The 44008-nt window shown below is 70.4% G+C and carries 47 protein-coding genes, 1 tRNA gene and 1 pseudogene; 31 read left to right on the forward strand and 18 right to left on the reverse strand.

Annotation, left to right across the window (positions count from 1 at the left end; translation table 11 throughout):
- A partial coding sequence (locus C1I92_RS20420) for an SdrD B-like domain-containing protein (RefSeq protein WP_325048158.1) occupies window positions 1-3246 on the reverse strand: 3246 nt, incomplete at its 3' end.
- A 200-nt stretch (window positions 3247-3446) separates the two neighbouring features.
- On the opposite strand from C1I92_RS20420, the gene C1I92_RS20425 reads away from it, so the two are divergent.
- Window positions 3447-4244, forward strand: coding sequence for a hypothetical protein (locus C1I92_RS20425; protein ID WP_111256495.1), 798 nt, complete (start codon window positions 3447-3449; stop codon window positions 4242-4244).
- Window positions 4244-5482 (forward strand): Dyp-type peroxidase, encoded by a 1239-nt coding sequence (locus C1I92_RS20430; RefSeq protein WP_111256496.1) that lies wholly within the window; start codon window positions 4244-4246, stop codon window positions 5480-5482. Before C1I92_RS20425 ends, C1I92_RS20430 begins: the two co-directional genes overlap by 1 nt.
- Window positions 5483-5526: 44 nt before the next feature.
- Here C1I92_RS20430 and C1I92_RS20435 read toward each other — a convergent pair whose 3' ends face one another.
- From C1I92_RS20435 to C1I92_RS20445, 3 genes are all read right to left on the reverse strand, one after another.
- Entirely contained in the window at window positions 5527-6132 is a 606-nt protein-coding gene (locus tag C1I92_RS20435) for a carboxymuconolactone decarboxylase family protein (protein WP_111256497.1), read from the reverse strand.
- On the reverse strand, window positions 6129-7949 hold the full coding sequence (locus tag C1I92_RS20440) for an AfsR/SARP family transcriptional regulator (protein ID WP_158564214.1): 1821 nt from the start codon (window positions 7947-7949) through the stop codon (window positions 6129-6131). The genes C1I92_RS20435 and C1I92_RS20440 overlap by 4 nt, the downstream gene beginning before the upstream one ends.
- 85 nt (window positions 7950-8034) lie before the next feature.
- Window positions 8035-8415 (reverse strand): rhodanese-like domain-containing protein, encoded by a 381-nt coding sequence (locus tag C1I92_RS20445; protein WP_111256499.1) that lies wholly within the window; start codon window positions 8413-8415, stop codon window positions 8035-8037.
- Window positions 8416-8551: 136 nt separating this feature from the next.
- Between C1I92_RS20445 and idi the strand changes: the two genes are divergently transcribed.
- The 10 genes and pseudogenes from idi to C1I92_RS20495 all read left to right on the forward strand — a co-directional run bounded on the left by idi (window position 8552) and on the right by C1I92_RS20495 (window position 15119).
- On the forward strand, window positions 8552-9151 hold the full coding sequence (gene idi / locus C1I92_RS20450; RefSeq protein WP_111256500.1) for an isopentenyl-diphosphate Delta-isomerase: 600 nt from the start codon (window positions 8552-8554) through the stop codon (window positions 9149-9151).
- A 4-nt stretch (window positions 9152-9155) separates the two neighbouring features.
- Window positions 9156-9447, forward strand: a pseudogene (locus C1I92_RS35670) (GNAT family N-acetyltransferase); the annotation flags it as partial.
- A gap of 235 nt (window positions 9448-9682) precedes the next feature.
- On the forward strand, window positions 9683-10033 hold the full coding sequence (locus C1I92_RS20460; protein WP_111256501.1) for a type II toxin-antitoxin system RelE/ParE family toxin: 351 nt from the start codon (window positions 9683-9685) through the stop codon (window positions 10031-10033).
- Window positions 10034-10041: 8 nt separating this feature from the next.
- Window positions 10042-10383, forward strand: coding sequence for a helix-turn-helix domain-containing protein (locus C1I92_RS20465; RefSeq protein ID WP_111256502.1), 342 nt, complete (start codon window positions 10042-10044; stop codon window positions 10381-10383).
- Window positions 10384-10448: 65 nt separating this feature from the next.
- Window positions 10449-11054 (forward strand): pyridoxamine 5'-phosphate oxidase family protein, encoded by a 606-nt coding sequence (locus tag C1I92_RS20470; protein WP_111256503.1) that lies wholly within the window; start codon window positions 10449-10451, stop codon window positions 11052-11054.
- 28 nt (window positions 11055-11082) lie between these two features.
- Window positions 11083-11868, forward strand: coding sequence for an endonuclease/exonuclease/phosphatase family protein (locus tag C1I92_RS20475; protein ID WP_111256504.1), 786 nt, complete (start codon window positions 11083-11085; stop codon window positions 11866-11868).
- 121 nt (window positions 11869-11989) lie between these two features.
- On the forward strand, window positions 11990-12796 hold the full coding sequence (locus tag C1I92_RS20480) for an LAGLIDADG family homing endonuclease (protein WP_111256505.1): 807 nt from the start codon (window positions 11990-11992) through the stop codon (window positions 12794-12796).
- 73 nt (window positions 12797-12869) lie between these two features.
- Window positions 12870-13970, forward strand: coding sequence for a sulfite oxidase (locus tag C1I92_RS20485; RefSeq protein WP_111256506.1), 1101 nt, complete (start codon window positions 12870-12872; stop codon window positions 13968-13970).
- A gap of 40 nt (window positions 13971-14010) precedes the next feature.
- Entirely contained in the window at window positions 14011-14619 is a 609-nt protein-coding gene (locus C1I92_RS20490; RefSeq protein ID WP_111256507.1) for a DJ-1/PfpI family protein, read from the forward strand.
- The gene (locus C1I92_RS20495) at window positions 14616-15119 is read left to right on the forward strand and encodes a MarR family winged helix-turn-helix transcriptional regulator (RefSeq protein WP_111256508.1); all 504 of its coding nucleotides are present in this window, start codon (window positions 14616-14618) and stop codon (window positions 15117-15119) included. Before C1I92_RS20490 ends, C1I92_RS20495 begins: the two co-directional genes overlap by 4 nt.
- 4 nt (window positions 15120-15123) lie before the next feature.
- Here C1I92_RS20495 and C1I92_RS20500 read toward each other — a convergent pair whose 3' ends face one another.
- The 6 genes from C1I92_RS20500 to C1I92_RS20525 all read right to left on the reverse strand — a co-directional run bounded on the left by C1I92_RS20500 (window position 15124) and on the right by C1I92_RS20525 (window position 18619).
- Entirely contained in the window at window positions 15124-16122 is a 999-nt protein-coding gene (locus tag C1I92_RS20500; protein WP_111256509.1) for an IS481 family transposase, read from the reverse strand.
- Window positions 16123-16233: 111 nt separating this feature from the next.
- A complete protein-coding gene (locus tag C1I92_RS20505; RefSeq protein ID WP_111256510.1) occupies window positions 16234-16428 on the reverse strand; it encodes a hypothetical protein in 195 nt (64 codons plus the stop codon).
- Window positions 16429-16578: 150 nt separating this feature from the next.
- The gene (locus C1I92_RS20510; RefSeq protein WP_111256511.1) at window positions 16579-17037 is read right to left on the reverse strand and encodes a GNAT family N-acetyltransferase; all 459 of its coding nucleotides are present in this window, start codon (window positions 17035-17037) and stop codon (window positions 16579-16581) included.
- 24 nt (window positions 17038-17061) lie between these two features.
- Entirely contained in the window at window positions 17062-17760 is a 699-nt protein-coding gene (locus C1I92_RS20515; protein ID WP_111256512.1) for an SGNH/GDSL hydrolase family protein, read from the reverse strand.
- The gene (locus tag C1I92_RS20520; protein ID WP_111256538.1) at window positions 17757-18305 is read right to left on the reverse strand and encodes a TetR/AcrR family transcriptional regulator; all 549 of its coding nucleotides are present in this window, start codon (window positions 18303-18305) and stop codon (window positions 17757-17759) included. Before C1I92_RS20520 ends, C1I92_RS20515 begins: the two co-directional genes overlap by 4 nt.
- 41 nt (window positions 18306-18346) lie before the next feature.
- Complete coding sequence (locus tag C1I92_RS20525; protein WP_111256513.1) at window positions 18347-18619, reverse strand: peptidoglycan-binding protein; 273 nt, start codon at window positions 18617-18619, stop codon at window positions 18347-18349.
- Window positions 18620-18764: 145 nt separating this feature from the next.
- Here C1I92_RS20525 and C1I92_RS20530 point away from each other — a divergent pair, with 145 nt between their 5' ends.
- Window positions 18765-20720 carry a sialidase family protein gene (locus C1I92_RS20530; protein ID WP_111256514.1) on the forward strand — a complete coding sequence of 652 codons (1956 nt, stop codon included), beginning with the start codon at window positions 18765-18767 and terminating at the stop codon, window positions 20718-20720.
- A gap of 265 nt (window positions 20721-20985) precedes the next feature.
- Window positions 20986-22101 (forward strand): acetamidase/formamidase family protein, encoded by a 1116-nt coding sequence (locus C1I92_RS20535; RefSeq protein ID WP_158564215.1) that lies wholly within the window; start codon window positions 20986-20988, stop codon window positions 22099-22101.
- A gap of 9 nt (window positions 22102-22110) precedes the next feature.
- Here the strand turns inward: C1I92_RS20535 and C1I92_RS20540 are convergent, their stop codons facing one another.
- Entirely contained in the window at window positions 22111-22392 is a 282-nt protein-coding gene (locus C1I92_RS20540; RefSeq protein ID WP_199521421.1) for a hypothetical protein, read from the reverse strand.
- Between the two features lie 481 nt (window positions 22393-22873).
- On the opposite strand from C1I92_RS20540, the gene C1I92_RS20550 reads away from it, so the two are divergent.
- The 6 genes from C1I92_RS20550 to C1I92_RS20575 all read left to right on the forward strand — a co-directional run bounded on the left by C1I92_RS20550 (window position 22874) and on the right by C1I92_RS20575 (window position 27751).
- Window positions 22874-23269, forward strand: a complete 396-nt coding sequence (locus C1I92_RS20550; protein WP_199521422.1) for a YqfO family protein — start codon at window positions 22874-22876, stop codon at window positions 23267-23269.
- Between the two features lie 379 nt (window positions 23270-23648).
- Window positions 23649-24086 carry a hypothetical protein gene (locus C1I92_RS20555; RefSeq protein ID WP_111256518.1) on the forward strand — a complete coding sequence of 146 codons (438 nt, stop codon included), beginning with the start codon at window positions 23649-23651 and terminating at the stop codon, window positions 24084-24086.
- Window positions 24083-24376 carry a hypothetical protein gene (locus C1I92_RS20560; RefSeq protein WP_111256519.1) on the forward strand — a complete coding sequence of 98 codons (294 nt, stop codon included), beginning with the start codon at window positions 24083-24085 and terminating at the stop codon, window positions 24374-24376. Before C1I92_RS20555 ends, C1I92_RS20560 begins: the two co-directional genes overlap by 4 nt.
- Before the next feature lie 57 nt (window positions 24377-24433).
- Window positions 24434-24721 (forward strand): hypothetical protein, encoded by a 288-nt coding sequence (locus C1I92_RS20565; RefSeq protein ID WP_199521423.1) that lies wholly within the window; start codon window positions 24434-24436, stop codon window positions 24719-24721.
- Complete coding sequence (locus C1I92_RS20570) at window positions 24718-25041, forward strand: hypothetical protein (protein WP_111256521.1); 324 nt, start codon at window positions 24718-24720, stop codon at window positions 25039-25041. Before C1I92_RS20565 ends, C1I92_RS20570 begins: the two co-directional genes overlap by 4 nt.
- Window positions 25042-25486: 445 nt before the next feature.
- Window positions 25487-27751 carry a hypothetical protein gene (locus tag C1I92_RS20575; RefSeq protein ID WP_111256522.1) on the forward strand — a complete coding sequence of 755 codons (2265 nt, stop codon included), beginning with the start codon at window positions 25487-25489 and terminating at the stop codon, window positions 27749-27751.
- A gap of 57 nt (window positions 27752-27808) precedes the next feature.
- On the opposite strand, the gene C1I92_RS33425 is transcribed toward C1I92_RS20575, so the two are convergent.
- From C1I92_RS33425 to C1I92_RS20595, 4 genes are all read right to left on the reverse strand, one after another.
- Window positions 27809-28207, reverse strand: coding sequence for a hypothetical protein (locus C1I92_RS33425; RefSeq protein ID WP_146605217.1), 399 nt, complete (start codon window positions 28205-28207; stop codon window positions 27809-27811).
- Between the two features lie 682 nt (window positions 28208-28889).
- On the reverse strand, window positions 28890-29447 hold the full coding sequence (locus tag C1I92_RS20585; protein ID WP_199521424.1) for a flavoprotein: 558 nt from the start codon (window positions 29445-29447) through the stop codon (window positions 28890-28892).
- Complete coding sequence (locus C1I92_RS20590) at window positions 29444-30658, reverse strand: helix-turn-helix domain-containing protein (RefSeq protein ID WP_111256524.1); 1215 nt, start codon at window positions 30656-30658, stop codon at window positions 29444-29446. The genes C1I92_RS20585 and C1I92_RS20590 overlap by 4 nt, the downstream gene beginning before the upstream one ends.
- Before the next feature lie 126 nt (window positions 30659-30784).
- Entirely contained in the window at window positions 30785-31114 is a 330-nt protein-coding gene (locus C1I92_RS20595; RefSeq protein WP_111256525.1) for a winged helix-turn-helix domain-containing protein, read from the reverse strand.
- Window positions 31115-31289: 175 nt separating this feature from the next.
- Here C1I92_RS20595 and C1I92_RS20600 point away from each other — a divergent pair, with 175 nt between their 5' ends.
- The 7 genes from C1I92_RS20600 to C1I92_RS20625 all read left to right on the forward strand — a co-directional run bounded on the left by C1I92_RS20600 (window position 31290) and on the right by C1I92_RS20625 (window position 36954).
- Window positions 31290-31688: a hypothetical protein gene (locus tag C1I92_RS20600; RefSeq protein ID WP_146605218.1), complete on the forward strand. Its 399-nt coding sequence runs from the start codon at window positions 31290-31292 to the stop codon at window positions 31686-31688.
- Between the two features lie 2 nt (window positions 31689-31690).
- The gene (locus tag C1I92_RS20605; protein WP_111256527.1) at window positions 31691-32218 is read left to right on the forward strand and encodes a hypothetical protein; all 528 of its coding nucleotides are present in this window, start codon (window positions 31691-31693) and stop codon (window positions 32216-32218) included.
- A 247-nt stretch (window positions 32219-32465) separates the two neighbouring features.
- Window positions 32466-32627 carry a hypothetical protein gene (locus C1I92_RS33945; RefSeq protein ID WP_158564216.1) on the forward strand — a complete coding sequence of 54 codons (162 nt, stop codon included), beginning with the start codon at window positions 32466-32468 and terminating at the stop codon, window positions 32625-32627.
- Window positions 32624-34093, forward strand: coding sequence for an FtsK/SpoIIIE domain-containing protein (locus C1I92_RS20610; RefSeq protein WP_111256528.1), 1470 nt, complete (start codon window positions 32624-32626; stop codon window positions 34091-34093). Before C1I92_RS33945 ends, C1I92_RS20610 begins: the two co-directional genes overlap by 4 nt.
- Window positions 34090-35583 (forward strand): replication initiator, encoded by a 1494-nt coding sequence (locus tag C1I92_RS20615; RefSeq protein WP_111256529.1) that lies wholly within the window; start codon window positions 34090-34092, stop codon window positions 35581-35583. The genes C1I92_RS20610 and C1I92_RS20615 overlap by 4 nt, the downstream gene beginning before the upstream one ends.
- A complete protein-coding gene (locus C1I92_RS20620; protein WP_111256530.1) occupies window positions 35576-35764 on the forward strand; it encodes a helix-turn-helix transcriptional regulator in 189 nt (62 codons plus the stop codon). Before C1I92_RS20615 ends, C1I92_RS20620 begins: the two co-directional genes overlap by 8 nt.
- Window positions 35764-36954, forward strand: coding sequence for a site-specific integrase (locus tag C1I92_RS20625; RefSeq protein WP_111256531.1), 1191 nt, complete (start codon window positions 35764-35766; stop codon window positions 36952-36954). Before C1I92_RS20620 ends, C1I92_RS20625 begins: the two co-directional genes overlap by 1 nt.
- A gap of 54 nt (window positions 36955-37008) precedes the next feature.
- Here the strand turns inward: C1I92_RS20625 and C1I92_RS20630 are convergent.
- A tRNA-Lys gene (locus C1I92_RS20630) sits at window positions 37009-37081 on the reverse strand.
- A gap of 147 nt (window positions 37082-37228) precedes the next feature.
- Between C1I92_RS20630 and C1I92_RS20635 the strand changes: the two genes are divergently transcribed.
- From C1I92_RS20635 to C1I92_RS20645, 3 genes are all read left to right on the forward strand, one after another.
- Complete coding sequence (locus tag C1I92_RS20635; RefSeq protein WP_111256532.1) at window positions 37229-39460, forward strand: glycoside hydrolase domain-containing protein; 2232 nt, start codon at window positions 37229-37231, stop codon at window positions 39458-39460.
- Between the two features lie 21 nt (window positions 39461-39481).
- Window positions 39482-40750 carry a glycosyltransferase gene (locus tag C1I92_RS20640; protein ID WP_111256533.1) on the forward strand — a complete coding sequence of 423 codons (1269 nt, stop codon included), beginning with the start codon at window positions 39482-39484 and terminating at the stop codon, window positions 40748-40750.
- A gap of 137 nt (window positions 40751-40887) precedes the next feature.
- Window positions 40888-42264: an FAD-binding oxidoreductase gene (locus C1I92_RS20645; RefSeq protein ID WP_111256534.1), complete on the forward strand. Its 1377-nt coding sequence runs from the start codon at window positions 40888-40890 to the stop codon at window positions 42262-42264.
- A 68-nt stretch (window positions 42265-42332) separates the two neighbouring features.
- Here C1I92_RS20645 and C1I92_RS20650 read toward each other — a convergent pair whose 3' ends face one another.
- A complete protein-coding gene (locus tag C1I92_RS20650) occupies window positions 42333-42536 on the reverse strand; it encodes a hypothetical protein (protein WP_111256535.1) in 204 nt (67 codons plus the stop codon).
- Window positions 42536-42934 carry a MerR family transcriptional regulator gene (locus C1I92_RS20655; protein WP_111256536.1) on the reverse strand — a complete coding sequence of 133 codons (399 nt, stop codon included), beginning with the start codon at window positions 42932-42934 and terminating at the stop codon, window positions 42536-42538. Before C1I92_RS20655 ends, C1I92_RS20650 begins: the two co-directional genes overlap by 1 nt.
- 51 nt (window positions 42935-42985) lie before the next feature.
- Between C1I92_RS20655 and C1I92_RS20660 the strand changes: the two genes are divergently transcribed.
- Window positions 42986-43882: an NAD(P)-dependent oxidoreductase gene (locus tag C1I92_RS20660; protein WP_111256537.1), complete on the forward strand. Its 897-nt coding sequence runs from the start codon at window positions 42986-42988 to the stop codon at window positions 43880-43882.
- The last annotated feature ends 126 nt before the right edge of the window (window positions 43883-44008 follow it).

The raw sequence follows: 44008 nt of genomic DNA on the forward strand, positions 1-44008 counted from the left end.
AGATGTGTATAAGATACAGGTGACGGTGTACTCGTGCGACTCCAGCGCGCCGATCGGCTCGTCCTCGACGATCAGCAGGTCGCCGACGCCGTCGTACTCCGGCCGTGTGGTGATGCCGCCCGGGACGGTGTTCGTCGCGACGACCGAGCCGTCGACGATCTCGATGCCCGTGCCGAAGCGCAGCGCGTCCTCGAGGTCGTAGTCGGTCGGCACCTCGGACTCGTTGGTGACGGTGAGGCCGTAGGTGATCTCCCAGACGCCGGGCTGGTTCTCCTTGTCCACCACGTACGGCTCGGTGACGACGGTCTTGTCCAGCGTGACGATCGGGAGATCGCCGCACTCGTCGTCGGTGAGGTCCTCGTGGTTGGTCGGGTCCAGCGTGGCGTGGTTGAACAGCCCCGTGGTCGCGTCGCCGGCCTGCTGGCCGTCGGTGCAGGCCAGGTTCTCCGGCAGCGCCGTCACCTCGCCGGTGTCCGGGTCGGTGGTGAGGCTGACGGTGACCTCGAGCGTGTAGACGTGCTCGGTGCCGTTCTCGACGGTCGACTGCGGCGCGATCGGCACCTCGCCGGTCACGACGTTGAGGTCGGTCGTGCCGTCCCAGTTCGGATTCAGCAGCCCGTCGGCCTCCGGCGGACCGGACACCACCTCCGTGTCGACCACCTCGACGCCGTCGCCGTAGCCGGTCAGATCGTCGGTGAGCAGGTACGCCCCCGGGATCATGCCGGTGTTCTCGGCGACCAGCTCGTAGACGACCGTCCACGTGCCGTCGTCGTCCGGGTTCTCCGTCGGACCGGAGACCGTCCGCTTGTCGAACTCATAGTCGATGTTCGAGTAGCCGAAGTCGATCGTGTGGTCGTTCTCGCCCGGCCCGCCGGTCGTGATGGCCGCGTACGGGAAGTCGCCGTCGTCGGTGGTCTCCACCAGGCCGTCGGAGTCGTTCCGGTTCGCGTCGACGGAGTTCGGGTCACCGGTGTCGGGGACGGTCGGGTACCAGTTCTCCAGCACTCCGCCCGCCTCGTAGTCGGCCGGGTTGTCCACGCCCACGACGTAGTCGGTGTGCGTCTTCAGCTGGTAGTTCTGGTCGTTGGACGAGAAGTAGTACTCGCCGTTCGCGTCCGTCGTCGTGGTGCTGACGAGCGTGCGGTTGCCGTCCGCGTCGACCTCGTACAGGTTGACGGTGGCGCCCTCGACCACGGCCTCGTCCGGGTCCTGGATGCCGTCGTTGTCGATGTCGAACCAGACGTAGTTGCCGATCTCGATCGGCGCCGCCGACGCCATCGCCGTCAGCTCGCCGAGACCGTTGCCCTTGACCGTCGCCGACGGCGGGATGTTGGTGTTGGTGATGACGGCCGCGCCGCGCGGCTCGACCAGCCCGCCGGTGTCCTGGAAGTAGCGCCGGGTGCCGACCTGGAAGCCGCCCTCGGCGGTGTGCAAGCCGGTCTCCAGGATTCCGTCCGCGCGGCTCGGGACGACCAACGTCGCACCCAGGTGCTCGGCGCTGTTCACCCAGGTGTCCATGAAGAACTTGCCGGGCTGGCCGTTCGGGCCGTTCAGCGTGACCTGGGTCGTCGCGCCCTGCTGGCCGTTGACCACGCCGTTCTGCTCGATGCTCCAGGTGCCGTCGCCGTTCGAGCCCGCCTTCAGCAGCTCGCCGCCGAGGGAACGCGGGACGACGAGGAAGGGGTTGTCGGGTGCGAGGGGCGTGAGGTTGCCGAACAGGTCGCCGCCGAGGTCGCGGATGCCGACGATGAGGTCGCCGTGCAGGTAGCGGGCGTCGGCGACGATCGGCACGGCGGAGTACATGACCTGGCCCTGCAGGAAGTGCGTCCAGTCCGCGGAGTCGGTGCTCCACGGGTAGTAGTTCGCGCTGTAGAGGCCGGCGAACAGGCCGCGTTCGTACCCGAGCGAGAAGTCGAGCACCTCGGTCAGGTTCGTCGGGTCGGCCGGGTCGAACGAGTAGACGTAGGCGTGCAGGTCGGCCCGACTCCCGGTCGACTCGGCCGTGTCCGTGACCGTCAGGTACATCTCGTTGGTCTCGGGGTTGGCCGAGATGCCGTGCGGCCGCAGGTCGCTGCCGTCCGGGAAGTAGCCGTCCAGCTCGTGCTCGGTCACGTCGAGCACCTGCGTGCCGTCGCGGCTGATGCCGATCTCGATCAGCGAACGGTTGTGCAGGTTGACCGCGAACAGCGACTGCTGGTCGTTGGAGATCTCCATCGCGCCCAGGCCCTCACGACCGACACGGTCCCAGGCCTGAGCGTCGGTCGCCCAGTCGTACGCCGCGTTGTCGAGGCCGAAGACCGGCCGGAGGCCGTTCGGATCGCCGGGCACCGCGCCCGGGTCGGAGTCGCTGCCGACGTCGATCCCGTAGTCGGTCACGTCCACGAGGAGGTCGCCGCTCGCGGTCGGTGAGGCCGGCGTTCCGCCGTCCGGCGTGATCCGGTAGATCGCGCCGATGCCGCCCGGGCCGAGACCGGAGTGCCGCCGGACGTAGGCCGATGCGAACACCGTCCCCGTGCCGCCGGGCTCCTCGGCCCGCTGCCAGGCGGTGCCGTAGGTGGTGCCGATCTGACCGAACGGCACGTGCATCGTGGTCGGCACCGCGGTCGTGGTGTTCGGGCTCATCGCGTCGTACTCGTGCGCCGCACCCGCGAACTCCGCCGACTGAACGCCGTCGTGACCGCCGTACCGGAACGCGGGCAGGAACACGAACGGGTTGTTCTCGACGAACGTGCCCGGCGTCTGGAAGGAGAAGTCGATCCCGGTGGCGGGCACGGCGTCGATGAACTGCACCGTCGTGCCGTTGCTCTGCCCGGCGGCTCGGCCGACGACGGAGTCGCGCCACTCCTCCCACTCCGGGGTGGCCGGCACGTTCGCCTCGACCCGCCACGGGCCGGCGTCGCTCGTGACCGCCAGGGAGTAGTTGCCGCTCGCGTCGGTGAGCGCCGGGCCGGCGACGTTGCCGTCGGCGTCGTAGGCGTAGACCTCGATGCCCTCCAGCAGGCCGGAGGCCTCGAACGTGTCGTACATGCCGTCGGAGTCGTAGTCCTGCCAGATGGTGCCGGTGATCGGGTCGCCGACGGCGGCCTGCGCCGGCAGCGTCGCGAGGCCCGCGGCGCCGAGGGTGGAGGCGACGACGCCGAGCGCCGTGACCGCCCCGGCGGCCGCACGGGCCCGCCTCGATCCGGCCCGTCTCGGGCGATGGTCGGGACCTGGCCGGCCGTAGCCACGTTCCAGAAGCGATCTCACGGGGTCCTCCGTCACTGTCGTACAACTGCGGTCGCACGCCCTCGTAGGTCGGGGTAGAGAACGGCGCTGACCATGAAGAGTCGCGGCACATGGCGATCAGCACGCGATGTGACGCAGATCACGTTTCGGGCTGGAACTTTGGCCGGGGTGTGTCCGAAATGCCAGGTGAGCGACGCGCGGGCATGCTTACACTCGGGCGCATGACCACATCCCGGCGGCGGCTCGGCCGCCTCGCGGCGATCGCCGTGGCCGCGCTGATCGCGCTGTCCGGGTGCTCCGGCGACGACGACTCGCCGGCCGGATCGAGTCCCTCCGAGACCGGATCCGGGCCGCGGCCGCTCACCGGCGACGAGGCGCAGCGGCTGTCGATGATGCGCTACACGAACTACACCGACGGCGTCCGCGCGATCCGGTTCGAGGTGGTCGACGGCGGCCGCACCCGCACCGTCGACGGCTGGGCCGACTTCGCCCGGCACGTCGGCTACGCGAACGTCAGCACGGACGGCGCCGACCCCGAGCTGGTCGCCTGGACGCTGTCCGGGATCACGACGCACGCGCCGGTCGGTCCCGCATCCGCGGACGGACCGCCGCTGCCGCCGCCCGACGACGCGGAGTGGGCGTCGTCGGCGCTGGCGCCGGAGCAGTCGCGGCTGCACGCGGTGCTGGCGCTGGTCTTCCAGTCCGCCAGCGACCGGCCGGACAACCCGCTGCTGCTGCAGCAGACCGACGCCCGCTGGCTGCGGTCGGACGACGTCGACGGCGTACCGGTCGACGTCGTCGCCGGGCCGACCGCGGATCGCGCCTACGATCCGGAGACGGCCACCACGGCGCCGGACGGCAGCGACGCGACGGTGCGGTACTGGCTGGACGAGGAGAGCCGGCTGCTGCGGCTGGAGACCCGGCTCGGCGGCGCGGGCGACTGGACCACCGTCGAGTTCGCCGACGCGCCCGGCGTCGACTTCGCCGGCGAGTTCCTCGCGACGACGGCGAGCGGCTGATGAGCGAACCCACGACACCCGCTCCCGACACCGGGGAGCCGCGCGGCACCCGGCGCCGGGACCTGCTGCGCGGGCTCGCCGCGGCCGGCGTCACCGCGGGCTTCGCCGGCGCCGCCGGACTGGCCGCCGGCCGGGCGACCGCCGACGACAACGACCGGCGCGCCGCCGGCAGCGGCGGCGACCGCCCGGCCACCCCGGCCGCGTCCACCGGCGGCCGGCCGGACCACGTCGACGCCGCCGGCACGCACCAGGCCGGCATCGCCCGTCCGGGCACGCCGCAGCCGCACGGCCTGCTGCTGGTCCTCGACCTCGTCGCGGCGCCGGAGCCGGACGCCGTCCGGGCCCTGTGCGCCCGGCTGGGCACCGCCATCCTCGACCTCACCGGCGAGCGGGCCGCCGAGGCCGGGCTGCTGGACGGTCCCGGCGACCTCACCGCGACGGTCGGGCTCGGCCCACGTGTCGTCGCCGTGTTCGGCGCCGATCTGCCCGGCGCCGAGCCGCTCCCGGCGTTCGCGAAGGACGCCTCCGTCCCACCCGAGCGGACCGGCGGCGACCTGCTGATCGCCGTCTACGCGAGCGACCCGAACGACGTGCACCGGGCCGCGACCTGGCTGACGGAGCAGGCCGCGCCGGACGCCGTCCTCAGGTGGTCGCAGCGCGGCTTCCGGGCGCCCGGCACCGGCACGATCGCGCGCAACCCGCTCGGCTTCCACGACGGCGTGATCGTCCCGAAGGACGCCGCGGAACAGGACGAGCACGTGTGGATCGCCGACGGCCCGTTCGCCGGCGGCAGCATCTGCGTCGTGCGCCGGCTCCTCCTCGACGTCGCCGCGTTCACCGCCGAGCCGGTCGACCGTCAGGAACAGGTCATCGGCCGGCGCCGCAACGACGGCTCGCCGCTGTCCGGCGGCGGCCCGACCGGCGAGGCGGACCTACTGGCCAAGACGCCGGACGGGCAGTACGTCACGCCAGCCCGGTCGCACGTGCGCGCAGCGCACCCGTCGGTCACCGGCAGCGCGCTGATGCTGCGCCGCGGCTACGCCTTCGACGACGGCGGCGGCGACGCCGGCCTGCTGTTCATCTGCTTCCAGCGCGACCTGCGCACGTTCGTGCAGACCCAGTTCCGCCTCGACGAGGTCGACGACCTGGGCGAATACGTGACGCCGACCGGCAGCGCGACGTTCCTCATCCTGCCCGGCTTCGACGCGAGCCGCCCGCTCGGCACAACGCTCCCATGATCATCAATGATCCAACCACCCATAGGGGGTTGGATCATTGATGATCATGGGGTTGGGGAGGGCGCGGGCTCCTCGATCGGGCGTCCGTAGTCGACGGCGTCGAGGACGGGCTGCGGGACGATGTCCAGCAACTGGGCGTCCGGCCGGGCGCCGAGTGCGTCGTTCACCGTCGAGAACGCCACCCGCAGCGCGCAGAACACCGTGATGCCGAAGATCTCCCGGTCCGTCCAGCCGGCGTCGCGCAGCTCCTGCACGTCGCGCTGGGCAGTGCCGTTCGGGTCGGCGACCACCCGGCGGGCCCACGCCGCCATGGCCCGCTCCTTCGCCGTCAGCCCGTCGTCGCGGCCGGTGAGGACGGCGGCAGCGGTCTCCGGGTCCGCCTCGGCCGCCAGCCGCGACCCCCAGACCAACGAGCAGACCGAGTCCCCGAGCGACGACGCGGTCGCGCCGACCAGGATGCCGCGCTGCCGGAACGTCATCCCGTGGCCCTCCCACACGTGCGTGATCAGGTCGAACAGCCGCTCGTGCGCCTCGGGGCCGTGCGCCCACAGCCGGGACACGTTCATCACGTAGCCGTCCTCGGCGAGGTCCTCCTCGTAGAGGCGCTGCGCTCCCGGGCTGTCCGGCGCGTCGCTCAGGAAGTGCGTCATCGTGCCACCTTCGGTCGGTCGGGATCGTCGAGCAGAGCGGTCAGGGCGGGGTTGTCGACGTCGGCTGCGAGCACCCGCGCGGTCGCCAGCGCGCCGCCGTCGCCGAGCCGGTGCCGGTGCAGCTGCGCGCGGACCACCAGCTCGCGCATGCCGCCGCGGGCGGCCACCGCGCTCAGCGTCGCGAGCAGCGGCCGGGCCCGGTCGGCGTCGCCGCGGTCCAGCGCCGCGCCGATGGAGGTGTCGAGGACGTGGGCCTGCATCCAGTGGTAGCGGTCGGTGGTGCGGTTGCAGCGCACGGCCGCCTCGGCCAGCCACTGCTCTGCCGAGCCGGAATCGCCGCGGCCGGCGCTGACGAGGCTGAGCCCGCGGGCGGCGAACGCCTCCCAGCACGGGTCGCCGATCTGACAGCCCAGCACCCAGGACTGCTCGAACGCGTCCCCGGCCGCGGCGAGGTCGCCGTTGCGCAACTGCACCTCCGCGTGCAGCGCCTGCGGCCATGGCAGGAACGCCAGCCAGCGCTGCTCCTGAACGAGCCGCACCGACCGTTGCGCCGCCGCGGCCGCCTGGTGCCGCTCGTCGCGCAGCAGGTGCGCGCGGGCCAGGATCGACTGCGACCACGCCTCCTGCCGGGCGTCGGCCGCGGCCAGCGACCGGTCGATCGACTCGGTCAGGAACGTGAACGCGGCCGGGTAGTCACCCTCGTCGGAGGCGTTCTGCCCGCGCACGCCCAGGATCGCGGCCAGCTCCTCGTCGGTCTCGGCCAGTTCCTGGGCCCGGGCCAGCCAGGTCCGCGCGGCCGGGCGGCGGCCGGCCTGCACCTCGACGTAGCCCATCTCGCGGTTCACGGTGACGGCGATCGCGCGGTCACCGGCGGTCTCGGCGAACCGCAGCGCCTCCTGCAGGACCAGCGCGCCCTCCTCGTCGTGGCCGCGGACCTCATGCACGAGCGCGCCGCCGAGCGCCGTCAGCGTCCGCGCCCGCAACCGCGGATCCCGGACGCGGGCCGCCTCGGCGACCGCCCGGCGCAGGCACTGGATGCCCGCGTCGACGGCGCCCGCGTCGATCGCCGCGCGACCCGCGTCGAGCTGGCTCAGCGCCGCGGCCCGGCCGCTCAGCGCCGGCGTCCTGGGCGAGTCCGACGCGACCGAGGCGGCCTCCGTCAGCGCCGGTGACGCCTCGACGCCCAGCTCGCGCATCAGCACGTCGCTGGCGGCCGCGATCTGGCGCTGCGCCGCCGTCCGGTCCCCCGCCATCGCCAGGCTGCGCACCAGCAGTTCGTGGTTGCCCTCGGTGAGCGGGTTCAGCTCGACCGCCCGGGCCGCGTACGGGACGGCGTCGGCGGCCTGGCCGGCGGCCAGCAGCGCGACCGCCGCCTGCCGCAACCGGGTCTCGATCAGCGCCGACACCCGGTGCCGCTCGACCGCCAGCCACGACTCGACCTCCGGACACGATGCGACGTGCACGCCCTCCAGCAGCTCATGGCCGGTCGCCAGCAGCGGCGCCGGATCGGCCAGATCGTCGCTCAGCAACCGCGCGTCGACGGCGTCGTCCACCAGGCCTCCGACGACGACCGGGTCGCCGGTGAGCACGTCGGACCGGCCGAGCGTGCGGCGCAGCTCCGCCAGCGTCCAGCGCAGCGCGCCGAGCGGATCGTCGGCGTCGGCGAAGAACAGCTCGGCCAGCCGTTGCCGGCTCGGTGGCCGCTCGGCCAGCAGCACGTAGGCGAGCAGCACCCACGCCTTGCGGCCGCGGGGCGCGCGGACCGGCCGGCCGTCGTCCTCGATGACCGGCGGGCCGAGCAGCCGGATCGTCCCCATGCGACACCCCCCCGCTGGGTCGATTGTGACCGCGAATGGCGGGCCGCGGAATGGTTCGCGGCCCGCCATCTTTCGCGGCCCCCCGTCAGGCGACCGGCCGGCCTTCGGCCGTCCACGCCTTCAGACCGCCGTCCAGATGCGCGACGTCGGTGTAGCCGAGCTCCTGCAGCGCCGCCGTGGCCAGCGCGGACCGGCCGCCGGACGCGCAGTACAGGATGGTCCGGCGGTCCGGGTCGAACTCGGCCCGGTGGTACGGGCTGGCCGGGTCGGCGTAGAACTCGAGCATCCCGCGCGGCGCCTGCACGGCGCCGGCGATCGAGCCGTCACGGCCGACCTCGTCCGGCTCGCGGATGTCGATCAGCGTGACGCCGCCGGCGGCCAGCCGGTCGGCGACCTCGTCGGCGCTCAGGTTGCGGATCCGGCTCTTGGCCTCGGTGACCAGGAGCTGTACGGACTGCGTGCTCACGGTGGTTCCCCCCGTTGTCGATCGGTCGATGTGGCGACGATCCGCTGCCGGCGTGTGAAGTCGCGTGTGACGGGCGATTGCCCTGGGTCAGCTGGGTAAGGCATCCTTTCGACGGCGCTCTGCGAAAGGGGAACCGATGACGGAGATCCTGGTCGGCGAGCGGGTCGTGCTGCTGGACCCGGCCGGCGCCGCTGTCGGGACGGCGTTGAAGAGCGAGGTGCACACCGCCCGGACGCCCCTCCATCTGGCGTTCTCCTGCTACGTGTTCGACGCGGCCGGCTCGCTGCTGGTCACCAAGCGCGCCGCGACGAAGCCGACCTGGCCGGACGTGTGGACGAACTCGTTCTGCGGGCACCCCGGCCCGGGCGAGGACATCGCCGCCGCCATCGCCCGGCGCGGCGTCGACGAGCTCGCCGTCCGCGTCGCCGCCCTGCGCCCCGTCCTTCCCCGGTTCCGCTACCGCGCGGTCATGCCCAACGGCGTCGTCGAGAACGAGGTCTGCCCCGTCTTCGCCGCGACGACCGCGGACCCGCCGGAACCGCACGACTCCGAGGTCGGCGGCTTCGAGTGGATCCCCTGGACCATGTTCCGCGACGACGTCCTCACCGCCCGCCGCGAGGTCTCCCCCTGGTGCGCCTGGCAGGTCGCCGAGCTGGCCTCCTTCCCCGACGACCCGCTCGCCTGGCCCGCCGGCGACTGGGCGGCGCTCCCGCCCGCCGTCCTCACCGTCGGCTGAGCCTGTGGAGGGGTGGCCGCCGACCCCGATCCGGACCGAACGGCTCGTACTCCGCGAGCCCGAGGCGCGCGACCGTGCGGCGATCGTCGAGCTGTTCACCTCGTCCGAGGTGAGCACCTACATCGGCGGCCCTCGGCCGCGCGACGAGTTCGAGAGCGCACTGCCTGCGCAGCCAGAGCGACGCCCCGGACTCTTCCGTCATCGACTTCGACGGCGCCATGATCGGTGTCGTCACGATCGAACGGCGCGTCACCGAGGGCCAGCCACGTCAGATCGCCCGGAGGGTCGAGCTCGGCGCGTGGTCCCTGGCCGGCTGAGCGTCCGGGGCCTTCCGCGGGGCGGCGCCGCCCGCTAGGATGATCGAGTACGGCACGCCTTCCGGCTCGGCATCACCGACCCGGGAGGCTTTCGTCGTTTCCGGGCCCGTTTCGTCGTGTGCCCATCTCCTGAGCACGTACGCCAAGGGCGCATTCTGCCCACGTGCACTCGGGCGAAATACCGCCTGCCTACTAGAACATATCAGGTATATTCATGGGTGCCTGGGTGATTCACGAACACCCTGAGGTCGCCAAGTGGTTGGAGGGCCTGACGGGAACGACCGCGGCGACGGTCGCCGCAGTTCTTGACCGCCTCGCTGAGGCTGGACCGGCGCTGGGCCGGCCGACGGTGGACAGCATCAAGGGCAGTCGGCACCACAACATGAAGGAGCTGCGTGCGCGGACGGTACGGATCTTGTTCGTGTTCGATCCACGGCGCGCTGCGATCCTCCTGGTGGCCGGCGACGAGCGAGGCGAGTGGGAACGCTGGTACAAGGCGGCTGTCCCGCTTGCGGACGACCGGCACGACGAGTGGCTGACCATGCTGGATGAGGACAAGGCGTAGGGGACGAGATGACTCAGGAGACCGAACCCACGACCGACACCGCGCGCTGGCCGACGTGGGCCGAGACTCGCGCCAAGCTGACCCTCGACGAGGCCGCGGTTGCCGAGGCTCGTGCCGAGCTGGCGGCGGAGGAAGCCGCGTACCGGCTGGCGGAGATCCGGCGCGAGCAGCACCGCACCCAGACCGACGTCGCACGCGACATGGGCGTCAGCCAGAAACGCGTCAGCGAGATCGAACGCGGCGACCTCACCCGCACCGAGGTCGACACCATCAGCCGCTACGTCGCCGCCCTCGGCGGCCGCATCCGCATCGTCGCCGACTTCCCCGGCCACAGCATCACCGTGCGATGACCACCGCGGCGGGCTGACGGCACAATGCCCCCATGGGGACGAACCCGCCGACAACACTGACCAGGATGGCCGACAAGGCCGTCACCGACCTCGCCGCGCTGCACGCCCTGCTCGACGACGTGCTGCTGGGGCATGTGTCCGTCGTGGTCGACGGGTATCCGGTCGCGTTCCCGACGGCGGTCGCCCGCGACGGCGACCGGCTGCTGGTGCACGGGTCGACCGGCTCGTCCTGGCTGCGTGCCCTCGGCGCCGGCGCGAAGGCATCCGTCACCGTCACCGCGATGGACGCCGTCGTCGTGGCGCGGGCGTCGTTCGAGTCGTCCTTCCACTACCGCAGCGCGGTCGTCTTCGGCCGGTTCACGCCGCTCCGCGACGACGACAAGGAGCGGGCACTGGACGTGCTGGTCGACCGGATCCTGCCGGGCCGCTCCACCGAGCTGCGCCGCCCGACGAAGAGAGAACTGGCCGCCACCCAGATCCTCGCGATGACGATCGCCGACTGGTCGCTCAAGGTGAGCGAACGCTGGCCCGACGACCTGCCCGAGGACGTCGCCGGCCAGGCGTGGGCCGGCATCGTCCCGCTGTGCAGCGGCTACGGCGATCCCGTCCCCGCCCCCGACCTCCGCGACGACATCCCCGTCCCGCCGTCGGTCCGCGCCCTGTCCGACTGACGTTCCGGCAGGCGGGTACGTCACCGTCATGCGCGCGATGACGTGGAACGTCTGGTGGCGGTTCGGCGACGAGTGGATGGAGCGGCAGATCGGCATCGCCGCCACCCTGGCCACCCACCGGCCGGACATCGTCGGCCTGCAGGAGACGTGGGCCACCCGGGAGTCGTCGCAGGCAGCGGTGCTGGCGGCGCCACTGGGCATGCACTCGGTGTTCGGCGGCCCCTCGCTCCCGCACCCGATCGAGGAGCCCGGCCACGACGGGGTCGGCCTCGGCCTGGCGATCCTCAGCCGCTGGCCGATCCGGCACGCCTGGACGCACCGGCTGCCGTCCAGCCGCGACCAGGTCCCCGTCGCTCTGATCGCCGCCGTCGACCACCCCACCGGCCGGCTGCACGTCGTCTGCGTCTGCGCCGAGCACCACGCCCACCTCGCCGAGGACCACCTCGCGCAGACGCGGGAGCTGGCCGCGCTGGCCACCGACCTCAGCGCACTCGGCGACCCGGTGCTGCTCCTCGGCGACCTCAACGCCGGCCCGGACACACCCGAGATCGCAGCGCTCACCGGCGACGGCACGGTCACCGACGCGTGGACGGCGAGCGGGGCGGACGGCGACGGGGTCACGCTGAGCGCCGCGCTGCCGATGGCGCCGCTGGGCGCGACGAAGCAGCTCAACCGCCGGATCGACTACATCCTGTTCCGGGCGCCGGACGGAACCAAGCCGCCGAAGGTCCACACGGCCACCGTCCTCGACCAGCCGGTCGGCGGGCTGTACCCGTCCGACCACTTCGCCGTCGTCGCGGACCTGGAGCTATGACTCGCGCAACTGGGGCACCGGCCGGAGGGCGCCGCGCGGTGCGGTCGCGCTGCTCCTCCGGCCGTCACGCTACCGCACCGAGGTCGAGGCCGTCGCCGTCCTCTGACGGCTACCCTGGGAGGTGTCGCATCTCGACCTGACCCGCGACGAACACGCCTACTTCTTCGGTTTCTTCCAGACCGACGGTCACCTGTCCGCTGGTCCCGGAGGCAAAGGCCGTGCGGCGATCGAGGTGTCCGCACGTGACATCGACACTCTGTACGCGTTCAGCGAGCTGTTCCCCGACGTGCCGAGTTCGGTCACCGAGCGGAGCCGCGCGACCAACTTCTCGCGCTTACACCGCTCCGCCACCTGGAGCGCACAGGTGCGAAGCTTCCGCGAGGAACTGATCGCCTGCGGCGTCCCCGTCGGACGAAAGTCAGACGCACTCCGTCCTCCGACAGTGCCCTTCGATCCACGCGGCTACCTCCGTGGATTGATCGACGGCGACGGCAGCGTCGGGTTCACGGGCGCAGGTCGACCGTTCATTTCATTGACGACCGCGAGTGAGGCAATCGCGGCGTACTTCTGCGGGCAGGTGCTGAGCGTGACCGGTGCCCGTCGCACTCCGGGCCGGAACCGCCGCGACCAGGTCTTCGGCCCGATGGTCGCGAGCGACCCGGCCGCGACACTGGCCGCGTGGCTGTACCCCGCCGGTTGCCTCGCGCTCGCCCGGAAGGCAGCAGCCGCTGAGGCTGTCGCCGCCTGGCGGAGACCTGCGGCCATGCGAGCCCGGGCGCTGTCACGGCGAGCATGGACACCCGAGGAAGACGAGGTCGTGCGGTCGCGGACGATCAAGGAAGCAGCGGAACAGCTCGGGCGTACTGAGCAATCGGTGAACCTGCGCCGCTGGCGGCTCCGGCAACGCGCACAAGCCGAGCTGGTCTGATCTGCGGCCAGCGGCCCTCGTGTGACCTGCGGGAGCTGTTGCCAGCCGGGCGCACGGAGAGTACGACTGGACGATGAGCACGGTCGAGGAGTGGGTGAGCGCACCGGCGCGCATCGCCGGGCCCGACGAGGGGGTCTCGATCGACGAGCTGCGGCTCGCGGCCCGCAATCACGGCCTGCCGCTGGAGGCGTTGCGCTACGACGTGACCCCGGCCGGTCTGCACTACCTGCTGACGCACTACGACATCCCGGCGATCGACCCGGCCGGCTGGCGGCTGACGGTGTCCGGCGCGGTCACGCGGCCGCTGTCGCTCGGCCTGGACGAGCTGCGCGCCCGGCCACGGGTGACGCACCGGGTCACGCTGGAGTGCGCCGGCAACGGACGGGCCCGGCTGAGCCCGCGGCCGGTCAGCCAGCCGTGGCTGGACGAGGCGGTCGGCACCGCCGAGTGGACCGGCACGCCGCTGGCCGGCCTGCTCGCCGAGGCGGGCGTGACCGCCGGCGCCGTCGACGTCGCGTTCACCGGCGCCGACCGCGGCTTCGAGCGCGGCGTCGAGCAGACCTACCAGCGCGGCCTGCCCCTGGCCGAGGCGCTGCGCGACGACGTCCTGCTGGCCGACGAGATGAACGGGCTGCCGCTGCCACCCCAGCACGGCGCGCCGGTCCGGCTGATCGTCCCCGGCTGGTACGGGATGGCGCAGGTGAAGTGGCTGGTCGGCGTCGAGGTGCTGGAGTCGGAGTTCGACGGCTTCCAGAACGTGACGGCCTACCGGCTCAAGCAGAGCGCCGACGAGCCCGGCGAGCCGGTGACCCGGATGCTCCCGAAGGCGCTGCTCCAGCCGCCCGGCGTCCCGGACTTCCAGAGCCGCGTCCGCGTCGTGGACCGCGGCGTCGTCGAGCTGACCGGGCGGGCCTGGTCGGGTTGGGCGCCGGTCGAGTCCGTCGAGGTCAGCACGGACGACGGCGGCAGCTGGCGGCCCGCCGAGCTGGGCCCGCAGCCGGCGCCGTACGCCTGGCGCCCGTGGCGCTGCGAGTGGACCGCCATCCCCGGACGGTACGAGCTGCGGGTCCGCGCCCGCGACGGCGCCGGCCACGAGCAGCCCGTCGATCAGGCCTGGAATCGTCAGGGCATGGCCAACAACCACGCGCAAGGAGTCACCGTCGTCGTCCGATGACGTATTGACAACATGTTCCCAATATGACAACATGTTGTCTATGACGAAGACCGCGCATGTAGCCCTGTACGACACGCTCGCCGACTGGGAGATCGGGCACCTGATCGTCGAACTGCGCACCGGCCGGTTCACCGGCCAGGCGTGGGACGTCGTGACGGTCGCGGAGTCGGCCGAGCCGATCACGACGATGGGCGGGCTGCGCGTCCTCCCGGACCGGATGCTCGACGGCCTGGACCCGGCGGCGAGCGACCTGCTGATCCTGGCCGGTGCGGAGCACTGGGACGCCGGCGGCGGCGCCGTGTGGACCGACGCGGCCCGGCGCTTCCTCGACGCGGGCGTGCCGGTCGCGGCGATCTGCGGCGCGACGGCCGGCCTGGCCCGCGCCGGGCTGCTGGATGACCGCGACCACACCAGCGCGGCCGTCGAGTACCTGGCGATGCAGCCCGGCTACGGCGGCCACGACCGCTACGTCGACGCGCGCGCCGTCATCGGCGACGGCCTGATCACGGCCGGTCCGGACTCGCCGGTGCAGTTCGCCCGCGCGACGCTGAGCCTGCTCGGCCTGGCGCCGGAGCAGCGGCTGCAGGCGTACGAGGACGTGTTCCACGCCGCCGACGCGCGCTCCTACCCCGCGCTCGTGCAGGCATGACCGCACCCGGCGCCGTCGTCCCGCCGCGGGCCGACTGGCCGGAGCCGTCGCCGGCGACTCCGGCCGGCCAGACCCTCACCGACCTCGCGCTGACGACGTTCCGGCTCAACGCCCGGCTGATGGACGCGGCGCAGGACATGGCCGCGGCCGGCGGGATCACGGCGGCATGGTGGCAGGTGCTCGGCGGCGTGCTGGACCAGCCGCGCACCCTGGCCGACGTCGGCCGGCTGATGGGGATGTCCCGGCAGGGCGTCCGCCGCGTCGCCGACCTGCTGGTCGAGCAGGGCCTCGCGGAGTACCGCGACAACCCGGCGCACCGCCGGGCCAAGCTGCTGGCCTGCACCGAGGCCGGCTACTGGTCGATCCGGCGGATCTCACTGGTGCAGCACCCGTGGGCCGAGCACATCGGTTCCCAGCTCGACCTCGACGACCTGCGGCACGCCCTGGCGACGATGCGCGCCCTGGTCGCCGTCCTCGAGGCGGACCGCCCGGCCGACTGACGCCTTAAGTGTGATGTCCAGTCAGGTTGTCCAACCGGGTGATGGGTGGAAGGCCACCGAGGGCTGAGTGGGGCCTGTGGTGGTTGTACTGGTGTAGCCATCCTGCCAGGGCTGCGCGGCGGGTTGTTTCGGAGGTGTAGAGCTTCTTGTAGGCCCAGCCGTCGGCCAGGGTGCGGTGGAAGCGTTCTATCTTGCCGTTGGTCTGAGGGCGTCGGGGTCGGGTCCGCTTGTGCTTGATCTGGAGGTCGGTGCAGCTGTCGCGCCACAGGTGGGAGACGTAGGCCGGGCCGTTGTCGGACAGGACACGCTCGACCGTGGCGCCTCGTTCGGCGAACCAGGCCACCGCCCGGTAGAGCACACCGGCCGCGGTGACGGCCTTCTCGTCATCGTGGATCTCGGCGTAGGCGATGCGGGAGTAGTCGTCGATGACGGTGTGCACGAAGCAGGTGCCGACCTTGGGGTAGTAGCCGCGGCTCCTGATCCCTGTTCGGTCGCGGGTGGCGTTGCGGTTGCGGCCGCCTTGCTCCACACCGACGAAGCGCCAGCCACCGCCGTCGGGGATGTTGCCGAACTTGGTGACATCGACATGGATCAGCTCACCCGGCCGGGTGCGTTCGTAGCGGCGGGCGGGTTCGCCGCTGACCCGGTCGATGTGGGACAGCCGGTTGAGCCCGCAGCGGACCAAGACCGCGTGCACGGTCGAGGCCGGCATCGTGAGCTTCGCTGCGATCGGGACCGGCCCGAGTCGCTGTTTGCACCGCAGATGCACGATCTTGCGCTTGAGCGGCTCGCTGGTCTTGGCAGGCTGGGTATGACGGGCCGAGGACCGGTCGACCATCCCCGCCACGCCTTCGCCACGGTAGCGGCGGGCCCACTTGTCGGCCGTGCGCCAGGACACGTGGAAGAACTCCGCCGCCCGCGACGGCGGCCAACCATCATCGACGATCAGCCGCGCCAGCCGGAGTCGATGCTTCGGGGTCAGCGCCGCGTTAGCGTGAGCCATGAAGGCCTCCCTCGTGGAAGTGGGTCCTAGACAGCTCCACTCCACATCGGGAGGCCTTCACCTATCTACGGCTCGCCGTACCCGATCGCACAACCTGCCTGGACATCACACTTAAGGGCCGACCCGCAGGCCGGCGACCAGCGCCGCGCCCAGGAACGCCAGCACCAGCGCCACCGACACCGTCCACTGGACGTGCAGCAACGTCCCCCGCAGCTCCCGGGCGAACGTCGGCCTCAGCACATCGGCGAACCGGCGCCGACGCCGGCGCCGACGCGAGCGGAACCGTCCCCGCCGCGGCATCTCCATGTCGCGACCTCCGTTCCCCGCGAGCAGCACCTCCTCCGGGGTGTTCGCCGGCGTCCCACCACGCCGCGGCCCCGGAGGAGGCTGGCCTTTCTTGCGCTCTAGGAGACCGGCGGGACCACGATCAGCACGCGACACGCGCTGTGATGTGCGTCACAGCATACGGGTCATGAACACGCTGAGCGGGTCGGGCACGTAATCCGCGAACGGCTCGCAGTAGCCGAACCCGAACTTCTCGTACAGGCGCCGGGCCGGCCGGAAGAACTCCTCCGAGCCGGTCTCCAGGCTCAGCCGGCCGTACCCCATCGCACGCGCCTCGTCGATGATGTGGCCGAGCAGCAGCGACGCGATCCCGGCGCGCTTGCGGGCGGCCGCCGTCCGCATCGACTTCAGCTCGGCGTGCCGCTCGTCCAGGCGCTTGATCGCACCGCATCCGATGACACCGCCGTCGTCGGAGCGGACCGTCCAGAACGTGACCTCCGGCCGGCGCAGCCCGTCGAGGTCGAGGGCGTGCTTGCTCTCCGGCGGCGAGATCGACCGCATCTCCTGGACGTGCTCGTCCAGGAACGCGGCGATGTCCGCGCCGGTCAGGTCGTCGACGGCGATCCGCATGGTTCCGACGGTAGGTCGCTCAGGTCACAGCGATGTTTCCGGAACGACGGCGGCGACGGCGGCGGCCCACAGCTGGTAGCCGGTCGCGGACGGGTGAAAGCGGTCGGCCGAGAACAGCTCCGGCGACGACGGCATGGCCGCGTCGACGGTCGCCCACGTCACCCGCGGCCGCCCGGCGCACACCTGCCGCGCGACGTCGTCGAGGGCGGCGGCCCGTTCGCCGAGGTAGCGGCGCAGCGTCCGCGGCAGCGCCGGGAATCGCTCGAACGGCGGGATCCCGGCGACGACGACCTGCCCGGCCCGCTCGGCAAGGCCGTCGACGATCGCGGCGAGGTCGTCGCGCCAGTCCGCCGCCGGACGGCGGGTGAGCACGTCGTTCGCGCCGGCCAGCAGCACGGCGACGTCGTAGTCGCCGGTCAGCGTGGGCAGCAGCCGGTGCCGGATGCGCCGCGACGTCGCGCCGTTCTGCGCAGACACCTGCCAGGCGACGGGGCGGCCGGTGCGCTCGGTGAGCGATCGGGCCAGCGCGCCGGCGAACCCGTCGTCGTGCGAGCCGACGCCGGCGCCGGCCGCCGTCGACTCGCCGAGCACCGCGACCCGCAGCGGCGTGTCACCGGCGCCCGCGGTCCCGGCCAGCGGTCCGGCGGCCGCCTCGGCCAGCGTGAACGTCGAGCGCACCCACATCGCCTGCAGCGCGACGACGGGGAGCAGCAGCCGGTTCACGGTGTCACCGTCCCGGGCAGCAGGGTGCCGACGGCGGTCCGGGTGCCGCCGCTGAGGTCCACGCCGATCGCCTGCAGCAGCACCACCAGCGAGCCGTCGGCCAGGAAGCGTGCGAGGTCGTCGGGGCCGGCGCCGGTCAGCCGGGCCGCCTCGTCGAGCAGGATGGCGATGACGTCGCGGCAGCGCGCCGCCACCACCTCGTCGTGCCGGGCGACGGCCGACGCCTGCAGCCACAGCCCGCCGGTGACGCCGCCGGCGAGCAGTTCGCGGAAGCCCGCGCCCATCGCCGTCAGCGGATCACCGGGCTGCGCCGCCGCGGCCGCGCGGAACGTCGTCCGCACCCGCGCCCCGACCTCGTCGACGCAGGCCAGCAGCAGTCCCTGCTTACTGCCAAAGAGCCGGAAGACGTACGGCTGCGACACCCCGATCTCGTCCGCGACGCGCTGCATCGCCGCCGTGGTCAGGCCGTGGTCGGCGATCACCCGCATCGCCGCGGCGACGGCGTCGGCGCGGCGTTGCGGCGCGGTACTGCGCACTTCTGCCATGCGACGCAGCATGGCAGAAGTAAGTACTTACTTACAAGACCTCAGCCGAGGCCGAGCCGCTCCCAGGTCTGCTTGCCGGGGATCCCGTCGGCGTCGGCGCCCTTCCACCCCTGGTCCTCCTGGAACGCCTTGACGGCGGCCTGGTCGGTCGACGACCAGCTGCGGCTGGGGCCCTCCTTGTACAGGTCGCGGTACTTCTTGCCGCGCAGCACCAGCGCGGATCCGATCAGGAGCACGTAGTCGTTGACCTTGCCGGCCCCGAACACGTCGGGCCCCGGATACGGGACGACCTCGACCACCACGGCTTCGGGCATGTTCCCCTCCCACGATCGGCGACGATCCTGGGCTCAGCGTAGAGACAGCCGGCCAGCGCCGCACGGGTCTTGGCATGGAACGGTGTCGCCGTTATCGTGGCACGACGTTCCATGCCGCCGCCAAGCCGGACAGGGAGTGGACCCCATGCCACGAGCCGCCGTCGCCGTCATCGCCGCCCTGCTGCTGACCACCACCCTGCCAGCCGCGTCGGCCGGGCCGTCCCCCGTCCGCGGCTTCGACGACGAGCCCCTCGGCGCGCCACCGGCCGGCTACACCGTGCAGGGCGAGGTGACCGTCGCCGCCGCCCCGTTCGGGCCGCCCGGCAACCGCGCGGTGCACCTGACCGACACCTCGACGACGGTCCAGTCGCGGCTGCAGATCCCCGCTCCCGCGGCCGCAGCCAGGCATTTCGCGTTCGACTTCGCCACCCACTCGACCCGGCAGCCGACGTTCGTCGTCGTGCACGCCGAGGGCGACAACCCGTCGCTGGGCCTCTACCGGTTCATGATCAACCCGGTCTACCCGTACGGCGGCAGCACGACCGCGCAGGTGTCGGTCTACGACGGCCGCCAGTACGTGCGCCTCGCGACGGTCCCGATGCTCACCGCCCGCGACGTGCCGAGCCGCGTCAGTATCGACGCGAGCCTCGAGGCGGCCGTCCTCACGGTGAACGGAATGTCGTTCCGTACGACCGTCCGGGCGTCCGGCGGCAGCGCGATCACCGGCCTCGAGCTGGCCTCCAGCGGCGCGTCGGCCATCAACTCCGACGCCTACCTCGACGACGTCGCGCTGCGCGAGATCGACCCGGCCGGCCCGGCGCTGGCCGAGGGGCTGCCGGTCACCGACGTACTCACGTCCTACGTCGCCGAGAAGCACCCCGCGTCCACCGTCGTCGCGACGATCGACGACCCGGAGGTGCGCGCGGCGCAGGTGCGGGCCCGGGTCGTCGTCGACGGCGTCGACGAGCCGTTCGTCGGCCGGGTGAGCGGCGAGCCGGGCCGGCTGGTCGTCAGCGCGCCGATCGACGGCGTGGACATCGGCCTGCACCCGGTCACCGTCACCGTCACCGACCTGCGCACCGGCGTCACCCGGTCCACGCAGCAGCGGATCCAGGCGTACTCGCCGATCCCCGCGCGGGTCGTCGCGCAGGAGCCGGAGGGTGCCGCAGAGCCGCGCTTCCCCGACGCCGTCCGCCTCGCCGACGGCACGATCGTGGTCGCGTACCACTACGCCGACGGGCACACGAAGGCCGACGGCGTCGTCCGGATGATCCGCTCGACCGACGACGGCGCCACCTGGTCCGACCCGGTCACCGTCGCCGCCACACCCGGCGGGGACAACCGCGACCCGAAGCTCAGCGTGCTGCGGGACGGGACCGTGCTGCTGACGGTGTTCCGCACCGACTGGTCGACCGTGCCCGAGCGCAACGTCGGCACGTTCGTCTACCGCTCGACCGACGGCGGGCTCACGTTCCCCGAGGTCACGCAGGTGGAGGGCACGCAGCCCGTCACCGCGCAGCACGCACCTGCCGTCGAGCTGCCCAACGGCGACGTCCTGCAGCCGCTGTACGGCTACGGCGCACGGCTGGCCCGCAGCACCGACGGCGGCCGCACCTTCCCCGCGTCGGCCGAGATCACCGTCGTCGCCGACGACGAGCGCTACTCCAACGCCGAGCCGAACGTCGTCCGGCTGCCCAGCGGCGAGCTGGTCATGCAGATCCGCCGCCGTGACAACGTGTTCGCCGCCGAGAGCGAGTCGATGCTGGTCCGCTCGTTCGACGACGGCCGCACGTGGACCACGCCAGAGCCCACCGGCCTGCCGGCGTCGTCGGCGCACCTGCTGCTCACGACCGACGGCTCGGTGCTGATGACGTACGGCAACTCCGCGCAGCCGGGCCGGCCGACGTACGGCGCGCTGATCGAGGACCCGTCGGGCCCGTGGACGGACCACGAGACGCTGCCGCTGTACAACTCCGGCTGGGAGGACCAGGCCAACCCGACCAGCGTAGAGCTCACCGACGGCTCCTTCCTCAGCTTCGGCTTCGACGTCGCCGTCCGCACCGTCGTGGCCTTCCGGACGACGGCCGCGGACTACGGCTGAGCCGCCGAGGCGCCAGGATTAGCGCGATCGTCACACCGGGGCAACACGCGCCCGCGACCGTTTCGGTGGTCGCGGATACAAGATTCACTCGCCGCCGCGACCCCCTCCGCATCGAAGGGAGTCGTCCATGTCCACGAACCACTGGAGTACGGCCAGCCGGCGCAGCGTCCTGGCCGCAGGGCTCGCCGTCCCACTCGCAGCCGCCGTCGGCGGCACCGGCACGACGCAAGCGCACGCCGCACCAGGCAGTGGGCACAGTGGGCGCATGAGGTACGACCACCACCTCAGGTCGACGCCGGATCACCTGCACTGGGGCGGCTTCCCGATCGGCTGGGAGCCCGCGGTCACGATGCGCTCCGGACAGGTCGTCCGCGTCGACACCCTCTCGCACCAGGGCTTCACCAACCCCAACGTGCACCCGCACGACTACTTCAGCGCGTTCGGCGTCAAGCCGCGGGAGATCCTCGACGACGGCATCGCGTTCTGGGAGACCCTCCCGGAGCGGCAGGCCACCAACCGGCAGTACGGCGGCCACGTGCTGACCGGCCCCATCTACGTCCGCGGCGCCGAGCCTGGCGACACTGTGGCGATCGACATCCTCGAGATCGACACCCGTGTGCCCTACGGCTTCAACAACACCGCCCCGACCGGCGGCGTCATGGCCGAGTTCTACCCGGGCTGGCGCGCGGGCGATGCCGGCCTGGACATCCCCGCGCAGATCCCGCCGGACCTGCCGGCCGGGGTCTGGCCCGACGTGCGGACCCACCTGTACCGGACCGGCCTCCATCGCGGCAAGGAGGTCGTCTTCTTCGCCGACGGCATCGTCGTCCCGACGCACAAGTTCCCGGGGATCATCGCGGTGGCCTCTCCGACCGGAGAGTTCATCGGCAACACCGAGGACGCGCCGCCGCCGGCCACCGGAGTGCAGAACTCGACCCCGCCCGGAAAGTTCGGCGGCAACATGGACGTCCGCGACCTCACCGTCGGAACCACCCTCTACCTGCCGGTCTTCCAGCCCGGGGCACAGATCTTCATCGGCGACCCGCACAGCTGCCAGGGCGACGGTGAGGTCAGCGGCACCGCGGTCGAGCACTCGCTGGCCGGCACGTTCCGCGTCACCCTGATCAAGAACGTCGCCACTGAGCTGCCGTGGGCCGAGACCGACGACCACTGGATCATGATGGGCATCCACTGGGACCTCGACCGCGCCATGCGCTTCGCCGTCCAGAAGACCGTCGATTTCCTCGTCACGACCCAGGGGATGACGGTCCCGAAGGCCTACTCGTTCGCCTCGATCGCCGTGAACTACCACAACGCCGAGGTCGTCGACCGGACTCAGGTCGTCACCGGCTTCATACCGAAGAGCGTGTTCCGCCACTGACCAGCGGCGTCAGCCGGTCGTGAGCAGTGACCGGATGATGGTCGCGTCGAGCAGGATGCCGAAGCCCAGGCCGGTCGCCATCACCTTCAGATCGGCGGCCGGGCTGGCGGCCGGCGCGGCGAACGCGAGAAAGAGGGTCAGCGCCGCGCTGGTCACGAGCCGGCCGGTGCGGCCGATGCCCTGGACGACGGCCAGGTCGGTGGACCCGGTCGCGTCGCACTCCCCCTGATCCGGGATGAGCGTGACCACGGACTCACCGTCGCGGCTGCCCGCGTCGTCCGACGCCAGCACCGCCCGCTCGATGACTCCTTCGCCGACGGCGCCACGTCCCGGCCGGACGCGAACTCCCGCTGGCCGGATCTCCTCGCCGTCCGCCTACACGCCGCGTTCGGCGACGCGTTCGGTGTGCTGAACCACGGGCTGATCGGCAACCGGCTGCTGGCCGACGCCCCCCGACCAGCCGTTCCACGACGCGTCCGCTGCCGCCCCGCTCTCCCGCGACGTCCTCGCCACTGCCGATGGCGTGACGCACCTGATCGTGTCGCTCGGGCTCAACGCCATCGGCTTCCCCGGGCGCCGTCACTCCGGCGTCCGCGGTCGTGACCTCGGCAGACCTGATCGCCGGCCTCCGTCGCCTCGTCGCCCTCGCTCGGTCTCGTGGCCTCCGCGACCCGGCCCGTCCGGCACGGCTGCGCGCCGGGCGCCGGGCGCCGGCCGAGGCGATCTACCTCGGGGAGATGGGTGTGGTGGAGGATGTCAGCGGATTCCACGGGTGAAGGGAAGCAAGGGAATGCGAGAGGCATATCGGATCACGACGTTTGTGCCCCCGGAGAGTCTGGATGCGTTACTCGAGGGAATCGAAGCCGAGGTCGAGTTGAGGTTCGGCCCCTACGACCGATCCGCCTGGTGGTCCGCACCGGGTGTCGAGCAGTTTCGCCCCCTGCCGGGCGCCTCGCCGTCCGTCGGGGAGGTCGGGCGAACCGAACGCGTGCCGACCATCCGGCTGGAATTCGTGATCCCCCGCGACCCCGGCCTGCTGGAGCGTGTCGTCGATCGAGGACTGATCGCCAACCATCCATGGCAGGAGCCGGCCGTCATCGTCGACGAATCGATCGTGTCGGCGACCCAACTGGCAGAGCCAGTGGGCCCCCAGGGGATCGAACCCTGAACCCGCGGATTAGCGGTCTAGCCTTCTCGTCGCCTCTCGCGTACTTGCTCGCGCCGCTCTGGCCAGCAGCGACGCCGTCTTGGGCCTGTCGAACATTCTCATCAGTTCGAGCCGTCATCGCTGCAATTCCATGGGCCAAACCATGGGCGCTGGGGTCGGCACGGGGGCCGCCGTGAGCGTGCTCCGCCTCATCCCCAGTCGCCCCCGGCCGGTGCGTGAACACCGGGCCGGGGACTTGATCCCACCTGACTAGACCAGGAGAGACCCAATGGTTACCGTATCGAAGCCGAAGGAGCGGGAGATCACCCGCGTTCCGTTCTTGCATCAAAGCCTCGGGGAGATCGTCGTCTTTCATGACGAGGAAGGCCCGACGATCGATGTGACGATCCGTCCGGAGGGCACCGAGCAGTTCGCGCAGTTCGGCTTGGTGCCGATCGAAGCGCACCAGCTGGCCGACGAGCTGCACCGCATCGCCGATCTCGCGCAGCGGGCCGGCTGGACCCCGGCCGTCCTCACCGACGCGCGAGCGTATCTGCCGGGCATGACCGACGAGCAGATCATCGAGCGGCTGGACCGGCTCTACCGCCGATGGGACGGGTTCGTGCTCGGCCGCCGCGGAATGCTCGATCGCCGCGCCGGCCGTGCGCTGGCCGCCGAGCTTCACATGGAGACGCTGGAACGCTCGGCCGCGCTGGTTGAGCAGCACGCGAAGACGTTGTCCGGGATCCCGGAGATGGCCGACCGGTTGAGCGAGCTGCGCTCGTCGCTGCAGGACGTGCGGCAGCTCTTCGCCGCGGAGCTGGAGCGGTACACGTGACCGGCATCGTCGACCGCAACACGGTCTGCTCGGTGAAGTGGTGCGACGAGAAGGGCCGTCACACGGTGCACCGCCGATACCTGGCCTCGGTGCCCGGCGGGATGAGCGGTGCCGGCCTGGTCGGGGTGAACCTCGCGCAACGCGTACAGCCGCGGGCTTCGGTGTGTGTGGAGCTGACGGTGACCACCCCGTGGGCGGCGACGGCCGGCTTCCTGCTCGCCGTCACGGCCGCGCCGGAGATCGCGGCGGCACTGACCGAAGCCGCCGAGCGAGCGACACACCTGGGCTGAGGACGGCGGCAGAACGACTGATGACGACTGTAACTACTCGTAGTAGGGTTGTAGTAGATGAACGTGGATTGGACGCACGGTGCCGCACACATGTGGGAGCAGCACCGGGTGACCGAGCAGGAGGCGAACGAAGCACTGGCCGACCCGCAGGCCGCGGTGCTCGATCCGGACACCAAGAGCAAGTCCGGGAAGAGCATCCGGGTCATCGGGTTGTGCCGGTCGAGGGAGGAGTTGTTGACGGTGATCCTGGTCCGCGACCCGCGGGTGTCGTGGTTGTGGGGCGCGAACGGGTGGCCGTCGAACAGCACCGACCGGCGCGAGTACATGAAGAGGAGCAGGAGATGAGCCGGATCGAGGACAAGATCAAGGAGATCCAGGCCGAGTCCGAGGCGACCAGGGACGAGCCGTATCCGGAGGGCACGAAATTCACCCAGCCGAACCTGGCCGGGTCGGTGGTGCAGTCGGTGCGGTTGCCGGCGGCGGAGTTCGCGAAGATCGAGCAGATCGCTCGTGAGGCCGAGCTCCCGGTGTCGGCGCTGATCCGCGGCTGGGTGCTCAACACGCTGGCGGCTCGGGAGAACGCCACGTTGAAGGACGCGGTGAACCGGCTCATCTCCGACGCCGACGAGCTGCGCCGCTTCATCGACAGCGACCCCGCCGCATAGTCGGCGCGAGGCGTTGCCACTCTCCGGCGTCGTCCTCGTAACTGCCGCCTCTAGGCCGAAGCGGAGCGTGTCCAGGGTCGACGTAGTCGATCGCGTAGCGACACGGAGCGCAGCGCAGTGCCCTTGACTCGCGCAGTGCAGGCCGGACCATGGCGGCATGAGGGCGACGCCCCCTGACAGGCAAGGCCCGGTGCACGGTTGGCCGGCGATGGTGGAACCACTCCACCGTCGCCGGCCTTCTGCATGCCCGGCGGCCGCCGGCCGGGCCGCGGGAGGGACCGGCCGCCAGGCCGCATGCCCGACCCGGCCCGCAGCCGAGCGGGCCGCGCGGCGAGCGCAGCGAGCCGCCTTGACGGAGTACAGAAAATTCTCACATTTCACGCGGCGAATCAGAAGCACTGCCTCTAGAATCCCGCTACTCTGTGATGCCTGAAGGGGGCAACGGATGGCGATCGCCGCAGAGAGGTTTGAGGTCGCGCTAACGGGCCTGGAAGGTACTCAGTGGCGGCTGTTCGAACGCGTGGCGACCGTCTTTCTCGCGGACGAGCTCCCCTCGCTGCGACCGACAGCCAGCGAGAGCGGCGACCTCGGAGCTGACGGCCTCCTATTCCAGGTCGAGGACGACCCGTCGGTTCTGGTTCAGATGTCCGTCCGGAAGGACTGGCAGGCGAAGATTAATGAGACATGCACGCGCATTAAGGTGACTTTCCCCGAGGTGCGCGTTCTCATCTTCATCACGAATCAACTGACGGGCGGTGAGCACGCTAAAGCACGGAAGAACGTGCGCGAGAAGCACAAAATCCACCTTGACCCCCGTGATCGCGAATGGTTTGTAACTCACAGGAATGATTCCAGCGCGACAATAGCCGAGGCCGAGGAATTGGCGCGCCAGATCGTAGATCCAATGCTGGCTGCTCCCGTCGCCGCGATCGAACGTCAGGCGCAAGCGCTCGACGACTTAGAAGCGAAGGCAGCCTTTCTTTATCTGGGCCTTCAATGGGCTGACGATAATAAGGAGAAAGGGCTCACCAAACTATGCTTCGAGGCGATCGTCCGATCCATCCTTCGCGATACGACGAGTGACGATGGCCAACGTATGGTCCGCGAAACGATCCATGAACACACGCGGAAGCTGCTCCCGGCGCACAACGTCGACGTTCTCAGGACTCAGGTAAACGGCGCCCTAAGCAGACTGTCTGACCGTAATCGACGGTATATTCGGCACTGGAAGAAGATCGACGAATTTTGCCTTACATGGGACGAGCGACTGAGACTAGCTGAGAGACTGACGCAACTCCAGGCATTGGATGAATCACTGCGGCGGGAGCTCAGGCGGGCGGTCGCGACATCTGCCGCGGAGAATAGTGCGGAAATCCTGACAGAGAAGGACCTCGACGATCTCGTCGACTTTTCGCGCGCAGTGATCGAGCGCGTATTGCTCGACCGCGGCGAAGCCTTCGCGTCAGCGGTGACACACGAATTGGGCGAGGAAGTAAAGTACACCGACATTGAGGCGATCGTCGACAAGGTCATCGTTCAGCGCTCCATCGCCCCAAAGATTCCGGCCCACGTCCTCGCTGCGACGATACAGTCGCTGCTCATCGAACCGCCCGAAGCTGTGAGGCGCTATCTTAGGAATCTGGCAGACACATATACCCTTTTCGCCTTCATGCGCGAGACGCCGGACGTTCAGTCGGCCGTTGTGAAGATGTTCTCAGATGCCGATCTTTGGCTCGACACCAACGTAGTCCTACCCCTCTTGGCCGAAGAATTACTGGACCTCGGCTCGCGCTCGCATACCCAACTCCTGAGCGCTTCACGAGAAGCAGGGTTGCAGCTGTACATTACGGAGGGCGTACTTGAAGAGCTGGTGACACATATCCATCGATCGAATGTGTACGCGAGCGCGTTACGTGGAGGCGGAGGCGCAGAAGGCCGCCCTCCATTCTTGTATACAGCGTATAAACTCGCCGGCCGGGACACCTCGACTTTTGGGCAGTGGCTGGAGAACTTCTGCGGCCGGGAGCGCGAAGCGGATCTTCTCGACTATTTAGAGGAAGAGCACGGCATTAGCCTGAGCCCCCTCACAGACTTTGCAAACAAGGCTTCTACTGAATTGCGCGGCGCCGTTGCTGAAATTTGGCACGAGGCGCGTGACGCTCGCGACGAGCGAAACGCCGCTATAGGGCTCCCCGCAATGGACTCGATCACCCGCGACAAGCTAGTAGCCCATGACGTGGAAAACTATGTCGGCATAGCAATGAGACGTCAGGAACGCGGAGAGCGGAGATCTGCCTTCGGATACAGATCTTGGTGGCTAACACTCGCCGGCACCGCGTTCAGAGTTGCCGCACAACTCCCATCACGAATAGTGGAGAAGCCGCCGGCGTCGCCCGCGATGAGTCCAGACTTTATGCTGAACTACCTTTCAATCGGACCTGTACGTTCTAGGCTTTCGCGGAGTTCCGAGGAGTCGCTTCCTCTCATGCTCAACATGTCCGTAATGGACGCCGTTCCCCCGGATCTCATCGAGCTCGCGGATGAGTTGCGCTCGCAGCTCCAGGGTCTCGCTCCGCGGATTGTGCGCCGTAAGATCCGCGAAACCTTGGAGGATGCTAAGAGGCTGATGGGTCCGACAGCTGCCGCTGGGGAGATCGGCCTAACGGAGGACGTCAAAAGGCGCCTTATTGAGCATGCCCTAGAAAGGTAGAGCATCGGTCTTGGAGGCTCCGTCAAGCTCTGTACGGATACAGAGCGGCGCCGCCTGTCAGCCGTACAAGGCCAAGTACCAGTAGCAGAACACCGCCGCCAAGAGGACTCTAATCGCCTGCCCGCGAGTGATCGGCTGGTGCCGATGTGCGACGGCATTTCTTAGGCTGACGAGGTCTCCAAGTGCCTCATGCAACTCCTGCGTGACCGCCGGCGCACCGCGCTCAGCCATGACTGAAGGTAGGAGGATCTTCAACTGGTGACTGAACGTTGCCCCACGCTGCAACATATCGTCTACCCGATCGGCCACGGCAAATTGCGAGTAATGTGATTTGAGGAACCCATACAACCTTCTCTCGACGGCGACAGCCGCTGGAACGATCACCCTCCTATACTCTCCCGCCGCCAATTCATCGGATGCATCGAAAAGTGCCCCTATGCCTGGATCGTCGCTCATAGATTGAAACGCGCAAAGAACTTGCCACGGTCGTCGTTTCCGGCGGATCCCCAAGCGGCCTGGGAAAGATGGCGAGTTGGTGCGGGATGGTTCGGCCGTAGTGTTGACTCATGATCGCCGGCATAAGCACCCCTTCCTCAGTCCCATCCTGCGGAGTGAAGTTTACAGCGTGAATTTTTGCGTCGGCCGGAATGCCGATACTTGCAAAGTCGAACACCAGTCCTTCGCCGCGCCGAAGCACAATCGTGCCAAGTTGCCACGAGCCAAGCCCAGCAGTTATTGCGCCTGGGAGCATAGGATTCTCATTCCCAATGCTGTCACGCAGGAGATCCCAGAGGCTGGCTTGCCCTCCACATTCGCACCTGATCTGCAGTCGCCGGAAGTAGTAGCCGAACATCACTGCGTCGGGGACGGCTAAGTGCTGATTGCATGATAGGCACGAAGGTCCAGGGCTCAGGGTCGCGGCGGGGATCCGCGGCTGGTCCGGCTCAAGGTTGGCGTCCACCTGCGCATTCCATCACAAGATGCCGATCGCGAGCCCGACGCTCGTGCTGCTGGAACGCGTGTTTGGGCAGTACATTCGAGGTCGGCGTTCGGAGTGGCTCCGACAAGACTTCGCTGCCGGGCGCAGACGCGCGAGGTGCGGCGTTCACCAGGTAAACCGTAACGCTCGGATGGGGGTCTACAGGCGCTCAGTCGTTTCGACAATGGCGTGGCGGATCTTCGTCCAAGGGAGTCCACGCCTAGGCGACATGCGTGGGGCGTACAGGGGCCAGACGTCGTCCCCCATCACAAGGTGAACGCCTGCGCTTTGGAGGGTATCGACGTGCCCGCTCCACGCGGGGTGCGCTGCGTGTGCTGCGTTGATGCGAGGGAAGATGACGATCGGCGGCGTTCCGTTGCCGATGGCCTCGCCCACGCTGGTGAGCGCGTAATTGTCGGCTATGCCGAGGGCGAGCTTCGCGACGGTGTTCGCAGTTGCGGGAATGACCGCATAGCAGTCGACTTGCGGATGGGGACTCGTCTCGCTGGGCAGGCGGGCTTGGTCGCGCACAGGCAGGCCCGTTGCCTCCTGGATCTTGTCGAACTCCCCCGAGGCGCGTAGCCAGGTTGCGGCCGTCGGTGTGACGGTGACGGCGACGGTCCAGCCGTCGCGCTGCATGGGCTCGATCAACTCGGTTCGGAGGTCTTCGATGCCGCCGGCTGCGCAGGCGATGAGTCCGAGAATGGGGCCGGTCATACGGCTCGGCAGCGTTCCGCGAGCTGCATGACGATGGACTGACGACCGCCCATGGTGACGGGTGAGCGGCGGTAGATCGCCCGGACGGTCTCGCGGACGGCTGGGTTGTGGCGGACCAGCTGTGGTGCCTGCTGCTCGGCCGTGAGGAGCGCGTCGACGGCCTCGTCGTCCTGGGCGAGATGGCTGTAGGCACGGGCGACATCGATGCGGTGGCAGACCTGCCGCTCAACGGGCAGCGGGCTCGGGTCAATGCGCGGGCCATGCTCGGCCACGTAGGCGACGTCCCCGAGATCCAACGCCGTGGTGACGCGATGCACGTGGACGTTGGTCGGACCGAAGGCGGTCTGCCAGTGGTTCGCGTCGTGGCCCAACTGGTCCGCTGCATCGGCGGCTCGATCAAGCAGTTGCGTCGTGGTGGCGCGGTCTTGTCGGCGGGCAGCGGCCACGGCCATGCGTAAGTCGAGCATGCCGAGCAGGCTGAGCGCTTCGGGCTCGCCGGCGTGGACTGTGCCTGCCAACCAGCTGCGGGCCGCGTCCCCGACTTGTAGGGCGTCGTCGTAGCGGCCGACGGACAGGAGCGCGTGAGTGCCGGCGCGGGCGGCTGAGGCGAGCGCAAGGGGGTCTTCGGACTGGCCGGCGGCGCTCATGGCTCGCTCGGCCGCGATCCATGCGAGGTCGACCTCGCCGATCTTGCTGAGCGTCGTGGCGGCGAGGTGATGCACCCTGGCGGACACTCGCCAGCCGGCCCGGGTTCCCTCGGCTTCGAGTGCTTGAGCAGATTCGAGCAGCTGAGGCAGGACGGCAATCGTTCGGCCGAGTCCGCCGTTCTGGTAGTCATCCCACGCAGCGGCGGTCATCCGCTCGGCGTGCGTGACGTCGATCTGCACGACAGCGGTCTGATTGAACAGCAACTGGGAGAGCCGACGAGGACTCATGAGCGCATCGCGGATGGCCGGCACGTCATCGTTGGCGCGGTCGTCCTCGACGAGGACCGGTTGCCCGATGAGGTCGGCCAGCGTGACGCGCAGAGCGCGCGCCAGCTCGGTGATGACGTCAAGTCGCCGGATGTCGCGCTCACCGCGCTCGATCTTGCTGAGCCAGTCCTCGGATCGGCCCACGAGGTTGGCGAGCACGGATTGGGTCAGGCCGCGCCGCACTCGGTAGAACGCGATGCGCTCTCCGATGCTGAGGGTGTCCCCTGCTCCATGCATGGTGTCAACGATAGGTCAGCAGGTCAGTCACGTACCCGGACAGTTTGTCCGGGCGACCCCTTGCGGGCAGGGTTCTGCTGGTGGTGTGACGGCCCGCAGCATCGAACGAAGCACGCCTGCCCCTCGTCATGGGCGGCCGGCGGCTAGGTCGTCGACGCGCTCTGTCAGCGTGCGCACGGCCTCTTCGAGGCGATCAAGCCGTGCCTGGGTGTCGTCAGGGCGACGAGCCGCAGCGCTCACGTCGTCGGCGACGAATACGCCCTTGCCCTGGCGGCCGACGATCAGCCCGTCGCGGCGCAGCTCGTTGAGCGCGTCCCGCACGACGGTGCTGGACACGTTGTGCTGCTCGCGCAGCTTGGTCATGGACGGCAGCTGGCTTCCCGGCGGCAGCTCCCCCGCCGCGATCCGCCCGCGCAAATCGTCCGCGAGCTGGCGAAACGCGGGCGCGCTCGACATCCATCGCCTCCGTCCAGGGCGCGGCACTTGTTGCCGCACTATGTGCAGCTTTTGTAAACCATGCGGCCATGGTATACAAACTTGACGCACTATGTCGACATAGTGCAGTCTGAAGACGTCTCGCACGCCTCCGGGTGCGAGATCGGGGAGAGACCCCGTTACGAGAGGAGAGGTCATGGCGACCTATGCAGTGGACAGCAAGCGGCAGTCGATGCTGGCGACCGGTGTGGTCAACCCGGTGCATGAGTGGGAGGACACGCCGGACGGGTCGCGTCGGCAGTCTGAGCGTCAGGCGATCGATGAGGAGACGCATCTGCCGTTGTGGGGTGTGGAGGTCATCTACCGGACGGTGTCGTTCGACCGGGAGTTGACGGCGCGGGCGCTGGTGACGGTTCCGGTGCCGTTGCGGCCGGAGATCGCGGACTACTCGCCGATCGAGTTCGGTGACCTGGTGGCGTCGGCGCGGGCGACGAAGACGGGTCAGCTGGTCGAGTCGTGGCGGGCCGGTGGGATCGCGTCGCACACGCCGCGCAAGGACGCCGGCAAGGCCACGTCGGGTGAGAAGGCGGCCTGACGATGACCGTCATCGAGGTCCCGACCGACGCCTACGCGGCCGCTGACTGGCTCGCTGGCCGGCATCCGTGGGTGCGGCAGCTGGTCGAGCGGATCGCCGGGCGCATCGACGACCACCCCGACTGGCTGGATGTCATCACACAGGCCGTGAACGAGAGCGAGGGCGATGGTGCCGCGTGGGTGGAGTACGAGCGCCGGCACCCGGCACCGGACGACGACGCGGCGTTTTGGGAGTGGCACGCGCAAGGCCCAAAGGCCTCGCCGCACGTGCGGGCGTTCGGGGTCATGTCCAGCGGGGAGAAGAACCTCGTGCGCCTGGTGGCCACGCTGGGCGGCCGGGTCGCCTGGTCCCCGCGCGATGTGTCGTTCGACCAGCGTGGCGCGGCCGTGCTCGCGGACTGGCTGGCGATCGTGCACGCCCAGCTTCCGGCCTGGCTGTACCCGGCGGCGTCGGATGACGCGCTGGTGGTGCGGCTGGCCGCGGTGAGCGACGCGACCAACGGCCAAGGAGTGCCCGCGGTCTCGCGATGAGTCCCCACCGGGGACGGGTGACAGGCCTAGGAAACCAACCCCGTCCCCGGTGGCCCAATCAACACCCCCGAATGGAGGGGATTGGTGTGTCCAAGCCTACGACCTGGCGACTCCCGCTCGCCGCACTCGGCATCGTCCTCGCCCAGCTGCTGACCGTCGCCGTTCTCATGATCGGTGCCGACGAGGTGCAAGCCGAGCGGTCCGACGCCGCCCGCCACGCGGCAGTGACGCGTTGTGGTGATCGCCCATGACGTCCGCGATGGTGGCGTGTTCCGTCTGCGGCCGGCTGGTGGAGGCCGTCAAGGCGTGGTTCCACCCCGGCACCGGCGACACCGTCTGCGACTCCTGCCACGCCACCGCGCATGCGCGGCACGCGGAGCTGACGGCTCTTGAAGGGCTGCTTCGATGAGCCCTCGACCCGAACTGACCTCGAAGACCATCAAGATCTTCGCGGCGTTCGTGCAGAACCTGCGTGATCGCGACTCGCTGGTCCGGCGGTTGCTGCGCGGCCTGGGCTGGGTGACCGCCACGCCGCTGATGCTGCTGCACCGGCTCCCGGCCGTGTTCGCCGCCGGCTGCCTGCTGCTGCTCGCCTACAGCGTGGTCGGCGCGGGCGGCCTGGTCCTGCTGCTCGTGCTGCCGACGGTGGGTTGGGTGGTGTGGCGGCTCGCGCACCCGGAGTCCGCGGAACGCGTCGCCGCGCAGGTGCGGGGCCGGTGGCGGTACCGGCGGATCTACCGCAAGCACTGGCCGGCCGTCGCCGCCGGCTGCGGCCTCACCGTTGCCGGCTCGTTCGGCCGGCAGGTCGCGCCCGAGCTGATCGGCGTCACGGCGCATCCGGCCGCCGACGCCGTGCGCGTGCGGCTGCTGGCGGGTCAGTCGCCGGCCGACTATGCCGACCGTGCCGACGCGCTGGCGCACGCGTTCGGCGTGACCCAGGTCCGCGTCCGCAGCGATGAGCCGGGCACGGTGACGCTGTCGTTCAGCACCGGCGACCCGCTCACCGACCCGATCCCGCAGATGCGGCTGGATGCGCGGGCTGTGGACTTCGAGGCGCTGCCGGTCGGGTTCACCGAGGACGGCGACCTTTACCGGCTGCGGCTGCTGTACCGGCACGTTCTGACGGCTGGGATGACCGACTCCGGCAAGGGGTCGGCGCTGTGGTCGACCGTGCGGGCGCTCGCGCCGGCGATCCCGTCGGGTGTGGTCCAGCTGTGGGGCGTGGACCCGAAGGGCGGCATGGAGCTGGCGATCGGTCACGCGCTGTTCTCCCGGTTGGCCGCCGACGACGAGCCCGGCGACATGGTCCGGCTCGTCGCCGACGCCGCCGACCTCGTGCGCGAGCGATCGAAGCGACTGCGCGGCCACACCCGCAAGCACACCCCCACGACTGACGAGCCGTTCGTCGTGCTGGTCATCGACGAGCTGGCCTACCTGACCGACTACCAGGACGACACCAAGCTCAAGCACCAGGTCAACAAGGCCCTCAAGATCGTCCTGTCCCAGGGGCGCGCCGCCGCCGTCTCGGTGCTCGCGTTTGTCCAGGACCCCCGCAAGTCCGTCGTCGACGCCCGCGGCCTGTTCCCCACCAAGATCGCGCTCCGGCTGGACACCGCATCCGAGGTCGAGATGGTGCTCGGCAAGGACGCCTGGGAACGCGGCGCACACGCCGAAGCCATCCCGGACTCGCAGCCCGGCACCGGCTACGTGCTCGTCAAGGGCGACCCCACCCCGGTCCGGCTCCGCTTCACCTGGGTCACCGACGACGACATCCGCGCCATGGCCCAGCAGTTCCCGGCCGCGCAGCCGGCACCGCGACGCCACGGCTTCACCGTCGTCACCGACAAGGACGGCGAGAGCGGAGCGGTCGCATGAGCGCGCCGGAGCTGACACACGCGGAGCTGGTGTTCCAGCTGGCGTCGCTGTCGCGCAGCAGGGCCGGCGAGCAGGCCCGCGGCTGCGTCAATCCGATCCGGCTGACCGGCTCGTCGACCACGATCAACGCGAGCACGGGTGAGGTCGTGCGCGCGTACTCGTCCGACGACGAGCCCGACGGGCACACGTACGTCCGTTGCGGCAACCGCCGCGCCGCCGTCTGCCCGTCCTGCAGCCGTGAGTACAAGGGCGACGCGTGGCACCTGCTGTCCTGCGGCCTGGCCGGCGGGAAGAGCGTCCCGGAGACGGTGGCGCAGCATCCGGCGACGTTCGCGACCTTCACCGCGCCATCGTTCGGGGCCGTTCACCGCCACACCCGACCCGCCAACGGCCGCACGTCGCCGTGCCGGGCCAGGCGCGATCGCCCGCGCTGCCCGCACGGACGGCCGCTGTCGTGCGTGCGGCGGCACGACGCCGACGACCCGCAGGTCGGTCAGCCGTTGTGCCACGAGTGCTACGACTACACCGCCCACGCCGCGTGGCAGTGGTGGGCGCCGCAGCTGTGGCGGTACTTCACTATGGCGTTGCGCCGCCGCCTCGCCCGCGCCGCCGGCCTGTCGATGAAGGCGTTCACGAGCGCGGCCAAGGTGTCCTACACCCGCGTCGTGGAGTTCCAGGCCCGCGGCGTCGTGCACTTCCACGTCGTCATCCGCCTCGACGGTCCCGACGGCCCCACCACCCCGCCGCAGCTGCCGCTGACGGTGACCGACCTCGAGGACGCGGTACGCCACGCCGCCGCGCACGTGCACAAGGACGTGCCCATCCCCGGCGGGCAGACGCTGCGGCTGCGGTGGGGCCGGCAGCTCGACCTGCGCACCATCACGCCCGGTACCGGCCGCGACAACCAGGCCGGTCCGGCGCACCCGCACCAGGTCGCCGCGTACCTCGCCAAGTACCTGACCAAGTCGACCGAGGACTTCGGGCTCCCCGTCGCCGGGAAGCTCTACAGCGCCGGCCACGCCGCCAAGCACGGCGCGACCCCGCACGCCGTCCGCCTCATCAAGGCCGCACAGCAGCTCGTGCCCATCCACGACGACTACCAGCGCTTGAAGGACCGCTACGCCACGCTCGGCTACCGCGGCCACCCCATCACCAAGAGCCGCGCCTACAGCGTGACCTTCGGCGCGCTCCGCACCGCCCGCCGGCAATGGCGGCAACGCCGCGCCCAGCTCCCCACCGACGCCGACGTACGAGACGTTCTCGACGTCGACCAGGCCGACACCGAAGACACCGCCACGACGGTCGTCGTCGGCAGCTGGCGCTACGCCGGACGCGGCTACCTCGACACCGCGGCCGCCGCCAACGCCACCCGCTCGGCCAACCTCGCCCGCATCCGACGCGCCGAGGCACAGACCTTCGCCGCCGGCGTGGCCGATGGGCCCGCCGCACAAGAATCCGTTGGTGATAGCAGGGAGAAATCTTATGGCTGAGACAGTCGAACCGACCTGGACGGTCGACGACGTCGCCGCCTACCTGCGCGTGCCCAAGGCGACGCTCTACCAGTGGCGGTGGAAGAACTACGGTCCGCCGGCCGCTCGGGTAGGCCGTGGTCTGCGGTACGTGCGCGCCGATGTCGAGGCGTGGTTTGCGGCACAGTTCGAGGTTGCGTAATGGGTCGCGCGCCGCTGCCGATCGGCACGTGGGGCAAGATCCGCACCTACGTCGACAAGACCGACGCCAAGGGCAAGCCGATTCGGCATCGCGCGATCGCCCAGTTCCGCGAATTCGACGGTCGCACAAGGCCAGTCGAGGCCCACGGTAAGACGCCCACCGCCGCTGCCAACGCACTACGCGAGAAGCTGACGGTGCGGGCGAAGGCTGGCCGTACGGGTGATCTCACGGCGTTGCACCGCTGCTCCGACGCCATTGACCTCTACCTGGCGAAGTTCAAAGAGCGTGTCGAGGCTGGCAAGCGGTCCGCGGGCACGTTGGAGCTCTACGAACGCCACATCAAGAACCACGTGCGGCCTGCACTCGGTGAGGTCCGTCTCGGGGAGATCTCGACACCGCTCCTGGACAAGATCATCGCGAAGATCAAGAAACAGTCCGGCGCGGCGACCGCGAAGACCTGCCGGAGCATCATCTCCGGCGTCATGAAGCTGGTGGTGCGATACGGCGTCATGGCGGTCAACCCCGTGCGCGAGGTCGACAGCATCGAAGCCGAGCCGAAGAACCCGCCGCGGGCGCTCACCGAAGCCGAGCTGACCATGTGGCTCGACACGCTCCGCAGCGAGCCCATCGCCATGCGGTGGGACCTGCCCGACCTGACCACGTTCATGCTCGCTACCGGCTGCCGCATCGGCGAAGCGCTGGCCGTGATGTGGGAGCAGATCGACCTTGAAGCCGGAACCGTCGAACTGACGCACACCGTGATCCGGCTGACCGGCATCGGTCTGATCCGGAAGAAGACCAAGACCAGTGCTGGTGAACGTCTGCTACAGCTTCCGCTGTTCGGCATCGTCATGCTGCGTCGCCGGTTCGCTGAGGGCATCCGACTTGATCAGCCGGTTTTCGCGAGCACGGTCGGTGGGCTGCGTGATCCGTCGAATGTGCGGAAGGTGCTCCGTCAGGTGCGTGGCGACGGGGCCTTGGCGTGGATCACGTCGCACGCGTTCCGCAAGACGACGGCGACGGTTCTCGACGATGCGGGCCAGTCCGCGCGTCAGGTGGCGGACCAGCTTGGGCACTCACGACCGTCGATGACGCAGGATGTGTACATGGCGCGGCGTGTGTTGAACCCGACAGCCGCAGGCCTGCTCGATGACGCTCTACTGGCGAAGGTGGCGGAAAACCATGGGTAAAGCATGGCCTCCGCTGCTGGTCGCGCTGGGTCGAGCCGCTGACCTGCTGTGGGGTGGGCCCCCAGGGGATCGAACCCTGAACCCGCGGATTAAAAGTCCGCTGCTCTGCCAATTGAGCTAGAGGCCCCGCGGACAGGCTACCCAGTCCCGCCCCCGCGCGACGCACGCGGCAGCTGCGGGCCCCGAACGGCCATACCTGGCGGATAGGCCTTGACGGCCAGGTCACGGAGCGTTCATATCGACGCTACAGACAGGTCATCTCGGGACAGGCAGAATGCAGAACATACTGGACAGCGTTGATCCCTTCATCGGCACCATGGCCACCGACCTGCCGCCGGCGCAGGGGCTGGCCGCGACATGGTGGTGGCCGAAGGCGCAGGTGGGGAACACGCACCCGGGCGCGAGCCACCCGCTGGGCATGGTGTCCGCGTGCGCCTACTCCGGCGCGTACCCGACCGGCTACGGGGTCTACCGCATCAGCACCGAGGGCCTGCCGACGCAGCTGTACGACCGGCAGCAGGCGTCCGGGTTCACGCACTTCCAGCAGTCCGGCACCGGCGCGATCCGCAAGTACTACAACTACTTCCGCGTCACCCCGATGATCGAGCCGCTGGACGCGCTGGGCACGCTGTGGAAGCTGCACGACGAGGTGGCGGAGCCGGGATACTACGCGGCGACGCTGGACACCGGGGTCCGCTGCGAGGTGACGGTGGGCGCGAAGACGGCCGTGCACCGGTACACGTTCCCCGAGAGCCGCAGCGGCCGCGTCGTCGTCGACTTCTCGTACGGCGGGCTGGCGATCGAGCACGGCCGGACGGTGCCGCTGCGCGCGCACCTGCAGAGCCTGGGGCGCGGGCAGGCCGAGGGCACGCTGGTGATGGAGGGCGTGCCGCTGTCGGTCTTCATCGAGGCCGACACGCCTGACTGGCGCCAGTTGCTCTGGTACGACCGCCGGCTGGTCGATGGCGGGACGCGGCTGGACTTCGACTACATCCGGCGCACGACGCTGCGGCCGTTCGGGCTGATCTTCATGGGACCGGCCGTCGCCGGGCAGACGGTGGAGCTGAAGATGGGCTTCTCGCTGCGCGGGACGGAGCAGGCCCGGGCAAATCTGGACGACGAGCTGGGGCTGGGCCGCACGCGGTTCGACAAGTGCCGGTCGCGCACCCGCAAGAAGTGGTCGTCGTACTTCGATCAGGTGAAGGTCGACGGCGGCACGGACGCGCGGCGGACGGTGTTCGCGACCAGCCTGTACCACTCGCTCATCAAGCCGTGCTTCGCCGACGACGAGAGCCCGTTCTGGCCCACGTCGGGGCCGTTCGTCTTCGACATCTGCACGATGTGGGACATCTACAAGACGCAGATCCCGCTGATCACGGCCCTCGCCCCGAAGAAGGGCGCCGCCCTGCTGGAGTCGCTGATCCGGGTCTGCGAGGAGGAGGGCAACTTCCCCATCGGCTACCGCATGGCCAAGGGCGCGGACCGGTTCTTCCGCCAGGGCAGCGCGCTCGCGCACACGGCGCTGGCCGACGGGTACCTGCTCGGCCTGAACGGCATCGACTGGGACTGGGCGCTGGTGCACATGCAGGACGACCTGCGCCGGGTGTACGGCGAGGACTTCGTCGAGAAGGACATCGTGCACCCGATCACCCACACGCTCGACCTCGCCTACGGCTACCACTGCACCGCCGTCATCGCGCGCGGCCTGGGCGACCGCCGGCTCGCCGACGAGCTGGAGCAGCGGGCCCGGTACTGGGTCAACGCGTTCGAGCCGGACACCGGGCTGCTGAAGAAGTCGACGTACTACGAGGGCGGTCGGTGGAACTACTCGTTCCGGCTGCTCCACGACATGGCCGCGAGGATCCGGCAGGCCGGCGGCGACGACCGCTTCGTCGGCATGCTGGACGAGTTCTTCGGCTACGGCCAGCCGCCGGTCCGCCAGCTCGGCACCCCGCCGTTCGGCGACGAGTACGCCGCCGGCGCGGCCCTGCACCGGTTCGAGGGCCTCAACAACGAGCCGGACATGGAGGCGCCGTGGGCCTACCACTACGCGGGCCGGCCGGACCGGACGGCGGAGATCGTCCACCACGCGCTGACGTACCAGTTCGCGCCGACCCGCGGCGGGCTGCCCGGCAACGACGACTCCGGCGCGCTGAGCTCGTGGTACGTGTGGGCGTCGCTGGGCCTGTTCCCCGTCGCCGGGCAGAACGTGTTCCTGGTCAACGCGCCGGCGTTCGCGACGGCCAGCCTGGAGATCGGCGGCAACGAGTTCCTCATCGAGACGATCGGGCATCGGGAGACCCCGATCAGCGTTGAGACGGGAACCACACCGGCACCCCAGTTCGTCCAATCGGCGACATTCAACGGCAAGCCACTCGACGCGGGGTACATCACGGGGAACGAGCTGCACGGCGGAGGCCGGCTGCAGATCGAACTGGGACCGGAACCGTCGGCCTGGGCGACGAAGGTGCGTCCGCCGTCGGTCTCGGACCGCACACACGGTTAGCGAAGACTCGGAGGTGTTGCCATGAGCCGACCCACCCGCCGCCTGGTGATCGTCGTCCGCGCCGATCCGGTGATCTGCGGCCATTCGGGCGAGGCTCGCAACCTCGCCGAGGTAGCGCTCACCCGGGGGTTCGACGACGTCCGCATCGTCACCTGGCCGCTGCCGGCGCTGCAGGCGGCCGGCCTGCCGCTCAAGCCGCTGGACTCGATCCTGCCGTACAGCCCGGGCATCACCGTCGAGCGGCCGGAGCCGATCGGCGACTACCGCGTCCCGGACGGGCGGTACACGCTCGGCCTGACCAGCCGGCTCTACGAGCTGTTCAGCGACGGCGTCCCGACGGTCTGCCTCTCGATGTACCTGACGCCGCACACGAACGCCGTACTCGAGGCGCTGCACGGCGCCCGAGCGACCGGCGCCGGGTTCAACGTCCGGACGGTCGCCAAGGCGGTGGGCTCGGACATCACGAACATCGTGCGCACCGGCATCGCCGAGGGACGGGCCGGCGCCGCGGCCTTCCTGTTGACGACGTTCCTGGCCAACGACGCGTGCGTCGCGGTGTCGGAGTACACCCGCGACCTCATCATCGAGTCGGCGCTGCAGGTCGACGCGGTCTGCGGCACCCGGTTCGCCGAGGAGTGCGCCGCGCGCGTCACCGTCAGCTACCCGCCCATCGACACCTCCGCGTATGTGGGCCTCGAGCCGGCCGTCGTCGACGCCGCGCTGGCCCGCCGTGGCCTGCGCCGCGACGGGTACGCGCTGTTCCTGTCCCGGGTCACGCTGGCCAAGGGCGTCGACGACCTGATCGCGGCGTACCAGGCATCGGCCGCCCGCGACCACGTCGGCCTGGTCATCGCCGGCACCGGCCCGGAGCTGCCGCAGCTGCGGGCGCAGGCCGCCGGCGACGAGCGCATCGTCTTCCTCACCGACGTCGGCGACGAGGAGAAGCCGCTGCTCATGGCCGGCAGCGCCGCGTTCGCGCTGCCCAGCAAGCCGCGGCCGGAGTTCGTCGAGACGTTCGGCATCGCGCTGGTCGAGGCGATGCTGTCCGGCGGCGGCCCGGTCATCACGACGACCACCGGCGGCATCCCGGAGTCCGTCGGCGACACCGCCATCGAGATCGCCGCCGGCGACCCGGCCGGGCTGGCCGCGGCGCTCGACCGCGCCGTGCTGGAGCTGTCCGCCGACGACCGCCGGGCCGTCGCGGCCCGGGCACGCGACTACGCCATGCGGTTCGACCGGGTCGCGGTCTTCGACGGGCTGATCGACGGGCTGGCCGTTCCGGCCGGCTGACTACCCGCGGGCGCTGACAGAATGCTGACAGCACCCGGCGGAAAATCGTGCGAATTCTGTCAGTGGTTGCCGCTTGAATGGTCACCACGCCGGACGGGCACTCGGCTCCGGCGTGGTGACCGAAGGAGAACTGCCAGATGACCACGCTCGACGTCTCCGCATTACGCACCCGTTTCCGCGGCCAGGTGGTCGCACCCGGCGACGCCGGCTACGACGCCGCCCGCAGGCTCTTCTACGGCGGCCTCGACCCCAGGCCGGCCGTCGTCATCCGCCCGGCCGACGCCGCCGAGGTCGCCGGCGTCGTCACGCTGGCCCGCGAGACCGGCCTGGAGCTCTCCGTCCGCTGCGGCGGGCACAGCCTCGTCGGCCACAGCGTCGTCGACAGCGGCATCGTCATCGACCTCGCCGGGCTGCGCGCCATCGCCGTCGACGTCGAGGAGCGGACGGTGTGGGCGCAGGCCGGCCTGACCGCGGGCGACGTCACCAACACCGTCTCCGAGCACGGGCTGGCGATCGGCTTCGGCGACACCGGCACCGTCGGCATCGGCGGCATCACCACCGGTGGCGGCGTCGGCTTCCTGTCCCGCAAGTACGGCATGACCATCGACAACGTGCTCGCCGCCGAGGTCGTCACGGCCGACGGCCAGATCCTGCAGGTCGACGCCGAGAACCACCCCGACCTGTTCTGGGCCATCCGCGGCGGCGGCGGCAACTTCGGCGTCGTCACCCGGTTCAAGTACCGGCTGCACCAGGTCCCGGGCGTCGTCGGCGGCATGCTCATGCTCCCGGCCACCCCCGACGTCGTGCACGGGTTCCTCCGCGAGGCGGCCGCCGCGCCCGACGAGCTGTCGGTCATCGTCAACGTGATGACGGCGCCGCCGATGCCGTTCATCCCCGCCGACCTGCACGGCCAGCTGGTCGCGCTGGGGCTGGTCTGCTATGCGGGCCCCGCCGACGAGGGCGAGAAGGTGCTGGCGCCCATCCGTGCGCTGGCCGAGCCGCTGGCCGACTTCGTCCGTCCCATCACCTACGCCGAGATGTTCCCGGCCGAGGAGGGCGGCGGCGGGGGCGAGTTCCACCCCACCGCCACGGCGCGCACCCTCTTCGCCGACGAGCTGAGTCTCGACACGGTCACCCGCGTCCTGAACCAGCTCGAGACCGCTCCGGCGCCGATGCGGGTGACGCAGTTCCGCCCGCTCGGCGGCGCCATCGCCCGGATCGCCGACGACGCGACCGCCTACGCCCACCGCGGCCGCCCCTTCATGGTCAACGTCGCAGCGTTCCTGGACGGCCCGGACACCCGGCCCGAGCGGGAGCAGTGGGTGCTCGAGACCGCCGCGATCGCCGAGAACGGCGACCCCGGCGCCTACGTCAACTTCCTCGGCGAGGACGGCGCACGGCGGGCGCGCGAGGCCTACCCGGGCGCGACCTGGGAGCGGCTCACGCAGGTCAAGCGGCAGTACGACCCGGAGAACCTGTTCCGGCACAACGTGAACATCCCACCCGCGGCCTGAGGCGCACGGAACGGGGCGGCCGGACGCGGGTGCACGCGTCCGGTCACCCCGGCCGAGTCAGCGCCGGGTCAGCGCCGGGTCCGCCACCGGTCGACGACGCGATCGAGGACGCCGTAGCCGGCCAGCCCGAAGGCGCCGAGGGCCGCCAGGAACACGATCACGGCCGCCCCGAGGGCCACCGGCCGCAGCAGCAGCCCCGCGACCGTCAGGACGCCGCCCGCCACCGCGAACCGGGTGATGGCCCGGCGGCTCATCGGCTCGTACACGGGCATCAGGCGGCGTCCCGCGCCGCGATCCAGGCGTCGTACTCGGAGTCGTCCGCCGGGGTGCGGTCGATGAGCCCGGTCAGCAGCGCGCGGGCGTCGGTCAGCGCGTCGATGGCCGCCGTGATCCGGTCGCGCTCGGACTCCAGCGGCGCCAGCATCGACCGGCAGCCGGGCATCAGGCCGTCGCCGGTGTCGACCATGCAGGGCAGCAGCTCGGCGATCAGGTGCGTCGGCAGCCCGGCCGCCAGCAGGGATCGCACGTGCCGGACCGTCTCGACGTCGGACGGGGCGTAGTCGCGGTAGCCGCTCGGCAGCCGGGCCGGCCGCAGCAGATCCTGCTCCTCGTAGTAGCGCAGGGCCCGCTCCGTCGTCCCCGTCAGCCGGGCCAGCTCGCCGATCCGCATGCTTGTCCTCCGCTTGACCTTCACGTTGACGTGAACCTTTAGCGTACCGGCATGACGACATCGCCCCAGGTCACCGTCCTCGGACTCGGCAAGATGGGCCAGGCGCTGGCCCGCGCCTTCCTCGCCCACGGCCACGCCACCGCCGTCTGGAACCGCTCGCCGCAGAAGGGCGACGAACTGGTCGCGGCCGGCGCCACCCGGGCCGCGACGGTGGCCGAAGCGGTCGCGGACGCCGGCCTGGTCGTGGTCTGCGTGTCCGACTACGCCGTCGCCCGCGCGATCCTCGAGCCGGCCGCCGCCGCGCTGCGCGGCCGCGCCGTCGTCAACCTGACCGCCGACTCCCCGGACGCGGCCCGCGAGCTGGCGGCCTGGGCCGCCGATCACGGCATCGACTACCTCGACGGGTCGATCATGACGCCGACGGTGACGATCGACACGCCGGACGCGGTGCTGATCTACAGCGGCCCGGCCGACCTCTACCAGCGGCACGCGGCGACACTGGCGGCGCTGGGCGGCCGGCAGCACCACCTCGGCGCCGACCCCGGCCGGGCCGCCGCGTTCGACGTCGCGCTGCTGGACATCTTCTGGACCGCGGTCGCCGGGATGGCGCACGGGTTCGCGCTGGCCAAGGCCGAGGGGATCGACGCCGCCGACCTCGCCCCGTTCGCGCGGCCGATCGCCGAGCTGTTCGCGGGGTCGGTCGACGAGCAGGCCGAGCGGCTCGACGCCGGCCGGTACGAGGCGGACATCGCGCGGCTGGAGACCGTCGCCGCCGGCCTGGAGCACGTGATCCACGCCGCCGACCGGCGCGGACTCGACACGAGCGTCCAGCGCGCCGCGTACGACCAGATGCGCCGGGCCATCGCCGCCGGCCACGGCGACGACGACGTGGCGGTGCTCGCCGCGGCGCTCCTCGCCGAGCGAGAGGACGCCCGCAGCCGGGCCTGACCTGCGGCATCTTTGCGCCAATGGCGTCTACCGGCCACGCATAGTCCTTCCGGCCGGGTCGCGGCGGTGCCAACCTGTCCGGACCGGACATTTCGGCACTGCTGGTACTGTCTCTTATACACATCT

Source organism: Jiangella anatolica (assembly GCF_003236295.1).
Lineage (GTDB): Bacteria > Actinomycetota > Actinomycetes > Jiangellales > Jiangellaceae > Jiangella > Jiangella anatolica.

Excerpts from the sequence above, each read along its gene's own strand:
- C1I92_RS20495 (WP_111256508.1), top strand. The coding sequence starts at position 14,616 with ATGACCGCACCCGGCGCCGTCGTCCCGCCGCGGGCCGACTGGCCGGAG.
- C1I92_RS20465 (WP_111256502.1), top strand. The coding sequence starts at position 10,042 with ATGACTCAGGAGACCGAACCCACGACCGACACCGCGCGCTGGCCGACG.
- C1I92_RS20520 (WP_111256538.1), bottom strand. The coding sequence starts at position 18,305 with ATGGCAGAAGTGCGCAGTACCGCGCCGCAACGCCGCGCCGACGCCGTC.
- C1I92_RS20605 (WP_111256527.1), top strand. The coding sequence starts at position 31,691 with ATGACCGTCATCGAGGTCCCGACCGACGCCTACGCGGCCGCTGACTGG.
- C1I92_RS20475 (WP_111256504.1), top strand. The coding sequence starts at position 11,083 with ATGCGCGCGATGACGTGGAACGTCTGGTGGCGGTTCGGCGACGAGTGG.
- C1I92_RS20655 (WP_111256536.1), bottom strand. The coding sequence starts at position 42,934 with ATGCGGATCGGCGAGCTGGCCCGGCTGACGGGGACGACGGAGCGGGCC.
- C1I92_RS20595 (WP_111256525.1), bottom strand. The coding sequence starts at position 31,114 with ATGTCGAGCGCGCCCGCGTTTCGCCAGCTCGCGGACGATTTGCGCGGG.
- C1I92_RS20660 (WP_111256537.1), top strand. The coding sequence starts at position 42,986 with ATGACGACATCGCCCCAGGTCACCGTCCTCGGACTCGGCAAGATGGGC.
- C1I92_RS20500 (WP_111256509.1), bottom strand. The coding sequence starts at position 16,122 with ATGGCTCACGCTAACGCGGCGCTGACCCCGAAGCATCGACTCCGGCTG.
- C1I92_RS20650 (WP_111256535.1), bottom strand. The coding sequence starts at position 42,536 with ATGCCCGTGTACGAGCCGATGAGCCGCCGGGCCATCACCCGGTTCGCG.
- C1I92_RS20470 (WP_111256503.1), top strand. The coding sequence starts at position 10,449 with ATGGCCGACAAGGCCGTCACCGACCTCGCCGCGCTGCACGCCCTGCTC.
- C1I92_RS20635 (WP_111256532.1), top strand. The coding sequence starts at position 37,229 with ATGCAGAACATACTGGACAGCGTTGATCCCTTCATCGGCACCATGGCC.
- C1I92_RS20460 (WP_111256501.1), top strand. The coding sequence starts at position 9,683 with ATGGGTGCCTGGGTGATTCACGAACACCCTGAGGTCGCCAAGTGGTTG.
- C1I92_RS20625 (WP_111256531.1), top strand. The coding sequence starts at position 35,764 with ATGGGTCGCGCGCCGCTGCCGATCGGCACGTGGGGCAAGATCCGCACC.
- idi (WP_111256500.1), top strand. The coding sequence starts at position 8,552 with ATGACGGAGATCCTGGTCGGCGAGCGGGTCGTGCTGCTGGACCCGGCC.
- C1I92_RS20620 (WP_111256530.1), top strand. The coding sequence starts at position 35,576 with ATGGCTGAGACAGTCGAACCGACCTGGACGGTCGACGACGTCGCCGCC.
- C1I92_RS20535 (WP_158564215.1), top strand. The coding sequence starts at position 20,986 with ATGAGGTACGACCACCACCTCAGGTCGACGCCGGATCACCTGCACTGG.
- C1I92_RS20440 (WP_158564214.1), bottom strand. The coding sequence starts at position 7,949 with ATGGGGACGATCCGGCTGCTCGGCCCGCCGGTCATCGAGGACGACGGC.
- C1I92_RS20610 (WP_111256528.1), top strand. The coding sequence starts at position 32,624 with ATGAGCCCTCGACCCGAACTGACCTCGAAGACCATCAAGATCTTCGCG.
- C1I92_RS20585 (WP_199521424.1), bottom strand. The coding sequence starts at position 29,447 with ATGACCGGCCCCATTCTCGGACTCATCGCCTGCGCAGCCGGCGGCATC.
- C1I92_RS33425 (WP_146605217.1), bottom strand. The coding sequence starts at position 28,207 with ATGAGCGACGATCCAGGCATAGGGGCACTTTTCGATGCATCCGATGAA.
- C1I92_RS20590 (WP_111256524.1), bottom strand. The coding sequence starts at position 30,658 with ATGCATGGAGCAGGGGACACCCTCAGCATCGGAGAGCGCATCGCGTTC.
- C1I92_RS20565 (WP_199521423.1), top strand. The coding sequence starts at position 24,434 with ATGAACGTGGATTGGACGCACGGTGCCGCACACATGTGGGAGCAGCAC.
- C1I92_RS20430 (WP_111256496.1), top strand. The coding sequence starts at position 4,244 with ATGAGCGAACCCACGACACCCGCTCCCGACACCGGGGAGCCGCGCGGC.
- C1I92_RS33945 (WP_158564216.1), top strand. The coding sequence starts at position 32,466 with ATGACGTCCGCGATGGTGGCGTGTTCCGTCTGCGGCCGGCTGGTGGAG.
- C1I92_RS20530 (WP_111256514.1), top strand. The coding sequence starts at position 18,765 with ATGCCACGAGCCGCCGTCGCCGTCATCGCCGCCCTGCTGCTGACCACC.
- C1I92_RS20490 (WP_111256507.1), top strand. The coding sequence starts at position 14,011 with ATGACGAAGACCGCGCATGTAGCCCTGTACGACACGCTCGCCGACTGG.
- C1I92_RS20505 (WP_111256510.1), bottom strand. The coding sequence starts at position 16,428 with ATGGAGATGCCGCGGCGGGGACGGTTCCGCTCGCGTCGGCGCCGGCGT.
- C1I92_RS20575 (WP_111256522.1), top strand. The coding sequence starts at position 25,487 with ATGGCGATCGCCGCAGAGAGGTTTGAGGTCGCGCTAACGGGCCTGGAA.
- C1I92_RS20425 (WP_111256495.1), top strand. The coding sequence starts at position 3,447 with ATGACCACATCCCGGCGGCGGCTCGGCCGCCTCGCGGCGATCGCCGTG.
- C1I92_RS20435 (WP_111256497.1), bottom strand. The coding sequence starts at position 6,132 with ATGACGCACTTCCTGAGCGACGCGCCGGACAGCCCGGGAGCGCAGCGC.
- C1I92_RS20645 (WP_111256534.1), top strand. The coding sequence starts at position 40,888 with ATGACCACGCTCGACGTCTCCGCATTACGCACCCGTTTCCGCGGCCAG.
- C1I92_RS20525 (WP_111256513.1), bottom strand. The coding sequence starts at position 18,619 with ATGCCCGAAGCCGTGGTGGTCGAGGTCGTCCCGTATCCGGGGCCCGAC.
- C1I92_RS20570 (WP_111256521.1), top strand. The coding sequence starts at position 24,718 with ATGAGCCGGATCGAGGACAAGATCAAGGAGATCCAGGCCGAGTCCGAG.
- C1I92_RS20485 (WP_111256506.1), top strand. The coding sequence starts at position 12,870 with ATGAGCACGGTCGAGGAGTGGGTGAGCGCACCGGCGCGCATCGCCGGG.
- C1I92_RS20510 (WP_111256511.1), bottom strand. The coding sequence starts at position 17,037 with ATGCGGATCGCCGTCGACGACCTGACCGGCGCGGACATCGCCGCGTTC.
- C1I92_RS20600 (WP_146605218.1), top strand. The coding sequence starts at position 31,290 with ATGGCGACCTATGCAGTGGACAGCAAGCGGCAGTCGATGCTGGCGACC.
- C1I92_RS20640 (WP_111256533.1), top strand. The coding sequence starts at position 39,482 with ATGAGCCGACCCACCCGCCGCCTGGTGATCGTCGTCCGCGCCGATCCG.
- C1I92_RS20615 (WP_111256529.1), top strand. The coding sequence starts at position 34,090 with ATGAGCGCGCCGGAGCTGACACACGCGGAGCTGGTGTTCCAGCTGGCG.